At 49.2% G+C, this 57,671-nt stretch carries 57 protein-coding genes, 1 other RNA gene and 1 pseudogene (2 of these 59 cut by a window edge); 26 read left to right on the forward strand and 33 right to left on the reverse strand.

Annotation, left to right across the window (positions count from 1 at the left end; genetic code table 11):
* Positions 1-1,273 carry the 5' portion of an insulinase family protein gene (locus OEZ43_17275; protein MDH5547339.1) on the reverse strand. The gene continues 44 nt to the left of window position 1, outside the view, so the window shows 1,273 of its 1,317 coding nt (coding positions 1-1,273); its start codon is at positions 1,271-1,273; the stop codon falls past the left edge of the window.
* A gap of 187 nt (positions 1,274-1,460) precedes the next feature.
* Between OEZ43_17275 and ftsY the strand changes: the two genes are divergently transcribed.
* The 5 genes from ftsY to OEZ43_17300 all read left to right on the forward strand — a co-directional run bounded on the left by ftsY (position 1,461) and on the right by OEZ43_17300 (position 5,821).
* Positions 1,461-2,471: a signal recognition particle-docking protein FtsY gene (gene ftsY / locus OEZ43_17280; protein MDH5547340.1), complete on the forward strand. Its 1,011-nt coding sequence runs from the start codon at positions 1,461-1,463 to the stop codon at positions 2,469-2,471.
* Positions 2,468-3,142, forward strand: coding sequence for a cell division ATP-binding protein FtsE (gene ftsE, locus OEZ43_17285; protein MDH5547341.1), 675 nt, complete (start codon positions 2,468-2,470; stop codon positions 3,140-3,142). The genes ftsY and ftsE overlap by 4 nt, the downstream gene beginning before the upstream one ends.
* A complete protein-coding gene (gene ftsX / locus OEZ43_17290; protein ID MDH5547342.1) occupies positions 3,132-4,181 on the forward strand; it encodes a permease-like cell division protein FtsX in 1,050 nt (349 codons plus the stop codon). The genes ftsE and ftsX overlap by 11 nt, the downstream gene beginning before the upstream one ends.
* A 194-nt stretch (positions 4,182-4,375) precedes the next feature.
* Positions 4,376-5,206: an RNA polymerase sigma factor RpoH gene (rpoH, locus tag OEZ43_17295; protein ID MDH5547343.1), complete on the forward strand. Its 831-nt coding sequence runs from the start codon at positions 4,376-4,378 to the stop codon at positions 5,204-5,206.
* A 198-nt stretch (positions 5,207-5,404) separates the two neighbouring features.
* Positions 5,405-5,821, forward strand: a complete 417-nt coding sequence (locus OEZ43_17300) for a hypothetical protein (GenBank protein ID MDH5547344.1) — start codon at positions 5,405-5,407, stop codon at positions 5,819-5,821.
* A gap of 49 nt (positions 5,822-5,870) precedes the next feature.
* Here OEZ43_17300 and OEZ43_17305 read toward each other — a convergent pair whose 3' ends face one another.
* The 6 genes from OEZ43_17305 to bioB form a co-directional block, all read right to left on the reverse strand.
* A complete protein-coding gene (locus OEZ43_17305; protein MDH5547345.1) occupies positions 5,871-6,254 on the reverse strand; it encodes a hypothetical protein in 384 nt (127 codons plus the stop codon).
* A 131-nt stretch (positions 6,255-6,385) separates the two neighbouring features.
* Positions 6,386-7,087 carry a dethiobiotin synthase gene (gene bioD / locus OEZ43_17310; protein MDH5547346.1) on the reverse strand — a complete coding sequence of 234 codons (702 nt, stop codon included), beginning with the start codon at positions 7,085-7,087 and terminating at the stop codon, positions 6,386-6,388.
* 6 nt (positions 7,088-7,093) lie between these two features.
* Positions 7,094-7,957 carry a malonyl-ACP O-methyltransferase BioC gene (bioC, locus tag OEZ43_17315; protein MDH5547347.1) on the reverse strand — a complete coding sequence of 288 codons (864 nt, stop codon included), beginning with the start codon at positions 7,955-7,957 and terminating at the stop codon, positions 7,094-7,096.
* 2 nt (positions 7,958-7,959) lie between these two features.
* Positions 7,960-8,730 carry a pimeloyl-ACP methyl ester esterase BioH gene (gene bioH, locus OEZ43_17320; protein MDH5547348.1) on the reverse strand — a complete coding sequence of 257 codons (771 nt, stop codon included), beginning with the start codon at positions 8,728-8,730 and terminating at the stop codon, positions 7,960-7,962.
* Positions 8,727-9,878, reverse strand: coding sequence for an 8-amino-7-oxononanoate synthase (bioF, locus tag OEZ43_17325; protein MDH5547349.1), 1,152 nt, complete (start codon positions 9,876-9,878; stop codon positions 8,727-8,729). Before bioF ends, bioH begins: the two co-directional genes overlap by 4 nt.
* A 5-nt stretch (positions 9,879-9,883) precedes the next feature.
* Positions 9,884-10,954 carry a biotin synthase BioB gene (gene bioB / locus OEZ43_17330; GenBank protein MDH5547350.1) on the reverse strand — a complete coding sequence of 357 codons (1,071 nt, stop codon included), beginning with the start codon at positions 10,952-10,954 and terminating at the stop codon, positions 9,884-9,886.
* Positions 10,955-11,157: 203 nt separating this feature from the next.
* On the opposite strand from bioB, the gene OEZ43_17335 reads away from it, so the two are divergent.
* The 5 genes from OEZ43_17335 to OEZ43_17355 all read left to right on the forward strand — a co-directional run bounded on the left by OEZ43_17335 (position 11,158) and on the right by OEZ43_17355 (position 15,714).
* The gene (locus OEZ43_17335; GenBank protein ID MDH5547351.1) at positions 11,158-12,801 is read left to right on the forward strand and encodes a sulfotransferase; all 1,644 of its coding nucleotides are present in this window, start codon (positions 11,158-11,160) and stop codon (positions 12,799-12,801) included.
* A 76-nt stretch (positions 12,802-12,877) separates the two neighbouring features.
* Positions 12,878-13,588, forward strand: coding sequence for a ComF family protein (locus tag OEZ43_17340; GenBank protein ID MDH5547352.1), 711 nt, complete (start codon positions 12,878-12,880; stop codon positions 13,586-13,588).
* A 54-nt stretch (positions 13,589-13,642) separates the two neighbouring features.
* Positions 13,643-14,596: an ABC transporter ATP-binding protein gene (locus OEZ43_17345; GenBank protein MDH5547353.1), complete on the forward strand. Its 954-nt coding sequence runs from the start codon at positions 13,643-13,645 to the stop codon at positions 14,594-14,596.
* A gap of 10 nt (positions 14,597-14,606) precedes the next feature.
* Positions 14,607-15,380 carry an ABC transporter permease gene (locus OEZ43_17350; protein ID MDH5547354.1) on the forward strand — a complete coding sequence of 258 codons (774 nt, stop codon included), beginning with the start codon at positions 14,607-14,609 and terminating at the stop codon, positions 15,378-15,380.
* 1 nt (position 15,381) lies between these two features.
* The gene (locus OEZ43_17355; GenBank protein MDH5547355.1) at positions 15,382-15,714 is read left to right on the forward strand and encodes a hypothetical protein; all 333 of its coding nucleotides are present in this window, start codon (positions 15,382-15,384) and stop codon (positions 15,712-15,714) included.
* Positions 15,715-15,790: 76 nt separating this feature from the next.
* On the opposite strand, the gene OEZ43_17360 is transcribed toward OEZ43_17355, so the two are convergent.
* The 9 genes and pseudogenes from OEZ43_17360 to OEZ43_17400 all read right to left on the reverse strand — a co-directional run bounded on the left by OEZ43_17360 (position 15,791) and on the right by OEZ43_17400 (position 27,577).
* On the reverse strand, positions 15,791-19,846 hold the full coding sequence (locus tag OEZ43_17360; GenBank protein ID MDH5547356.1) for an Ig-like domain-containing protein: 4,056 nt from the start codon (positions 19,844-19,846) through the stop codon (positions 15,791-15,793).
* Between the two features lie 398 nt (positions 19,847-20,244).
* Positions 20,245-21,006 (reverse strand): TatD family hydrolase, encoded by a 762-nt coding sequence (locus OEZ43_17365; protein ID MDH5547357.1) that lies wholly within the window; start codon positions 21,004-21,006, stop codon positions 20,245-20,247.
* A gap of 21 nt (positions 21,007-21,027) precedes the next feature.
* On the reverse strand, positions 21,028-22,614 hold the full coding sequence (locus OEZ43_17370) for a peptide chain release factor 3 (GenBank protein ID MDH5547358.1): 1,587 nt from the start codon (positions 22,612-22,614) through the stop codon (positions 21,028-21,030).
* Between the two features lie 148 nt (positions 22,615-22,762).
* Positions 22,763-23,167: pseudogene (locus OEZ43_17375) on the reverse strand (mobile mystery protein B).
* A gap of 32 nt (positions 23,168-23,199) precedes the next feature.
* A complete protein-coding gene (gene rimI / locus OEZ43_17380) occupies positions 23,200-23,661 on the reverse strand; it encodes a ribosomal protein S18-alanine N-acetyltransferase (protein MDH5547359.1) in 462 nt (153 codons plus the stop codon).
* On the reverse strand, positions 23,658-24,452 hold the full coding sequence (locus tag OEZ43_17385; GenBank protein MDH5547360.1) for a uracil-DNA glycosylase: 795 nt from the start codon (positions 24,450-24,452) through the stop codon (positions 23,658-23,660). Before OEZ43_17385 ends, rimI begins: the two co-directional genes overlap by 4 nt.
* Before the next feature lie 13 nt (positions 24,453-24,465).
* The gene (locus tag OEZ43_17390; protein MDH5547361.1) at positions 24,466-26,010 is read right to left on the reverse strand and encodes a 2-isopropylmalate synthase; all 1,545 of its coding nucleotides are present in this window, start codon (positions 26,008-26,010) and stop codon (positions 24,466-24,468) included.
* Between the two features lie 125 nt (positions 26,011-26,135).
* Positions 26,136-26,912, reverse strand: a complete 777-nt coding sequence (pssA, locus tag OEZ43_17395; protein ID MDH5547362.1) for a CDP-diacylglycerol--serine O-phosphatidyltransferase — start codon at positions 26,910-26,912, stop codon at positions 26,136-26,138.
* A gap of 20 nt (positions 26,913-26,932) precedes the next feature.
* Positions 26,933-27,577, reverse strand: a complete 645-nt coding sequence (locus OEZ43_17400; protein MDH5547363.1) for a phosphatidylserine decarboxylase — start codon at positions 27,575-27,577, stop codon at positions 26,933-26,935.
* 242 nt (positions 27,578-27,819) lie between these two features.
* Here OEZ43_17400 and alr point away from each other — a divergent pair, with 242 nt between their 5' ends.
* A complete protein-coding gene (gene alr, locus OEZ43_17405) occupies positions 27,820-29,040 on the forward strand; it encodes an alanine racemase (protein ID MDH5547364.1) in 1,221 nt (406 codons plus the stop codon).
* A 186-nt stretch (positions 29,041-29,226) separates the two neighbouring features.
* Positions 29,227-29,580 carry a hypothetical protein gene (locus OEZ43_17410; GenBank protein MDH5547365.1) on the forward strand — a complete coding sequence of 118 codons (354 nt, stop codon included), beginning with the start codon at positions 29,227-29,229 and terminating at the stop codon, positions 29,578-29,580.
* 40 nt (positions 29,581-29,620) lie between these two features.
* On the opposite strand, the gene OEZ43_17415 is transcribed toward OEZ43_17410, so the two are convergent.
* Complete coding sequence (locus OEZ43_17415; GenBank protein MDH5547366.1) at positions 29,621-30,958, reverse strand: MFS transporter; 1,338 nt, start codon at positions 30,956-30,958, stop codon at positions 29,621-29,623.
* Between the two features lie 278 nt (positions 30,959-31,236).
* Here OEZ43_17415 and OEZ43_17420 point away from each other — a divergent pair, with 278 nt between their 5' ends.
* Positions 31,237-31,764, forward strand: coding sequence for a DUF2778 domain-containing protein (locus OEZ43_17420; GenBank protein MDH5547367.1), 528 nt, complete (start codon positions 31,237-31,239; stop codon positions 31,762-31,764).
* Positions 31,765-31,773: 9 nt separating this feature from the next.
* The gene (locus OEZ43_17425) at positions 31,774-32,001 is read left to right on the forward strand and encodes a hypothetical protein (protein MDH5547368.1); all 228 of its coding nucleotides are present in this window, start codon (positions 31,774-31,776) and stop codon (positions 31,999-32,001) included.
* A 172-nt stretch (positions 32,002-32,173) separates the two neighbouring features.
* Here the strand turns inward: OEZ43_17425 and ilvC are convergent, their stop codons facing one another.
* From ilvC to OEZ43_17440, 3 genes are read right to left on the reverse strand one after another with little or no spacing between them, the layout of a single operon-like run.
* Positions 32,174-33,190: a ketol-acid reductoisomerase gene (ilvC, locus tag OEZ43_17430; GenBank protein MDH5547369.1), complete on the reverse strand. Its 1,017-nt coding sequence runs from the start codon at positions 33,188-33,190 to the stop codon at positions 32,174-32,176.
* Positions 33,191-33,250: 60 nt separating this feature from the next.
* Positions 33,251-33,745, reverse strand: coding sequence for an acetolactate synthase small subunit (gene ilvN / locus OEZ43_17435; protein ID MDH5547370.1), 495 nt, complete (start codon positions 33,743-33,745; stop codon positions 33,251-33,253).
* Positions 33,745-35,463, reverse strand: a complete 1,719-nt coding sequence (locus OEZ43_17440) for an acetolactate synthase 3 large subunit (protein ID MDH5547371.1) — start codon at positions 35,461-35,463, stop codon at positions 33,745-33,747. Before OEZ43_17440 ends, ilvN begins: the two co-directional genes overlap by 1 nt.
* A gap of 358 nt (positions 35,464-35,821) precedes the next feature.
* Between OEZ43_17440 and OEZ43_17445 the strand changes: the two genes are divergently transcribed.
* Positions 35,822-36,124, forward strand: coding sequence for a DUF3579 domain-containing protein (locus tag OEZ43_17445; protein MDH5547372.1), 303 nt, complete (start codon positions 35,822-35,824; stop codon positions 36,122-36,124).
* A 5-nt stretch (positions 36,125-36,129) separates the two neighbouring features.
* On the opposite strand, the gene OEZ43_17450 is transcribed toward OEZ43_17445, so the two are convergent.
* Both OEZ43_17450 and OEZ43_17455 read right to left on the reverse strand, forming a co-directional pair.
* Positions 36,130-36,759, reverse strand: coding sequence for a carbonic anhydrase (locus OEZ43_17450; protein ID MDH5547373.1), 630 nt, complete (start codon positions 36,757-36,759; stop codon positions 36,130-36,132).
* Positions 36,760-36,788: 29 nt separating this feature from the next.
* Positions 36,789-37,574, reverse strand: coding sequence for an inositol monophosphatase (locus OEZ43_17455; GenBank protein MDH5547374.1), 786 nt, complete (start codon positions 37,572-37,574; stop codon positions 36,789-36,791).
* 127 nt (positions 37,575-37,701) lie between these two features.
* Between OEZ43_17455 and OEZ43_17460 the strand changes: the two genes are divergently transcribed.
* The 3 genes from OEZ43_17460 to OEZ43_17470 all read left to right on the forward strand — a co-directional run bounded on the left by OEZ43_17460 (position 37,702) and on the right by OEZ43_17470 (position 39,573).
* Complete coding sequence (locus OEZ43_17460) at positions 37,702-38,046, forward strand: phenylpyruvate tautomerase MIF-related protein (GenBank protein MDH5547375.1); 345 nt, start codon at positions 37,702-37,704, stop codon at positions 38,044-38,046.
* Positions 38,047-38,048: 2 nt separating this feature from the next.
* A complete protein-coding gene (locus tag OEZ43_17465) occupies positions 38,049-38,519 on the forward strand; it encodes a hypothetical protein (GenBank protein ID MDH5547376.1) in 471 nt (156 codons plus the stop codon).
* 67 nt (positions 38,520-38,586) lie between these two features.
* The gene (locus OEZ43_17470) at positions 38,587-39,573 is read left to right on the forward strand and encodes an alcohol dehydrogenase catalytic domain-containing protein (GenBank protein MDH5547377.1); all 987 of its coding nucleotides are present in this window, start codon (positions 38,587-38,589) and stop codon (positions 39,571-39,573) included.
* Here the strand turns inward: OEZ43_17470 and OEZ43_17475 are convergent.
* Positions 39,544-42,051 (reverse strand): FtsX-like permease family protein, encoded by a 2,508-nt coding sequence (locus OEZ43_17475; protein ID MDH5547378.1) that lies wholly within the window; start codon positions 42,049-42,051, stop codon positions 39,544-39,546. The two genes, OEZ43_17470 and OEZ43_17475, sit on opposite strands and share 30 nt — an antisense overlap.
* Positions 42,048-42,731 (reverse strand): ABC transporter ATP-binding protein, encoded by a 684-nt coding sequence (locus OEZ43_17480; GenBank protein MDH5547379.1) that lies wholly within the window; start codon positions 42,729-42,731, stop codon positions 42,048-42,050. The genes OEZ43_17475 and OEZ43_17480 overlap by 4 nt, the downstream gene beginning before the upstream one ends.
* On the opposite strand from OEZ43_17480, the gene OEZ43_17485 reads away from it, so the two are divergent.
* The gene (locus OEZ43_17485; protein ID MDH5547380.1) at positions 42,730-43,335 is read left to right on the forward strand and encodes an arylesterase; all 606 of its coding nucleotides are present in this window, start codon (positions 42,730-42,732) and stop codon (positions 43,333-43,335) included. The two genes, OEZ43_17480 and OEZ43_17485, sit on opposite strands and share 2 nt — an antisense overlap.
* A gap of 2 nt (positions 43,336-43,337) precedes the next feature.
* Here the strand turns inward: OEZ43_17485 and nfi are convergent, their stop codons facing one another.
* The gene (gene nfi / locus OEZ43_17490) at positions 43,338-44,021 is read right to left on the reverse strand and encodes a deoxyribonuclease V (GenBank protein ID MDH5547381.1); all 684 of its coding nucleotides are present in this window, start codon (positions 44,019-44,021) and stop codon (positions 43,338-43,340) included.
* 87 nt (positions 44,022-44,108) lie between these two features.
* Here nfi and OEZ43_17495 point away from each other — a divergent pair, with 87 nt between their 5' ends.
* Both OEZ43_17495 and OEZ43_17500 read left to right on the forward strand, forming a co-directional pair.
* A complete protein-coding gene (locus OEZ43_17495; protein ID MDH5547382.1) occupies positions 44,109-44,390 on the forward strand; it encodes a PilZ domain-containing protein in 282 nt (93 codons plus the stop codon).
* Between the two features lie 129 nt (positions 44,391-44,519).
* Positions 44,520-45,236, forward strand: coding sequence for a TIGR04211 family SH3 domain-containing protein (locus tag OEZ43_17500; protein ID MDH5547383.1), 717 nt, complete (start codon positions 44,520-44,522; stop codon positions 45,234-45,236).
* A 3-nt stretch (positions 45,237-45,239) separates the two neighbouring features.
* Here the strand turns inward: OEZ43_17500 and OEZ43_17505 are convergent, their stop codons facing one another.
* From OEZ43_17505 to OEZ43_17530, 6 genes are all read right to left on the reverse strand, one after another.
* Complete coding sequence (locus OEZ43_17505; protein ID MDH5547384.1) at positions 45,240-46,652, reverse strand: ATP-binding protein; 1,413 nt, start codon at positions 46,650-46,652, stop codon at positions 45,240-45,242.
* Between the two features lie 285 nt (positions 46,653-46,937).
* Entirely contained in the window at positions 46,938-47,531 is a 594-nt protein-coding gene (recR, locus tag OEZ43_17510; protein ID MDH5547385.1) for a recombination mediator RecR, read from the reverse strand.
* A gap of 14 nt (positions 47,532-47,545) precedes the next feature.
* Complete coding sequence (locus OEZ43_17515) at positions 47,546-47,869, reverse strand: YbaB/EbfC family nucleoid-associated protein (GenBank protein MDH5547386.1); 324 nt, start codon at positions 47,867-47,869, stop codon at positions 47,546-47,548.
* A 20-nt stretch (positions 47,870-47,889) separates the two neighbouring features.
* Positions 47,890-49,686 (reverse strand): DNA polymerase III subunit gamma/tau, encoded by a 1,797-nt coding sequence (dnaX, locus tag OEZ43_17520; protein ID MDH5547387.1) that lies wholly within the window; start codon positions 49,684-49,686, stop codon positions 47,890-47,892.
* A 100-nt stretch (positions 49,687-49,786) separates the two neighbouring features.
* Positions 49,787-49,883, reverse strand: an RNA gene (ffs, locus tag OEZ43_17525) — signal recognition particle sRNA small type.
* An 81-nt stretch (positions 49,884-49,964) separates the two neighbouring features.
* Complete coding sequence (locus OEZ43_17530) at positions 49,965-50,534, reverse strand: hypothetical protein (protein MDH5547388.1); 570 nt, start codon at positions 50,532-50,534, stop codon at positions 49,965-49,967.
* Between the two features lie 203 nt (positions 50,535-50,737).
* On the opposite strand from OEZ43_17530, the gene OEZ43_17535 reads away from it, so the two are divergent.
* Both OEZ43_17535 and OEZ43_17540 read left to right on the forward strand, forming a co-directional pair.
* Positions 50,738-51,238, forward strand: a complete 501-nt coding sequence (locus OEZ43_17535) for a hypothetical protein (protein MDH5547389.1) — start codon at positions 50,738-50,740, stop codon at positions 51,236-51,238.
* A gap of 168 nt (positions 51,239-51,406) precedes the next feature.
* Positions 51,407-51,985 (forward strand): NYN domain-containing protein, encoded by a 579-nt coding sequence (locus tag OEZ43_17540; GenBank protein ID MDH5547390.1) that lies wholly within the window; start codon positions 51,407-51,409, stop codon positions 51,983-51,985.
* Here the strand turns inward: OEZ43_17540 and OEZ43_17545 are convergent.
* A complete protein-coding gene (locus OEZ43_17545; protein ID MDH5547391.1) occupies positions 51,963-52,220 on the reverse strand; it encodes a GIY-YIG nuclease family protein in 258 nt (85 codons plus the stop codon). The genes OEZ43_17540 and OEZ43_17545 overlap by 23 nt on opposite strands.
* 38 nt (positions 52,221-52,258) lie before the next feature.
* Entirely contained in the window at positions 52,259-53,203 is a 945-nt protein-coding gene (locus OEZ43_17550) for a DUF523 and DUF1722 domain-containing protein (GenBank protein MDH5547392.1), read from the reverse strand.
* 104 nt (positions 53,204-53,307) lie between these two features.
* On the opposite strand from OEZ43_17550, the gene OEZ43_17555 reads away from it, so the two are divergent.
* The 3 genes in view from OEZ43_17555 to OEZ43_17565 are tightly spaced (at most 2 nt apart) and all read left to right on the forward strand, a layout consistent with a single transcriptional unit that may run on beyond the window.
* Positions 53,308-55,467, forward strand: a complete 2,160-nt coding sequence (locus OEZ43_17555; protein MDH5547393.1) for a TonB-dependent receptor — start codon at positions 53,308-53,310, stop codon at positions 55,465-55,467.
* A gap of 2 nt (positions 55,468-55,469) precedes the next feature.
* Complete coding sequence (locus OEZ43_17560) at positions 55,470-56,024, forward strand: YfiR family protein (protein ID MDH5547394.1); 555 nt, start codon at positions 55,470-55,472, stop codon at positions 56,022-56,024.
* A protein-coding gene (locus tag OEZ43_17565; protein MDH5547395.1) for a response regulator crosses the window boundary here: on the forward strand, positions 56,017-57,671 show its 5' portion. 640 nt of this gene lie beyond the right edge of the window; only the first 1,655 of its 2,295 coding nucleotides appear in the window; its start codon is at positions 56,017-56,019; the stop codon falls past the right edge of the window. Before OEZ43_17560 ends, OEZ43_17565 begins: the two co-directional genes overlap by 8 nt.

Raw genomic sequence — 57,671 nt, forward strand, 5'->3', positions numbered from 1 at the left:
TCGCCTGCGGATCTAATTCTGCTACTGTAAGGGTGTCGCTATTGAGATACTTGCTCGCCACCGCACGAATTTGCTCTGGCGTTACTGCCTTGATGTTGTCGGCATAGTTTTCACCCAGCATCCAATTCAAGCCGACCGTCTCTAATTGACCGATACTCATCGCCTGATAAAAGACTGAATCGCGCTCATATACTTTTCCCGCCACTACCTGCGCTTTCACGCGATCAAGTTCGGCCTGATCAACCATTTTTTCCTGAAGTTTCTTGATCTCGTTTTTTATGGCCTTTTCCAGATCATCGAGACTGCGCCCTTGAGAAGGTGTGCCTGAGAAAGTAAACAATTCCGTTCTAGGTGCAAACAGGTTATATCCCGCCCCAACACCTGCCGCAACCTGAGAGCCGCGTACCAGATTTCGCGAAAATCGTGCACTGTTTCCACCATCAAGGATTGCAGCAAGCACATCGAGCGCATAGGGCTCCCACTTTTCTTCGGCAGTCGCGACGGTTGGCGTCTTGTAACCCATCATTATATAGGGCAACTGCGCTGGAGCCTTGATCTTAACTCTACGCTCTCCGCGTTGATCAACCTCAACCCGTGGTTTACGGTCCGCTACTTGCGACGGTTCCAGTTCACCAAAATAGCGTTCTGCCAAATCGAACACTTCTTTGTGATTCACATCGCCAGCTACAACAATCGTTGCATTGTTTGGTGCATACCACATGCGATACCAGTCGGCTAAATCGTCGACATTCATGTTTTCCAGGTCATCCATCCAGCCGATTATCGGCGCGTGGTAGGGACTATTGACATAGGCAGCCGCATTAAAAGCTTCATAGGTTAAGGATTGAGGATCATCCTCCGTGCGCATACGGCGCTCTTCCATCACCACTTTAATTTCTTTTTTAAATTCCTCGGGGTTTAGTAACAGATTGCGCATGCGGTCAGCTTCATGCTGAAAACTGACTCTCAGACGAGATTTTTCCATTTGCTGGAAATAGGCGGTGTAATCACGACCGGTAAACGCATTCTCCCTTCCACCGTTCTCAGCAATGATGCGGGAAAACTCGTTAGGCCCCAGTTTCTCGGTGCCTTTAAACATCATATGCTCCAGGACATGAGAAACGCCGGTTGCGCCGCCACTCTCGTAGCTACTCCCAACCTTGTACCAAACTTGCGAAACCATCACAGGCGCGCGATGGTCCTCTTTCACGATAACCTTAAGACCATTTGTGAGCTGATATTCGTGCACATTGTGTTCAGGGAAGTGCTTCATCACCGCCCTGGGCAAAGTACCCTCGATAGCGGTCTGTGTGGCGCATGCGCCGAGCAATAGACTGGCCGCCACTGCAAATAACTGTTTCTTCATAAGACTCTGGATCCCACGGTAATTTCATGACGGGCCTGGCCCGAAAGTGGTACGATAACGCCCTTTGGCGAGTTCGGGAAAGCTACTAGTAACTATGTTTGGTTTCAAGCGAAATAATTCACAAAAATCAACACCGGAAGATAAGACCAGCAAACCTGGATTTTTCTCCCGTCTCAAAAACGGATTGACCAAAACCCGACAAAATTTCACTTCCGGCCTGGCTGATTTGGTCCTGGGTAGCAAGCAAATCGACGAAGACACGATCGAGGAGTTGGAAACCCTGTTACTGACCGCCGACGTCGGGGTCGAAGCTACGAGAGAACTGATCGGCAAAATCTCGGCCCGTCTTGAGCGCAAACAACTCAAAGACAGCGAAGCCCTGATAAACGCCCTACGTGAAGATATGCTGGAATTGCTAGCGCCCTGCACGGTACCGCTCGAAACCCGTATCGAAAATACCCCCTATGTCATACTCATGGTTGGCGTGAATGGGGTTGGCAAGACCACCACGATTGGCAAGCTGGCGCGTAAATTCAAAGATGACGGTCAAAAAGTTATGCTTGCCGCGGGCGACACCTTTCGCGCGGCAGCGGTTGAGCAGCTTCAGACTTGGGGGCAACGTAATAACGTACCGGTGATCGCGCAACAAAGTGGCGCGGATTCAGCAGCCGTTATTTTCGATGCCGTAGAGGCCGCCAAAGCCCGCGGCGTGGATATCCTGATTGCGGATACCGCTGGTCGCCTGCACACCCAGTCCAACCTTATGGAAGAACTTAAAAAGATCAAACGCGTGATGAGCAAGCTCGATGACAACATCCCCCACGAGGTGATGCTGGTACTTGACGCAGGCACCGGACAGAATGCCTTATCCCAGGCGACAATTTTCAATGATGCGGTAAAGCTGACCGGTATCACGTTGACTAAACTTGATGGAACGGCCAAAGGCGGCATCGTCTTCGCCCTGGCCAAGAAACTCGGTATCCCTATCCGCTTTATTGGTATAGGAGAAGGCGTGGAAGACCTGCGCCCGTTCAACGCCGAGGATTTCATCGAGGCCCTGTTCGAGAAAGAGCAGAACAAAGAGGAGACTAACGCCTCCACATGATCCGCTTCGACAATGTCCGCAAACGCTACGCAGGAGGGCATGAAGCCCTGAAGGGCATTAGTTTCCATCTGAACCCAGGCGAATTGGCGTTTCTAACCGGACACTCCGGCGCAGGCAAGAGCACTTTATTGAAACTCATCGCCCTGCTCGAACGGCCATCTTCTGGTAGCATCCTCATCGAAAACCGCAATCTTGGGCGGATACCTAACCGTCAGATTCCTCACCATCGGCGCAAGATTGGCTTTATATTTCAGACCCCCACTCTGCTTCAGGACAGAGACGTTTTCCACAATGTGGCACTGCCATTACTGGTTGCGGGATATCACCCGCGCGACACCGCACGACGCGTGCGTGCCGCCCTCGACCAGGTTGGGCTGTTAAACAAGGAAACCGTACGCCCGATAACGCTCTCTGGTGGAGAACAACAACGCTTGGGTATCGCTCGCGCCATCGTTTCCAAGCCACCGGTAATATTGGCAGACGAACCCACTGGCAACCTCGACCCGGAACTGTCCAGAGAGATTATGGACTTGTTTCGCCGACTCAATGATGTGGGCGTTACCATGATGATTGCCACCCATGACCTCGAACTGATTCGCAGCCTACCCTATCGTCAGATTCAAATATCGCAGGGCCGTATCATCAATGGAGAAACAGCCCTTGAGTCATAAACGCGTCCGTGAACGCCGCAAGGCCAGCAACCCGAATTACAACGGACCTTTCCGACGGGCTGACGACCGACAGCACCGCGCCTCCAAACGTGGCGCGCGCGTGCTCGATGGAGAACAACGCGTACACCTGAGCAGTTATATCCAACAACATCAGCTCGCGCTACAAAGTGCCTGGCAACGTATGTTAGGCAGCCCAACGGCGACCATAATGACCGTATTTGTCATCGGTATCGCCCTGGCGTTACCCGCGGCATTAAAGGTGTTTTTGAGCAATGCGCAGCAGTTCGGCAGTGGGCTCGATCAACAGGTACAAATCACGATTTTTCTCAAGCCCCAAATCGGTGCTAACCGCGCTACCGCGCTAGCCGAACAATTGCGGTCACGCCAGGACTTAAGCAAGGTGACGTTTATATCCGCGGATGAGGCATTTCAGGAATTCCAAGCCATGTCAGGATTTGGGGATGCCTTGCGCGACCTGAAGCAAAACCCTTTACCCGATCTGCTGGTTGTCACACCGGCAATCACAACTAAGGAAAAAAACGACTTTCTGCCACTCGTGGAAGAACTCCGAGGACTACCGGAAAGCGACAAGGTACAACTCGACCTGGAATGGCTTCAGCGCCTTTACGCCCTACTCGACCTTGTTAGACAGGGCACGCTGCTTATTACCGTTTTTCTGATCATCGCGGTAATTATGGTGGTTGGAAATACGATACGGCTGATGAGCCAGAGTTATCGGGACGAAATACAGGTTAACAAGCTGGTCGGCGCCACCGATGCCTTTGTACGTCGCCCCTTTCTGTACACCGGCATGTTTTATGGCCTGATAGGCGGCACCATCGCCTGGACGATTATTACCTTTTCCCTCACCTGGCTGAATCCCGCCTTGGACACTATTTCCGGCCTCTACCATGATGCCTTCGATATCAGGGGACTTGGTATTGTCGACACCCTGACCCTGATCTGTACTGGCGTTGTGCTTGGACTAGGCGGTTCCTGGATAGCCGTCGGTCGCTTTCTACGCGAAACGCAACCATAGTAATGTTTCGCAAATTCATATAGATACAAACATTAAAGTTGCGGAACTCATCGGCCGATTAGCACTCTAAAGACGGGACTGCTAAAAACTGGCACTCCCTGGTCTCGGGTGCTAATATTAGCGCAGTTCTGAATTCAACTATCGTGAATCAATGACTTACAAGGGAGACGACCTTGACTACAAATAGCCTCGCTATGAGTATCGCGGCCCCGCAAGGGAATCTGGAAGCTTATATTGCCCAGGTCAATCAATTCCCCGTCCTGGAAGCACAGGAAGAAGCCGATCTGGCGCGCCGCCTACGCGATGAAAACGATCTCGATGCTGCGCGTCAGCTAATCCTTTCTCAACTCCGTTTTGTCGTACACATTGCCCGTGGTTATTCCGGATATGGACTCCCCCAGGGAGACCTGATTCAGGAAGGTAATATCGGCCTGATGAAAGCCATCAAACGTTTCGACCCCGAGCAGGGCGTGCGCCTGATTTCCTTTGCTGTGCACTGGATCAAGGCCGAGATGCACGAATTCATTCTGCGTAACTGGAAGATCGTCAAAGTGGCGACGACCAAGGCGCAACGCAAATTGTTTTTTAATCTGCGTAAATCCAAAAAGCGCTTGGGATGGTTTTCTAACGATGAAGTTCACGCCGTCGCTAATGATCTGGGTGTAAGCCCAGCGCAGGTCAGAGAAATGGAAATGCGCCTGAGCAGTTCTGATCCCTCATTCGACGGCCCGATGGACGACGATGAAGACAAAGCCTTTGCGCCAGCAGCATACTTGGAAGATCGCAGCATGGATCCTGCACGACTCCATGAGGCGGACGACTGGCAAAGTCAAAATCTGGATAAGCTGGCAGAGGCCTTGGAAAAACTTGACGACCGTAGTCGAGACATTCTCAACAAACGCTGGCTTACAGATGATAAAGCGACTCTGCATGAGCTGGCGGCCGAATATAAGGTGTCCGCTGAACGCATCCGTCAATTGGAGAAAAATGCCATCGGCAAACTGAAAACAGCTATGGCGGTCTAAGTACAATCAAGTAGAAAAGCCCGGCCGCAAGCCGGGCTTTTTTTTCGGCCAATACACCGAAAACGAACGAACTCTGATCAAAATAGCCGGTTCAATTCAAACACACACAGTTTTTGATTCCGTGAGCCTGCCAGCTTGTACTGCCCCAAAGAATTCGGTAGAGTCTCGAAACCGAATCAAAGGCAGGGACTGGTTAGCATGGATTTACTCGAGCACCCTCGCTACAAGGACAGACCAGTACTACTCTTTTTTGAAAAGTATGTGCTTGACGTCCTGGGCGAGCTGGAACGCAAACAGAAAAAAATTCTGGATGAGCTCGATCTCCAGTCCGTATTCAAAACCAAATCAAGCAAGTGGCGTGACGTCATTGCCGAAGTCCTGAAACTCTCGGACACCATTACCATCGCCATACTCGACGAATGGTATAAATATATAGATCGACAGGAAATGCGCGGCAAAAATGCCGATGTCGAATTATTTACCCGAAAGTTCGCTGACGCCTATTTCGAAGACAGTAGCAATATCGATGTCTGGCCAGACCAGGAATCTCTGGCGGCGGCGCAGAAACGCATCGAGGAAAAACAGCGAGAACTGGAAAAAGAAGATATGTATTAAAAAAAACCGGCCTTTGATGCCGGTTTTTTGTTTCAGCAAGGAAGGCAAATCAATCGTCGATGACGACGACATCACCCACACAGCGGATGGGCTCATAGAGTGATGATGTTTTCACGGTGCAATCCGTATCCGAATAGGTAACAACTGCCATGCGCGTAGACTCTACATCAAAGTTGAGTCCATCACCGTTATCATTATTACTGACCTTAGATGCATCCACATATTCCTTCAATTCCTGACCATTGGGAAACGTCAGCAGATCGGCGATAGCCGCTGCATAACTGCTCTTCACCATATCTGTGGATTCTTTGGCCAGCACCGAATCGCGCTGCATGGAAGTGAGGCGGGGCAGCGCAACCGCAGCTACCAAGGCCATCACCATAATTATCATTAACACTTCCACTATGCTGATCGAACCACCGTCCCGTTTCATACGCAACCCCCCGTATTATTACGACATACCCTTATTAATCGTATAATTACGGTGAAATGATTAGCGTTCAGTGTGTGATGCGGCTCACACAACGCCTAAAAACCAGGTGACAAACCAGAGTTATTCCGGATTTAAACCGCTAAAAGGCTCGAATCTTCCAGTATGCGTTGGATACTGAGGTGATCCGCAGCACGTTCGGGATTAATCATGCGATAGGGGGGGATAATGCCAACGAGGGGGGCACTGATGCGTAGGCGTAAACTATCAATAACATCAGGTAAATAGTCGATATTCCGATCCATGATATTGGCCACCCAGCCGGCCACTTCGAGACCAGTCTTCTGAATGCGATCGATGGTCAACATCGCGTGATTGATACAGCCCAAACGGGTACCAATGACCACGATCAAGGGCAGTTGCATGGCCACTGCCAAGTCTTCTACCGTCTCTGTATCATTCAAAGGCACTAACCACCCGCCGACACCTTCGACGATAACGCAATCAGAAACCTGACTAATACCGCTGAATATACGTGTAATTTTGTCCAGTTCTATGCGCTGCCCGACCTTTTTCGCCGCCAGATGGGGTGAGACCGGTGGCAAATAGGCATAGGGATTCACGGTCTCATAGCTCAGTTCCACGTTGGAATACTTCATCATCAGCTCGGCGTCTTCGTTTCTGAGGCCGTTTTCGGTCTCAAAACAGCCAGTCGATACTGGTTTCATACCCGCCACCTTCAGGCCACGTTGCGCCATCGCATGTATGAGTGATGCCGCTACAATCGACTTGCCGATATTGGTATCTGTTCCTGTAATGAAATATCCGTGTGACATAAGCTCTTATTTCGTGGTTAGTTTTACTGGAATAGGAAAATCATTTTTTGTGTTATCGAACACCCGCTCCGGTGCCCAGGCATGCCCGTAAACCACCTCATACGTCGCGGGTATAACATTGTTTCGACGGTATTGCTCATATGCTTGAATCATTCCAGACAGCTTCCGCTTGCCGGTCAGTCCTTTTTGGCGACCCGACATGGCATTGCGTGAACCGAGTCTTTTGAGATCTTGCATGAGTTCTCGCACATCGCCATAGGTGAGCGTGAGGTACTCCATATCCATCACCGGATTGACCATTTGCGCCCTGAGCAAGTCATCACCGACGTCATGCATATCGACGAATTCCACCACATGCCGCGTTTTATCTACCGCCGCCCAGGACAGACGTAATTCTTTGAGCGTGTCAGGCCCGAGATAGGCGAACATCAGCAAACCCGTAGGAGTCAGCACACGGCGAATTTCCTCGAACAGACCGCCAAAGCTACGGCACCACTGGAAGGCCAGACTGGAGAAAACCATATCGACGCTTTGATCGGCCAGGGGCAAGGCCTCCGCATCGGCACACAAGTACTGATAGTTCCCGCGCCAGCGTTTTAGCCAGCTTTTTTTATGACGCGAAATTTTTAACATTGAGTGGGCAATGTCCAATTCGATTACGCGCGCCTTCGGATAGCGTTTGCGCAGCAAATCGGCGCTGTATCCGGTGCCTGAGCCAATATCGAGTATGACCTTGGGTTCATAGAGTATGACGTCGAGTCTTTCGTCTAGACGATCGGCGACTTCGCGCTGCAACACCGCGGCGGCATCGTAGTGGTTGGCCGCGTGATCAAAACTATTGCGTATCCATTTCTTATCGATATCTGTCATGTCTAACTACTTTGCAAAAACGTTCGCACCCTTTGGCAAAATTCATCCGGGTGAGAGATAAAAGGCGCATGCGCGCCGTGTTCAAAAATATAGGCGCTGGCGTGCGGCATACGCTCAGCCATTTCGAGCGCAGCGCTCGGCGGTGCGAGTGTATCGAGCCGACCCGCGAGTATCAGGCAAGCCTGGGTAATCATGGGCAGCTGGTCGACGAGCCGGGTGTTATTGAGCAAGGCCAGTCCGCCTTCCAGTGCGTGTAGATCGGGGTAACCATGGGCTTCCATATGTCTACCCAGTTCTCTCGAAATCTGACGTGCGTCATCCGAGCCCAGGGCCTGTATCGCCAGAAAACGTTTGAGTGTCGCCTTGTAGTCTTTGGCCAGTCCTTGGGCGAACTGCCCTAGCACCTCTGCCTGCATGGCGGTTGGCCAGTGATCGTCTCGTACATACTGGGCATTGGTGGCGACCAACACCAGTTTGTCTAAGCGTTGCGCGTGTTCGACGGCGACGTATTGTGCGAGTAGTCCGCCCATAGACCAGCCCAACCAGTGCGCGCGTTGAGGTAGGTGCGGCAGGACTGCCTCGGCAAGCGAAGCCAGGCTGAAATCATTGCCTTCCAAGGGACTGCGTCCATGACCGGGCAGGTCTAGCATGTGTAGTTCGAAGTGATCGGCGAGACGCTGAACAAGTGGCTGCCATACACTCGCGTTTAGCCCCCAGCCGTGTACCAGGACTAACGGATCACCCGTGCCGGTCATTTCGACAAACACACTCATACCCGCGCCGCCTCAAGCGCCGACAAGAGCTGATCAATATGGTTTTCACTGTGTGCTGCCGTGAGGGTGATGCGCAGACGGGCCGTGCCTTGTGGCACAGTCGGTGGACGTACTACGCCGACCAATAAACCGCGCTGTTTTAATTTTTCACCCATGGCCAGGCAATCAGATGCCTCACCAAGCACAACGGGTTGAATAGGTGTTTGCGATGGCATGAGTTGTAAACCCAATTGCTGTGCACCTTGTCGGAAGCGAGAGATCAACGCCTGCAATTGTTCTCGTCTGCTATTGTCCTGTTGCGCAATACGCAATGCCGCTCGTGTCGCCTCCGCGACCGCTGGCGGTAGTGCCGTGGTGTAGACATAGGTGCGCGCCTCGTTAATGAGGTATTCAATCAGGTCGGTGCTGCCTGCGATAAAGGCACCAAAACTGCCGATGGCCTTACCCAAGGTTGCCATGTAAACCGACACCTGTTGCTGATCAAGACCGAAGTGATTCGCGGTACCAGAACCATTTTCACCTAGCACGCCAAAACCGTGGGCATCGTCGATCATCACATCGGCGTTATGTTGATGCGCGAGTTCGACGATATCCGGCAAGGGTGCGATATCACCGTCCATACTGAACACTGCATCGGTGACAATCAGCTTGTCACTTTCCTCGGCATTGGCCAATTCTGTTGAGAGGCTGGACATGGCGGCATGCTGGTAACGCCGAAAGCGCGCTTCGCTATATAAACCGCCGTCGATCAAAGAGGCGTGGTTGAGCTTGTCCTCTAACACCAGGGATTTTCGTCCGAGCAAGGCGGTGATCGCGCCGATATTCGCCATATAGCCGGTGCTAAACAGCAAGGCGCGCTCGCGTCCGGTGGCTGCGGCAAGTTCTTCTTCGAGGGCGTGATGGGCATGGCTGTGACCACAGATCAGGTGCGCCGCGCCACTGCCGACGCCGTATTGTTCCGCACCTTTGTGGAAGGCCGCGACAACCTCGGGGTGATTGGCTAAACCTAAATAATCGTTACTGGCGAAATTGATCAGACGCTGACCATCGACGACGATCTCGGCTCCTTGTGGAGACGTGACAACGCGACGCTGTCGATACAGCGATTGTTCCCGACGCGCCTGCAAAGCGGCGCGAATATCGCGCATGGTAACTAGTTAACGAAATTGATGGGCTGTGCCGGTACAGATGTCGATGCCAGCGCGGCCGTGCGATCACGTCGCTGCTGTGTATCACCGCGCACATCCAGTTTGAGATCGTCGATCATCTTGAGATCGTCGTGCACCGAACGTCCCTGGGTGGTGAGGTAGTCGCCTATCATCACGCCCGAGGCGCCAGCCATAAATATCATCGACTGCATATCGCCAAGAAAACCGCGACCACCGGCGATACGAATTTCGGCCTTGGGCAATAAATAACGATAAGTGGCAATCGCACGCAGGATTTCATACGGCTTCAGCGGCTGACGATCGGCGAAAGGCGTTCCTTTGGCGGGATTAAGAAAATTCATCGGCACCGACTCTACGCCGAGTTTGCGCAAGGTGTCGGCCAACTCCACTCGTTGCTCAATGGTTTCACCCATACCCAGAATGCCGCCAGCACACACGCGCAAACCGGCATCAACGGCGTGCTTAATCGTGTCGATGTTTTCCTGATAGGTATGCGTCGTACACACCTCGTCAAAGAAACTCTCGGCACATTCAAGATTGTGGTGATAGTTTTCCAGACCTGATTCCTTGAGCATCTCCGCGGTATCACGATCGAGCACACCCAGACTGGCGCAGCGGCCTATATCGCTCTTGTCTTTCAAAGTGCCGAGATAGGATTTGAGTTGTTCACGTTCTTTTTTCGAGCGTACGCCCCAACCCTTGGAGACGATACCGATATCACTCGCACCCCAGCTGCGCGCGCGCTCAGCCTGCTCTAGCAAGGTCTGCTCGGGGATATAGTTATACACCGGCGCCTCGGTCTTGTGGTGACCGCTTTGCGAACAGAAGGAACAGTTTTCGGAGCAATTACCCGAACGTACGTTGGAGATCGCGCATACCTCGATTTCATTGCCGCGGTAGGTCTTGCGTATGCGATCGGCACCGGCCATTAACCATGGGACATAGCTGTCATCCAGTTTCATCATCCACACACCCTCTTCGGCGCTCATCTCGCCGCCCTTCAGGACGCGCTGGGTGATTTCATCGATACGGGTATAGACGGTGTCCTCTAACATATTCATCTTCCTATGCATTTCAGGGGAGTTCTGGCGCAGAGTTTAGATCATTAGCGGCAGCTGTCAACCTGGACTTGAGGCACCGCTTTACCAATGGTTAATAATTAACCTATCCACCCGTTCCACCTCTTCGTTCTCCTTGTTCGATTCAGGGTTGTTTTCACCAACCCAAGCCAGGAAGCGGCACAAATTCTGTAACACATATGCAAAGCCATCACCCCGACCCGGAACCCCCATTGACGCCTAGTGAACTTTGGCAACGTGCATTGAAACACCACCAGCAGGGAGAGCTCGAACTCGCTGAAGGATATTATCGACAATTGCTTGAGCGTCATCCCAAGCATGTCGACACCTTGCACTACTATGGATTGTTACTCCATCAACAAGGCAAAACGGAACAAGCCCTGGATTATCTACGCCTCGCTCTACAGCAACAAGCAGATGCCGAGGCCATACAGAATAATTTTCTGGCCGTACTTTTGTCCCTGGAGGACATCGAACACTATCAAGATAGAAAAACAATACTGGCAGTGGCCGAGCGTTTATTGGCGCGCAAGCCCAACAAAATCGATGTACTGAAAAATATCGGCAAAGTCTATTTTCGTCTCGGACTGTTTGAGAAAAGCGCGAGCGTATTGCGACAAGTCGTCGAACTCGATTCAAATGAATTGGAAAGTCTGAAAATGCTCATCGATTGCTCTGCGAAGCGCGGTGACGATGAACTAGCCCTGCAATACGCCAAACAAGTCCTGACAATCGACCGCGATCAATACCGCGTCTTCAATATGCTCACGTCTTTACAGCGTTTCAAACAGGCGTGGCAAGAAACCGACTACTACGTAGAAAAAATACAATCCCCTGACACGAACGACACGACGCGCGTTTATCTCGGATTTGCCTTGGGAAAAATGTTTGACGACCTGGGTGAATACGAGCGCGCCTTTGGGTGTTATCGCATCGCCAACGACAGTAGCGAGTGGACCGATGAGTGCAGCATCATCGAACAGCGCTATCAAAACATCGCACACAAATTCGATAACAAACTTGTCGCCTCGCTTGCACCCGGTTCGTCTGACAGTGAAATACCGTTGTTTGTGCTCGGCATGCCGCGCTCCGGTTCTACGCTGGTGGAACAAATTTTATCCAGTCATAGCCAGGTTTACCCTGGAGGGGAACGCAAGGAGATACGCGAGGCCTTTTATGCGCAGGCCGGTAGTGACATCAATAAATGGATAAACATGGAAGACGAGTTAATACGCCTCGGTCCCCAGGGTGTATCCCGTATGGCGGCGTTCTATCTGGAGATGGTTCGAAAAACGTCTAACAATTGCCTACGCTTTGTTGACAAAATGCCGCCAAATTTTCTAAACATCGGTTTGATCAAAATTCTGTTTCCCAAGGCGCGCATCATCTATACACGCCGACACCCGCTCGACGTGATTCTCTCTTGTTACTTTCAGCCGTTTACCGATGGCAATCGATATGCATTCCGGCTGGATAGCCTGGTGGCGTATTACAATCTGCACAATCGATTCATGCGTTTCTGGAAGGAATATTTCCCCAACATACTCGAAGTGCGCTACGAAGACATGATTACCCAGGCCGAGGAAAAAACACGCGAGATCATTGGTTTCGCCGGACTAAGCTGGGAAGAAAACTGTCTGCAACATCACAAGGCCAATAGCCGCGTTCCCCACACCGCCAGTCACTGGCAAGCCAGACAACCTATATACCAATCATCATTGAATCGCTGGCAACATTATCAACAATATCTAAGTCCATACATGGATCAACTGGAAGACGACGTCTATTTTCCCAAAACTCACCACCAGGCCACATCTGGCTAAGATTTCCGCACCTTCTTCACAGTCGATTGCCCACTCGGGTATAGTGCACGCAAAGCCGAATAAAAATGAGAACAACGTGATCCGACTTACCGCACACAAGCTACGGTCTTTACATAAACATTTGCCTTCCAGTTGCATCTTGTGCACAGACACCACGCCGTTTCGTCAGTTATTGTGCCAAGCTTGCGAGGACGATTTACCGCGCCTGTTACACGGCTGCCAACGTTGTGGCGAGCCCATAGCAGTGCAAGACGAGGTCTGTGGCCAATGTTTGCATTCCCCGCCTGCCCTGGACCAGGTAGTTGTCTTGTTTCACTACCGTGATCCGCTGCAACATCTGATACAAAAACTGAAGTTCCGCCAGAGTCTCGCCATCGCCACTTGGGCAGGTAATCAAATCGTGCAGCAAATCGGTATCGACAGCGACGAGTTACCGGGCTTGATTATCCCGGTGCCACTACACCCCAAGCGCACGCGCTTTCGTGGATTTAACCAGTCATTGGAGATCGCCAAAACCGTGGCCAGACAGTTGCGACTGCCTATTGATACCCACAGGTGCCGCCGCCAACACCACACACAGCCGCAATCGGAACTGGCGCGCGAGCAACGCCTGAGCAATCTAAAAGATGCATTCATTATTGATAAACCCATCAGACAGGCCCATGCGGTGTTAATCGACGATGTGATGACTACCGGCAGTACGCTGAATGAGTTGGCTCGCTGCCTCAAGCAACAAGGCGTCAAACGAGTGGATGCCTGGGTGGTCGCGCGTGCAACGCGGACATAGGCAATTGTCACCCGAACCGGTAAACTACGCACCCTGCTTCCATTCTGTAACGCTATGACAGCTGCAATTGCCATCAACAATCTGAGCAAGACATATAAAAACGGCTTTGAAGCCCTAAGAGGTATTAACCTTGAGGTTCAGCCAGGGGATTTCTTTGCCTTGCTCGGCCCAAACGGTGCGGGTAAATCCACCACCATCGGTATTATTTCTTCGCTGGTCAATAAGAGCGGCGGCTCGGTGTCAATATTCGGCTATGACCTGGACACACAAAAAAACGAGGCTAAAAGCTGCATCGGTCTGGTGCCACAGGAGTTCAACTTCAATGTGTGGGAACCGGCCGAGGAAATTCTGGTTAACCAGGCGGGTTATTATGGTATCCCACGCCAAGAGGCCTACAAGCGCGCCGAGTCTTTACTAAAAGAACTCGACCTGTGGGGCAAGCGCCGGGAAATTGGCCGCAATCTTTCCGGTGGTATGAAACGACGTTTGATGATTGCGCGCGCACTGGTACATCAACCTCGCTTACTCATACTCGATGAACCCACCGCCGGGGTCGACGTGGAGATCCGCAAGTCCATGTGGAATTATCTGACGCGTATTAATCGCGAAGGTACGACTATCGTACTCACCACCCACTATCTGGAAGAAGCGGAATGCCTGTGTCGTAACATCGGAATTATTGATCAGGGTGAGATCCTGCATAACACCTCCATGAAGGCCTTGCTAAAACAGCTGAACACAGAAACGTTCGTGTTGGATACGGAAGGCGATTTTTCGAAAGACTTGGCGCTACAAGATTATCCATTGCGCGTTATCGACGCACACACCTTAGAAATTGATGTCCGCAAGGAGCAGGATTTAAACCAGGCCTTCGCCCAACTGAGCGCGAAAAATATCAAGGTGATTAGCTTGCGCAATAAGGTTAATCGTCTGGAGGAATTGTTTATTGGCCTGTTAAACGCGAAAGAAAAACAAACTACGTCGGCTACTGTGACCACAAAGAGATAACGGCGTAGACATGAAACTTAGCGAACAATACCAAGCCTTCAAGACTATCCTGATTAAGGAGTATTTGCGTTTTGTACGCATCTGGGTGCAAACCATACTTCCGCCGGCGATCACCACAACGCTGTACTTTATTATCTTTGGCAGTTTGATCGGTTCACAGATCGGCGATATGGGTGGCGTGCGCTACATGGAATACATCGTACCTGGATTGATCCTGATGGCGGTGATTACCAATTCCTATTCCAACGTAGTGTCGTCTTTTTTTGGTGCCAGGTTTCAACGCTATGTGGAAGAGATGCTGGTTTCGCCAACACCTAGCTATGTCATTTTGACCGGTTATGTAGCAGGTGGCATGGCTCGCGGTGCCGTCGTTGGCCTGGTTGTCACTCTGGTCTCGCTGATTTTTTCCGACATTACGATACAAAATTACGGCTTAACGACACTGGTAATTATTTTGACATCGAGCATGTTTGCCATAGCCGGATTTATTAATGCCATCTATGCGAACAATTTCGATGATATCTCGATTGTACCGACGTTTATACTGACGCCACTCACCTATCTCGGCGGTGTTTTTTATAGCATCAATCTTTTACCCGAATTCTGGCAAACCGTTTCTATGGCGAATCCGATACTGTATATGGTCAATGCCTTTCGCTATGGTATTATCGGCGTCTCCGATGTAGACGTCGTGACCGCACTCGTTATCATCATTGCATTCAACATCGCCCTGTTCATCTGGGCACTGTCTTTACTCAACCGCGGCGTGGGGATTAGAAACTGATATGAGCAACGAAGCAGTCATCGAAAAAATCGAAACCATTCAGAAAAAGCAATTGCGTTACAAGCTGATCTTCGGTTCAGTATTAGGCGTCATCTGTCTGATTTATTTTTTTACCTTCGCCATGTTCGTCGACAAGTTTCCACCGATATTCTTTGTCATCGAAATGATTACGGCACCCATCATCTTTGTGATGTTTTTTCTGTTGAATCGTATTTCGTTTGGCTTGATCAAAGGCGGCTTTGCCAAGCAATCAGAATTTAGTGCGATTATTGCGGTGATGAAACACGACGACGTCGATACCAAACCAGGAAAAATTCAGGACAGACTGAAATAAAAAAGGGAGAGCCGAAGCTCTCCCTTGAATCAGTATTGTCAGACTAAGCTGACTTTACTTTTTGTTGTACTGCTTACTACGGCGTACCACCAGTGGTGAACACGTTCAGGTTGAACCAGTTCTTACCATCTTCGAAGGAGATGTAGTTCCAGCCGTTGTAGAGAGGAATAGACAGACTGAAGTTACCACTCGCATCAGCAGTCGTTGTCAGTTCCTGACCAGTATAGTCACCGCCTACCCAGACTCTCACAGTTGAGCTCTTTACTGCAGTACCTGCAACTGTAATCGAGCTGGCAGAACCCGCCTGTACTTCGCCGTACTGATTATCAAGAACAGTAGTTCCGTTCTTGATGGAGGTCACTACGAGAACTTCTGGCGCATCCGCACAGGTTGAGTTCACCATACCACCTTGCCACATCCAGTTACCGTCGTTGGCACCAATATCATTAGAGCCGTTGTAGACGTTAACGGTAGCAGAGTATGCATAGTAGCCTTGACCATCCATAGTAGGATCGATGGTAATAACACTGGGTACATCGTTGCTGCTATGCCACTCGTTGTAGTTCAGGTTCCAGTTATTGGACCAAACTTCAACCTGGGAGTTGTTCTTCGTCTTACCGTGGATAACGATGCTACACGCACCGGCCACGTTGACGTCAAACCACTGTCCAGGTGGATTTGGAGTAAATGTAGACGCACCGTAATCGATACTTGTGATTACGTGATCTGGAGTATAGACGCTTGCAGGATTACTAGTTGAGATACGAACGCTATACCAAGCACCGGCGCATTCACCAACACACATGCCGTTTTGCCCGATGTTTAGGTTAATGCTGTTCATACCATCGTACAACGGATTAACACTAATACTGAAAGTTCCATCGGCGTTCAAGGTGATTGGGCCACCAGAAGTACTAACCCATTGCTCACCAAACTCTCCAACATTGTGTCCCCAATCCGCTTGAAAATCGGCAACAGTACGACCATTTTGCAGTAGACCTGCAATAGAGCCGTTCACAGTTACCGACGTAGCAGTACCTGCATCATAGACCGCTTCCCATGTATCCATACGCAACTGTGTTGCTGCTGTTGCACCGTTCATCACGGAAGTGATTGCGATAGGTGGAACGTAGGTGCTTCCTGCTTCAGTGTGTACACCGATGCGGTTGAAGTTCATCCAGTTGAAATCGTGGAATTCAACACCGTTCCAACCTTTGAATACAAGCACTTCGGCAGTGAAATTACCTGTAGTTTCATTGAGCGTAACAACACCGTGATCGCGACCGCCTTCAGCCCAGTTTTCGTAGGCGACACCAAATGGCATTGCAGGATCTGCCGCACCGATTGCCGCAGGATCAACATTACCGCTTACTTTAAGCTTAACTGCCGTCAGCGCTTCAACATCACCCCAGCTGTTTGGTGTTACCACCGTTTCTGCACCAGTTGCATCGACTGCGTAAATGCTAGTGAAGGAGATCAGCGGTGGGAGACCGCCCGAGGTCATAACCGCAAACTCTTTCTGTAATCTACAGTTTGGTTGACCTGCGCCAGGCGCTGGCATGGTGTCAGTAGCACAAACACGGATCCAGTTATGCCCCTTGGACAGGTCGATAGACACACCAGCAACTTTTGTTGCAGTTCCATCTGGATTATCGGTGAACACCGCCTGCTGATGTTGTGGACGGAAACCATAGGTCTCAACCATCAGATCAGTCACTGATATATCAGGAGATTTAACCTTGATCTTGACCTGGCCTGCGCTACCAACATCAAAGCCTTCAAAGGCTGGACTGAACTGGAATTCAACATTGTTCGTGTCTGTTACTTTGACGCCTAGCTCCTGGAAAACACCGCCTACACCCAGTTTAAACGGATCACTGGATGCGATAACATCAGCCGCTAAGCCTTCGCCACCAACAACGAAGTCATCCGCTGTCTTGCTGCCATAGGCAACCACTGCCCAGCGATACTTACCGCCTGTGACCAAGCCTTCCATTCTGTTCCAGATACCGAAGGCTTCGGCATTTTCCAGAACCAGTACGTCACCAAATTTACCTGCGTTTGCAGAAAACTTGAGTGAGATTTCATCTCCGGCAACATGACCTGCACCATTAACCAGACCAACCCAACCATGACCACGCATACGTCCGTCTACGACCACAACGGCGTAAGACGATACGTCAGCGGCATTCTTGGGCGCTGTCCAGGTAAATACTGGCGCGAGTGTTTCACCCGCAGCTGGTTCAGGTAACTTGGTTTCGTTAGCAGGTTTTAGCAGATCGATCTTCTTCAACGCTGCGATAGAGTCAGGCAAAGTTTCACCATCAGCACCGCGCGTCATCAACCAACCACCGTTGATCTTCTTCAACTCAGTTGTGAGTATGCCAGGTCCTTCGGAAGCCATCTGACCACATTCTGCGATCAAGGTATTGGTCGATTCGAACTTAAGTTCGAAAGACATTACCGCTTTATCAGGCTTGCCATTGGCGTCTGTGTCAGCCAAAGCAATATCACTCACCACATCACCAGTGATGCTCATGTCGCAACGCTCGATCATGGTGAAGAATTGATTCAACATGCCCTGGAACTCCACCAGACTCAAACGACCATCACGGTTGATATCGTTTTCATCATCACCTTCGCCGTTAACCCAGTAGAAGTCACCGGTCATGTATGAGCTCAACAAGGTAACATTGCGGTCATCCATGGCGTAAATCCACTTACCAAGAACGTCTTTAACGCCAGACTTGGCAGTGATTTCATCCGCTGTATCGTCGGCATTAAAACCAGCAGATGTGGATTCCATCGTGAAAGAAAATTCCACTTTACCCATTTCTAAACCAGCAAGGTCTTTACCGCCAGTAATTTCCAGCTTGTAGCTGGAACCCAGTTGCAAGGCCTCAGTAGGTACGATCTGGTAGATATATGGATAAGACGGGCTCTTTTCCGCGTTTTTGCCAACATACTGGATACCAGGACGGTCACCCAAACTGCTGCCTTGTAACACTTTCACTAATGCAGTATTGGTATCGATAGGTTCATCAACACCAAAGCGAATGGAAAGCGTAATAGGCGCCGCGTTTTTATCGAAGTCGATAATTGGCGATGCATTTGGCGCGGTTGTATCAACTGCCGAAGCGGTAAAAGTTGCCGTGACAGTTTCTTCCAAAGATTTGCCATAAACGTTGTTTAACGTTGAGGCAGCCGAACCACCGGGGAACTCAACAGTATACTCGCTACCCTGAGTCAGATTCGCTGTCGGATTGAAATACGCAGACAACAAGTCAGGCGAAACACGCCAGCTACCATCTACTTCTGTTCCCGCACTATCCGTCACTTTGATGTTTTGCACAGTACCGCGTGCGATAGACATATTAAAGGTTACGGGGATATCGACGTTCTGTGGCAATGAGACATCAGCGCCACCAAAAGTACCGTCATTGTTAACACTGAGACCTATAACGGTTTCGACTTCTGGTAATGCATCGCTATCCTGTGCGACAAGGTCATTCCCTGTCACATCACCTGCCATCTTTTTGATTATTGTTTGTACTGCAACATAAAGCTCACCGGTATTCGCATCAAACTTACTTGCGAACAAGGTGTAGTGACCGGTAGGAATTTCCTGTCCGTCAATCGTCTTGTCCAAGGTGTAAGCACCGGTCGCGTCTGTCAAGGCCTGCGCGATTGGATCCAGATTTTCTGGATGATCCGCATCGTATAGTTGCACAGTGGCAAACGACAACTCACCGGAACGCATTGCGAGACCGATGTCTTGTAATACCTTTAGTGTTGGTGTCAACACAGGACCGCTGTGATTTGTCGGCGCACTACTCTCGTTGGCTAGTTGCCCCTTTGAACGAGCCTGATTCATTTTTGCTTTAGCCGCTGCCATTGCTTTGGCCTTAGCTACTTCAATCTGACGGGCTGAAGCATTGTTCGCCAAATGTGCCGCAACTCCAGGCTTCGCAGCAACACTATCGACGATGCTCGACAATGTTACCTTACCTGAAATCTTGGTCACGGCGGGCTCACCAACTCCCCCATCACCAAATAGATCTGAACAGCCACTCGCGCTAAGCAATAATGCTAGCGCACTAACTGTTATCAGACCTGATCGTCTAATTGCCATCGGTAATTTCTCCTAATAGATACTGCTTTAATTCGAATTAATACGGCTTGAATAGATACTCTCGATACAAACCTCCACCTCGAGCACCAGGAAGTACAAAAACCAGCTTTCAGGCTGGTGGTACTGCGTGATATCGACGCTTTGATGAGTTTTCTTGATAAGCCTTATGGATGGTGAAACAGGAAATTTTCGTAAATATTCACGTATTTTTATTCATGTTTTACACAAAAAAATAGCTGCCTAACTTTTTTAAGCCGCAAATGTGCGCTCACTAACCAGATACACTACTGACAACCGCTTCTGTTATAAACGGAATTACAGATTAGTTCGTACGAACTATATGAAATTGAGTGTGCCGGAAGAAACACTACAAAGCACATCCTTTTTACTTCGCGACTCTACACTCGGAGTAAATTTTTTACATTTTGATTGGTGGTTTCCAACAGCTCATCGATGGAAACACCTCGCAGATTAGCAACAAGCTGTACTGTATCAGTCAGGTACTCCGGACTGTTGCGCTCGCCTCGGTGATTTGCAGGGGCAATATCGGGTGCGTCCGTTTCAAACGCGATATGCTCAAGTGGCAATGTTGTAACAAGTCGGCGCAGCTTTTGCGCCCGATCGTAACTCAGGGTTCCACCAAAGCCGAGCAGAAACCCCAGGTCGATATATTGTTGCGCCTGTTGTTCACTACCGCTAAAGGCATGCACAAAACCGCCGCGCAATTTCTTGCGTCGCAACAATTTCAACACGTCGTCATGGGCCTTGCGCACGTGTAAAACCACGGGCAAATCCTTGCGCTTTGCTAAATCGAGTTGCGCTTCGAACATCGCGAGTTGTCGTGCACGGTCTAAACCGTTGACAAAAAAATCCAAACCGATTTCCCCGATAGCGACTGGTTTGAAACGCTCAACATAGTCTTCCAGTTGTTCGAGATGTTGCGGAATATGGTCTTCGATATAAACGGGATGCATACCCAAGGCAGGATAGTAACTCTCTTTGAGGGCTGCTGTTTTTAATACATCATCCCAATTCGATGCCGCAATTGCCGGTATCAACAGATGGGTGACACCGAGCCGATCACAATTGGCGATGACTTGCTCGCGATCGTGATCGAACTCGGGACAATCAAGGTGACAATGGGTATCGAAATATTCCATAGCCTAGTTGATAGGGTGTGTTTAGTGTTCGCGTGTCGCTGCAAAGCGTATATCCGGCCAACGCTCTTCGGTGAGATTGAGATTAACACGCGTCGGGGCGATATAGGTCAGATCACCGCCGCCATCAATCGCCAGATTGTCGGCCGCCTTGCGTTTGAACTCTTCGAGTTTCTTGTCATCGTCACAGTAAACCCAACGTGCTGTAGCGACATTGACCGGCTCAAACAGACAATCCACTTTGTATTCGGTTTTGAGACGTTCCGCGACCACATCGAATTGCAGTATACCTACCGCGCCGAGGATCAAATCGTTATTGTTGACGGGTTTGAACAATTGCGTTGCCCCTTCTTCACTCAACTGCTCCAGACCTTTTATCAATTGTTTGCTTTTTAGTGGATCACGCAAGCGTGCGCGACGAAACAGCTCTGGCGCGAAGTTTGGAATGCCCGTAAATTTAATCTTCTCGCCTTCGGTAAAGGTGTCGCCGATTTTTATCGTGCCGTGATTATGCAGACCAATAATATCGCCTGGGAAGGCCTCTTCCACATGCTCGCGTTCCTGTGCCATAAAGGTAATCGCATTAGCAATCAACACATCTTTACCGATGCGCACGTGATGAACCTTTTTGCCTTTTTCATACCTACCGGAACACACACGTAAAAAGGCCACGCGGTCGCGGTGATTGGGGTCCATATTCGCTTGAATTTTAAACACGAATCCACTGAATTTCTCGTCACTTGGTTCGACTGTACGTGCATCGGTTTCACGCGCCTGAGGCGGCGGTGCATATTGGCATATCGCGTCAAGCAATTCTTTCACACCAAAATTATTGATCGCCGATCCAAAATACACTGGCGACAACTCGCCACGCAGAAAAGCCTCATGATCATATTCGTGTGAGGCGCCGCGCACTAACTCGATTTCTTCGCGGAATTCGGCAATCTGCATACCGAACAATTCGTCCAGACGCGGATTGTTCAGACCTTCGATGACTTCGCCTTCCTGTATCTTGCCGCCATGCGTCGCGCTAAAAATATGGATCGCGTCATTATATAAATGAAAAACGCCACGAAAGGATTTGCCCATGCCAATCGGCCAGGTCATAGGCGCACAACGAATCTTTAATACATTTTCGATTTCATCCAGCAACTCGATTGGGTCACGGCCTTCACGGTCAAGCTTGTTGATGAAACTGATAATCGGCGTGGTGCGCAATCGACACACCTCCATCAGTTTAATGGTCCGGTCCTCGACGCCCTTGGCCGAGTCGATCACCATCAAGGCCGAATCCACCGCCGTGAGGGTTCGGTAGGTATCTTCCGAGAAATCTTCGTGACCCGGTGTATCGAGCAGATTCACAATGGCGTCTTTATAGGGGAACTGCATCACCGAAGAGGTTACCGAGATACCACGCTCCTGCTCCATGGCCATCCAGTCCGAAGTCGCATGCCGCGCGGCCTTACGCCCTTTTACAGTACCGGCGAGCTGAATCGCACCTCCGTACAAGAGCAGTTTTTCAGTAATCGTGGTTTTACCGGCATCGGGGTGGGAGATAATCGCAAAGGTTCTCCGACGCCTGATTTGATCAGCCAATGGGCCGTTTTTCATATTCTCAATTCCTTCAGTGTGTACATAAATATGCACACAAACCAGTTCTACCTGATTTACTGTTTTCCCAGCAGAATTACCACCTTAAAACAAGCAAACAGGCGTATAAAAAGTGCATTATAACTTATGGAGCAAGCTCCATAAAAAGTTAAGCTCCTACAAACTCGAGTAGTGCCGCAAAATTATGCCCATCGGCCGCTCTAAGAGCAGCGATATACTGAGTTCTCCGCTCATTCATATCTTCCAGCCTGTATCCACCAGCCCATTCTATTGCTGGCTCACCCAGAAGTTTGTTCAAAACTGCATCGGCCATGACACGTGCATGACGTCCATTTCCATTCGGGAAGGGTTGGATATAAACAAGCCTGTGATGAAACCTAGCCGCTAGCTCTTTCGGCGGATAGGTATCGTTTTCAATCCAGAAACGAGTATCTTCCAAAAGCTGTCGAAGCTGGATAGCAATCTGAACAGGATCTACACCTATATTCTTTTCCGTCCGACGAAAATTCCCAGCCCATTTCCAGACATCACCAAATAGTCGAGTATGTAACTCACAAAAGTATGAGCAGCGCTTAGAGACGACGACTACAAATCCCTGGCGAAAATCAACGCGTCCTCGCGCCCGCCAACGTCGGGATAATAGTCTTTGCGATTGCCGATTTGATTGAAGCCGAGTCGATCGTAGAGAGCGACGGCTGCTTCATTAGATGGTCGAACTTCGAGGAAAATACTGTTCGCATTGCGCCGGCGGGCCTTTTCTATCAGGTATTCCATGACCTCGCCACCGAGCCCTTTATTGCGGCGTCCAGGATCGACGCAAACGTTAAACACATGAGCCTCACCCGCGGCGATAGACATGACACCGTAGGCGATTATTGCGCCTTGTTCTTCCAGAACTGTGCATACATAGCCTACGCGGATGCAGTCGCGGAATATCCCTTCCGTCCACGGAAAGGCATGCCCCTTACGCTCCAAGGCCATAACGCTTGGCACGTCTTCTTCCGCCATGTCGCGGAAATGTCGTTGACTTTCCAGTACCGCGCTCATTGCTGCCCCTTAAAAACCTGCATCGCCAACTTGAGATCGTCCCAGGCGCGACGTTTTTCAAGAGGAGAACGCAACAAATAGGCCGGATGATAAGTCACTACCAGAGGAATATTTTCGTATTTGTGAACCTGTCCGCGCAGCCTACCGACTTTTTCATCTGTTTTGAGCAGGTTTTGCGCCGAAATTCCGCCTACGGACAGAATGATTTTCGGCTTGACCCATTCTATCTGGCGCTTGAGAAAGGACTCACATTTCACCACTTCTTCCGGGCGCGGGTCGCGATTATTGGGCGGACGGCACTTGAGGATATTGGCGATAAATACCTGCTCACGTTGCAGACCGATGGCGAAAAGCATTTCGTTGAGCAATTGTCCGGCGCGTCCGACAAAGGGTTCACCCTGTTGATCTTCATCCTTGCCTGGTGCTTCGCCGATGACCATCAGTTTGGCCTGCACATCGCCGACGCCAAAAACCGTATGGGTACGACTCTGCGACAATTCACACGCGGAACATTGCGCAACCTCCTGTTGCAAAGAATTCCAATCCCAGGCAGGTGTGATTTGTATTTCCGGTTCGGGAATGCTTTTTTCTGGCGCAGGAATATCGACGATTTCAATTTCCTCCGACACTAACGCTGCGACAGGCGACAGTGTTTGCTCGACAATTTGCTCGGCAGGACTTTCTGGCAACGCTTGCGTCGGCCACGCGTCTGCCGAAAAAAAACCGGGACGTGCCTCCCAAGTAGGAATGCCCATGGCCTGCAGATATTGTTGTCGCCGTGTTTCACTCATTTTCGTTGTGGTACTACACATCACCCAGTTGCGGATGCGCCTTGTCTTCCGGGTTAATCAGTTTATTCAAGGCATGGATATAAGCCTTGGCCGAAGCAATAACAATATCCGTGTCCGCACCCTGACCATTCACGATACGCCCGGCCTTCTCCAGTCTGACAGTGACCTCGCCTTGCGCGTCTGTTCCGCTGGTAATGGCGTTGACGTTATACAGTTGCAACTCGGTTTCACTGTGGACAATAGTTTCAATTGCGCGAAACGCAGCGTCTACCGGTCCACCGCCTGTCGACTCGCCGATATGCTCCTGGTCATTGACGCGCAAGGTGATTACTGCATTCGGTGTTTCACCAGTCTCAGAACAGACTTTGAGGGATACGAGTTTGACAGTTTCGTTGACCGATTCGATATCCGCTTCGGTAACCAGCGCCTGTAAATCCTCGTCATAGATATCGTGTTTTTTATCAGCCAGATCTTTAAAGCGCGCGAACACCTGGTTGAGCTCTTCTTCCGAAACAAAGCTCATGCCCAATTCCTGCATACGCGTCTTGAAGGCATTGCGTCCAGAATGCTTACCCAACACCATGCGATTGGCCGACCAACCTACGTCTTCGGCACGCATGATTTCATAGGTCTCGCGACTCTTGAGCACGCCGTCCTGATGGATGCCAGACTCGTGAGCAAAGGCGTTGGCCCCAACAATAGCCTTATTCGGTTGCACCGCAAAACCGGTGATACTGGAAACCAGTCGTGAGGTAGGCACGATGTGGGTGGTATCAATTTGAGTTTCGCAATCGAAGAAATCGCTGCGGGTACGCACGGCCATCACCACTTCTTCGAGAGAGGCGTTACCGGCACGCTCACCCAGACCGTTAATCGTGCACTCGACCTGGCGCGCGCCATTGGCAACCGCAGCCAAAGAATTGGCGACCGCCAGACCTAAATCATTGTGGCAATGTACGGAGAACACCGCCTTGTCCGCATTGGGTATACGCTCGCGCAGTGCGCGTATGGTATTGCCGAATTGTTCGGGCATGGCATATCCGACGGTATCGGGAATATTAAGGGTAGTCGCGCCTGCGTCGATCACGGCTTCGAGTATGCGGCATAGAAAATCGATCTCGGATCGACCTGCATCTTCAGGAGAAAACTCTACATTGTCCGTGTATTTTCGCGCACGTTTGACGGCCTTGACCGCCTGTTCCACCACCTGATCCGGCGACATACGCAGCTTCATCTGCATATGGATAGGTGAGGTGGCGATAAAGGTATGAATGCGCGCGCTATTCGCGCCTTTCAACGCCTCACCGGCACGGTCGATGTCTTTATCCAGCGCCCGCGCCAATCCACACACGGTGCTGTCTTTCACCACATCGGCAACGGCCTTGACCGACTCGAAGTCCCCGGGGCTGGCAATCGGAAAACCGGCCTCAATCACATCAACACGCATACGTTCCAGGGCCTTGGCTATCCTGACCTTCTCATCTCTGGTCATGGAGGCGCCCGGACTTTGCTCACCATCGCGCAAAGTGGTGTCAAATATGATTAATTTGTTGCTCATAAATCACCCAATACTCTGTATATCATGAATACCGATGGATACGGCCGCGCAATACATACGCAAACCGAAACCCTTTAGGGCAGGACAATTAGAAGAAAGGACGAATCAGAGCGTCGCGTACACGCTCAGGAATGATCGTGGTGTTCTTCTTCATTGTTACCTTGGCGGCGCTCAAGCCGTTTCTTGCGTAACAATATCATAGTCATCACCGGACCCGAAAAGACAAACGCCAGGAATATTAAGAACAGAACTTGTGGAGGGCCAAGCGAGACAAACACGAACACCAGCACTACCAGCAGCATGGTCACAAAGGGTACGCGTCCTCTGACGTCGAACTCTTTGAAGCTGTAATAACGGAAATTGCTTACCATTAACACACCACCCAGCACCGTAATCACCCAGGACAGAAAGGGGACTTCGCTGCCGGAGATGCCATAGTCAGCGCCCACCCAAACAGCACCAGCAACCAATGCCGCCGCCGACGGACTGGGAAGACCCTGGAAAAAGCGTTTGTCACTACTCGCCGCCTGGGTATTGAAACGCGCCAGACGCAAGGCCGCGCCGGCGGTAAAGATAAAAGCGCCCAGCCAGCCCAGCTTACCCAGGTCCTGTAAGGCCCATAAATACATCACCAGACCCGGCGCCAAGCCAAAGGACACCATGTCCGCAAGACTGTCGTATTGAACGCCAAACTCACTTTGCGTATTGGTCATGCGTGCCACGCGCCCATCGAGACCGTCGAGCACCATAGCGACAAAGATTGCACTCGCGGCTATCGCGAACTCACCTTTAATAGCGTAGATAATGGCGAAGAAACCACCAAATAGACAGCCGGTGGTAAACAGATTAGGTAACAGATAAATCCCGCGACGACGCGGTTTCTGCGAGAGGTTTTTTTCCATGCGCGTATTCTACACCTGAATTACGTGTTTGGCTGCCCTTCTATGATCGAAGCAGCGGAATTGTGTATCAACGTGGCGATCACCGTAACACCGGATGCAACACGACGCCCGGCCTCAATTTCGATACGCGTGTTAAGCGGCAAATAGACATCGACCGAGGTTCCGGGAAAGAAAAAACCGCAACGATGGCCCTGACCAATGCGCTCTCCGGGTTGCACATAACATTCCGGTCCACGTGGACCGCGTGTTTCAATTCCAAATACGACGTCGTCTTTTTCGTCCGTCTGTATCCAGGAGGCGTGAAAACCACCTGACAAATCTGGGTTCCATTGTTCCATTACCTTGCCTTCAATCGGACTACGGATGGAATACACTCCAGAGCGCGACATGCTGATGCTAATGCGTTTTGCATCGCGTTTAAGCCAGGGGTCTTGCGCATTATCAACACTAGTGACGTATCCATCGACAGGACAGATGACGGCCAGAGGTAAGGGGGGCGATTTGCGAGGAGGATCGCGATAGAGGTAAAACAGTGCGACTAATAAGACAATAAGCGGCAATGCGTACAGATAATGGACGAAATACACCACCGCAGCAGCCACCGCCGCGACTATGAATATAAACCGCCAGCCTTCGCGGGCAACCATAGGATGTCGAGCCGCCACCACTGCCTCCAATCAAGCAACAAATGCGCGCGACACTATACCCCGAGTCGACTCTATAGAAAATAGCCCAAGCTGGATAATCCCTGATAAGCACCGAACCTCAATACCATCATTAGGATAGCAAAAAATCAATTTAACACTGTTTTTCCGATTTGAGATTCGATAATGTAAGTCACAAACTGATACTTCGGTATCGGCACAGGGAAGACAAAATAATCGCCAATACAGGGACGGGGAACACCATGAATATTCAATTCAAGAAATCCGCTATTACCATCGCCATATTGCTTGGTCTCGGCCTGCCGATCAGCCAGGCGCAAACCGCTACAGTCGACAACACACTGGTACAACAGCATGATGCCAATACCTGGCTGGAAATCGATGCCGCGGGGTTTGAGAATAATTTACAAATTCTGCGAAAAGACGTGCTCAATCACGACACCGCGATATGCGCAGTAATGAAGTCCGATGCCTATGGGCATGGGGTCTCCTTGCTGATACATTCCGTCATGAAACTGGGCATCGATAGAATCTGCGTCGCCAATAATTCTGAGGCGCGAAGCGCAAGACTACAGGGGTATCAGGGAAAGATAATTCGCATACGCATTGCTTCAATGAAAGAAATCGAAGAAGGGCTCGCGCTAGACATCGAAGAAATGTCTGGCAGCCTGACCCAGATAAAAGCCTTGTCACAACTCGGCAATAAACATCAGCGTGATATACGCATCCATTTTAATCTGAATTCTGCCGGCATGAGTCGCAATGGTCTGGAGATCGATACCGATATCGGTAAAAAAGATGCATTGGAAATTCTGAAACTACCGCATATCAACATCACCGGCATCATGACCCACTTTCCCGACGAAGAGACGGATGCCATCAAAAAAGGTCTGGCGCAATTCAAACTAGATGCGGACTGGATAATGCGCCAGGGCAAACTGGATCGAAAAAACATCACCCTGCATTGCGCCAACACCTTTGCCACCACGCGTGTACCGGAAACTCATCTCGACATGGTGCGCGTGGGTTCGATGTTATATGGCATGAACGCCTCGCATCTGAAAAAAGTAAAACCCGTAATGTCGATGAAGACGACGGTAGGCAGCGTACACAATTACAAAAAAGGCGACACCGTCGTCTACGACCGCACCTTCACCCTGCAACGGGATTCACAGCTGGCCAATCTGCCTTTGGGATATAGCGACGGCTATAACCGCTCATTTTCCAATCGCGCGCAGGTGTTGATTAACGGGAAACGTTTTCCGATAGTTGGCAAGATCACCATGAATACCGTGATGGTCGATGTCACCGGCAGCAATATCAAACCAGGGGATGAGGTCGTGCTCTTGGGAGAACAAGGCCAAGAGTCGATATCGATGAATGAATTGATGGCCTCTTCATATACTTTTTATGGTGAGTTCTTTATGAATGTGGGTTATGCCAATCCACGGTTTTTGAAATAAGTCGTACTTCCCCGTGGACAGATGTAAATATATTAAATGGTCGCTTGGACAGACCGCATTTCTCATCCACGGTGACAGTATTTCGAATCCCGGCACCGCATCGGAAGGATGTATCATTATGAGTTATTCGACACGAATGAAGATATCGAACAATGCAGATAAATCTCTCAAGGTGGTGAAATAATAATGCGAACGATATTGACGATCTTTTTGATACTTTTCACACCGCCAATTTTTGCACAAAATATAGCAATGCCCGATTGCACGGGAATAGAGAACTACCCTGCCAGTATGGCATTTGTTCATCTTAAAAATGCCGGTATTACATCTAATGACAAAATAGATTTTTCTCGCACGACGGTTAGTCGACTCGCTTCAGAGAAAAAAGAACACAATGTATTCCAACAAGTCCACTTGGTGGCTTATCAGGAGAAGTCTGGCAAGAAATTTTCACTGATAACGTTTAACGATGTATCAAGCGAAGAATGCTCAATGAGCCAGGCTGAGGTTTACCTTATAGACAGGCGCTTGGACAAGTAACGAAAGGGATATCGATCGATATTTCTAAGCGCTTTTTTTGTCACGATGAATCTGAAATCAGTTTTTGATCTGATTCTTTTTCCAATTTTGTTCGACGACGGCTACCGACGATATCGAAGAAAAACCCGGTTAATGGATTAAAGCGATTGATACGAAAAATCAGGCGTATCGGACTGACCCGTCGCTTCCTACGCATTTCGCGTATCCTGGGTAAAAACATAACCACCGTCAGCAGGCGCAATAGAAACGACAAAATGAAAATATTGTATAAGGCCGTCAGCCAATCAAACTCGATACCGAACAAAGTAAAATGTTGCGGCAACACGCTGCCAAGTACACCACCGAGCATTGCGCCAAAGAACACGCCAAAACCGGCGGCGACATTATGCAAGGCCAGAAAAGTTACTCGACGATTGGCTGGAATCAGTTCGTACAAATAGTTACTCGCACTCAGATTGAAGCCAGCCCAGGCAAAGCCGCTCAGCGCCTGGGTAAACAACAGGTAGTAAAAATTACCCGAGAAAATCCACATCAAGGGAATTAGCGGAATCAAGGAACCGCATACTATCATGGTCACCCGATTGCCGAACACATCGGAGATTCTTCCCCAGCGGTTCAAGGTCAAAAACTGGATTAACACCGCGGCAGCGGTACACACCATGAACTCCATATAACTAAAGTGCAGATCGCGCAGCAAATACACGGAAAAAAACGGCGAGGCCACGGCAACCGAAAACTGTATCAAGGCAAAGAAAAGTGAAAAGTGTAAAAACGTCGAACTACGTAGCCATTGACTCCAGTGGCAATCGTCAACAGGTGCTTCTGTTGCGTTTGAATGCGCAGGTGGGTCGTACATCATCGCCAGATGGTAAATCGAAACCACCCGTGCCACGCAGGCCACAGTAAAGATAATGAAGTAGCCATTGAGCGTCGCTTCCCGCTCGTCAAACCAGTGCAGGATATAGCCGGCAGCGATCAGGGCCACAAACGAGGTCAAACTGGCAATCTTGGTCCGCAGCGCAAAATAGCGCCCGCGTTTGCGCTCATCGACCAGATCGCCCATCATGCTCGTCCACTGGGGGATGGTCAGATTGCCCGAGGCATAGTAAAGCACCACGCTGGCAATCATCAGCGGTACGGCATAGTCGGGAAACCAGAGCGGTAATATGGCCAGAGGCACCCAGGAAAAGCCTTGGCCGATGGCGCCGGCCAGGATAATCCGTTTACGGTGTCCGGTTTTATGGCCTAACCACGCCGAGAGTAATTGAATAAACGAGGCCAGCAATGGCGGCACCGAGGCCAGAAACCCGATCTGACTGGTGGATGCCTTGAGGAACACCGCATAGGCGCTGAAATAGCTCTCCCCCGCCCCCGCCATCACGGAATACGAGGCCCCATCCCGGATGGAATGCCGTAAGGATTTATTTGTTATAGGATCCTTGGAAAATCTATTAACCACGTTTTTGACCAAAGATAAAAATTGGAGTGTCTCAGATATCTGTTGGCGGATAGAGTTCCGGGATTCTTGAGGGGATTTACGAAGTGATTAGTAGAAAGCGCCAGGCTAATTGTGTGATAAAAAGCTGCGTTGACACGGTAAAGATGATGATCAATAGTAATATAATTCTAAGGGATTAAAGCAGGGAGGTAATCGCAATGTCCGGGAATGCCCAAGCTGCAGTCAATGAAAAATATGCCGGCGAACGATACAAACCGAAAGTGCCAGCTTGCGCCGAATCCAAAATTGAATTGAACTTTAATGGCAGTCGCTTGTTGATGACAGTAAAGGGTGACAAAAATCGCTATTTTACTTATCAAGCGGTATCCGGTCGCCCAAATCAAAGCGGTAAATTCGTTTATTCTGATGAACGACAGAAAAAGGCCTTTGAAGGACCAATACAGCAGGCGGATTACTGGATTAACCCCGACGAGATTTGGGAAAACTCCTGGTATAAATTCTGGGTCTCAGACGAGGCATGGGGTGAGTTTCGTATCACCATACACCCCTATCCGTCTACCAAGACCCATGGTCGCGGAGGTTTCTTCATCCACGGCGGAACCGTTAGAGGCAGTGCCGACTGTATCGATTTAACTACCCATATTTCTCAATTTATAAAAGACTTGAAACGTGAGCTTAACGGTCGCCTGAACAGTTACGTTCCACTTCGGGTCAGGTATCACTAGGCCTTGACCATGCTCAATAAAGGGATAGTGATTGCATTGCTTCTGCTAAGTGGTTTCATCATATACATCAATGCTGCAAGCCTGTTTGAGGCATATGGCAGCGGACCACCGTATTTTTCCAGAACCACAAATATGGACAAATGGGTAAATCCCCTGCCGACACTTGCTGTGCTAGACATCATTTTCGTGATTATTGCCTGGCTAGGCGCAAGGAAATTTATTAAAAGCAAGCGATAGCGGCTTATGTGTTTTGCGTCCTCAGAGACCTCAACATTGCAGACACACCTACACAATATTCAAAAAAAAAGCACAGCATTTTAAAATGCTGTGCCTTTCAAACTACTAGACTCACCCCTAAAACTTTTCTTCCACTACATGTCGACAATACACACAGTGAAGAAATAAAGTCTTAGTTCTTATCCTTATCGACCAACTTGTTGCGTCCAATCCACGGCATCATGTCGCGTAGCTTGGCGCCAACGATTTCGATTGGATGCTCGGCATTCAGGCGACGCATGGCAGTCATTTCAGGATAGCCTGACTGGCCTTCCAGGATAAATTGCTTGGCGTATTTACCTTCCTGAATATTCTTCAGCGCTTGACGCATCGCTGCGCGACTTTCGTCGTTGATAACGCGAGGACCAGTCACATACTCACCATACTCTGCATTGTTTGAGATGGAGTAGTTCATGTTGGCGATACCGCCTTCATACATCAGGTCAACGATCAGCTTTAATTCGTGCAAGCACTCGAAGTAGGCCATCTCTGCTGGATAACCGGCTTCAGTTAGCGTTTCGAAACCAGCCTTAACCAGTTCAACCGCGCCGCCACACAATACCGCTTGCTCACCGAAAAGGTCGGTTTCACACTCGTCGCGGAAAGTAGTTTCGATGATACCGGTACGACCACCGCCGATAGCAGAGGCATATGACAATGCGATTTCTTTCGCCTTGCCAGAAGCATTCTGTTGAACAGCAATCAGGTCAGGGATACCGCCGCCGTTTTTGAATTCATTGCGTACGGTGTGGCCAGGTGCCTTTGGTGCGATCATGATTACGTCGAGATCACTACGTGGGATGATCTGGTTGTAGATGATGGCGAAGCCGTGTGCGAAAGCCAGGGTCGCGCCTTTCTTCAAATGCGGCTCGATTTCCGCTTTATACAACTGTGACTGGAATTCATCCGGCGTCAAAATCATAACCAGATCCGCACTGGCAACCGCTTCAGGAACGTTTGCCACTTTCAAACCGGCAGATTGCGCCTTGGCCGCAGAAGCAGATGTTGGACGCAGACCAACGGTAACATCAACGCCAGAATCTTTCAGATTGTTAGCGTGGGCGTGACCTTGTGAACCGTAACCGATGATGGAAACCTTCATCCCTTTGATGATGTTCAGGTCCGCGTCTTTATCGTAATAAACTTGCATGTTCTCTCACCTCAAAATAATAAAATCAAAATCGTTTCAAACCACAACGTGGTTTTTTATCTAAAGCTGTAAGGTACGCTCGCCACGGGCAATACCAGAAACACCCGAACGCACAACCTCCAGTATCAAATCACCAGCTACCGCTTTGAGAAAGGCATCAAGTTTGTCACCCGGTCCTGTCAGCTCTACGGTATAAGTGGTATCCGTTACATCAATAATATTGCCGCGAAAAATATCTGCCAGACGCATAATCTCTTCACGCTGACCAGCCGATTCAGTCGTACACTTGACCATCATCAACTCGCGTTCGATATGCGGACCTTCTGTCAGATCGATCAACTTGACCACGTCTATCAGCTTGTTTAACTGTTTGGTGATCTGCTCAATTATTTCTTCCGAGCCAGTAGTCACAATCGTCATACGCGAAAGCGAAGCATCTTCTGTCGGCGCTACTGTCAGTGATTCTATATTGTAACCGCGTGCCGAAAACAATCCCGCCACACGTGACAATGCACCGGCCTCATTTTCCATCAACAGAGAAATGATATGTCTCATCATGCCAACTCCCTATCCGAAGACATACGCATTTCGTGATGCGCCTTGCCTGCTTCAACCATGGGGTAAACATTCTCAGACTGGTCTGTAATGAAATCCATAAACACTAAACGATCTTTCATCTTAAAGGCTTCTTTCAAAGCGTCTTCAACATCGCCTGGCTTTTCGATACGCATACCGACATGGCCATAGGCCTCGGCCAGTTTCATAAACTCAGGCAAGGCATCCATATAAGACATGGAGTAACGACCTTCATAGGTAAACTCCTGCCACTGACGCACCATACCCAGGTAGCGATTATTCAGATTGATAATCTTCAGCGGCAACATGTATTGCTTACACGTGGACAGCTCCTGGATACACATCTGAATACTGCCTTCGCCGGTAACCACCGCCACAGGCTTATTCGGATGCGCCAATTGTACGCCCATTGCCGCCGGCAGACCAAAGCCCATAGTGCCCAGACCACCGGAGTTTATCCAACGACGAGGCTTATCAAACTTATAAAACTGCGCCGCCCACATCTGGTGCTGTCCAACGTCGGAGGTCACAAAGGCATCGCCCTTGGTGACTTCCCACATTTTTTCGATAACAAACTGTGGCTTGATCAGTTCACTGCTGCGGTTGTAATACAAACACTCTTTGGCGCGCCACTCTTCGATCTGCGCCCACCACTTGTCCAGCGATTCCTTGTCCGCTTTTTTGCGTGACGTTTTAAGCGCCTTATTGATATCCGTAAGTACGCGTTTAACATCACCAACAATCGGAATATCGACTTTTACGGTTTTTGAAATCGACGCGGGATCGATATCCACATGGACTATCTTCGCGGTGGGACAGAACTCGGCGAGTTTGCCGGTAACACGATCGTCGAAACGCGCACCGATCGCGATCAACACGTCACACTCATGCATAGCCATATTGGCTTCATAGGTTCCGTGCATACCCAACATACCCACGAACTGCTTATCCGTAGCGGGATAGGCACCCAGGCCCATCAAGGTATTGGTAATCGGATAATTCAAATACTGGGTAAACTCGACCAGCTCTTTCGAGGCATTGCTCAGCACCACGCCGCCACCGGTATAAACCATCGGGCGACGCGCAGATAAAATCAGCTCAACCGCACGCTTGATCTGTCCCGGATGCCCCTTGACTACCGGATTGTACGAGCGCATACGCACACTCTTGGGATGCTCGTATGGAATCTTGATGCGCGGATCGGTCACATCCTTAGGAATGTCCACCACAACCGGGCCCGGACGGCCAGTCGTCGCAATATAAAATGCCTTTTTCAGCGTCATCGCCAGGTCTTCGACGTTTTTGACCAGGAAATTGTGTTTAACACAAGGGCGTGTAATACCAACGGAATCCACTTCCTGGAAGGCATCACTACCGATAACCGGTGTGGGAACCTGACCGGTGATAATGACCATCGGAATCGAGTCCATGTAAGCGGTCGCGATACCGGTGATAGCGTTTGTCGCTCCTGGCCCAGAAGTTACCAGACACACACCGGGTTTGCCGGTAGAACGCGCATAACCATCGGCCGCATGCGTGGCTGCCTGTTCGTGGCGTACCAGTACGTGTTCGACATCGCTTTGATTGTAGATCGCGTCATATATATGTAGTACCGCGCCACCGGGATATCCAAAGACGTATTTAACGCCCTCGTCTTTTAAAAATCTGATGAGTATTTCAGCACCGCTGAGTTCCACGCCGTTCTCCTGCGCCTATTGTTGGTTAAGTTTTAACCGGATCAATACCGGAACGGCGCATATTACTGCAAAAAAAAACCGATGGCACTTTATTTTGTACTCTCTGAGAGAAAAGTGGGGTAAAGATAGATATTATTAGTCTATTCTATGTCAATTGTGGGAAATCGATATCCGTCCATCTATTACCAAGGGGGTAATACCGCTTTGTTGTTGATTTGTTGTAGAATATGCGCCTGTTTTTAGGACACCTCTGAGTGAAATTCATCCTGACGCCTGCATACCGACAACTCATCCAATCCTGGTTGATATCTGCCAGACAGGCGAAGAAACTAATTCCGGTTATATCAACTTGCGATTAATGACAGAACCCCTAACCCAACAAGGCGTCATCATCATACAGGGCGTCACCCGCGACGGTCGAAAATTTCGTCCGTCTGACTGGGCCGAGCGCATGAGTGGCATGTTGTCGACTTTTGGCAAGGACCACCGCATACATTATTCGCCCTTGCTCAAACCGATATCCTTCGGCGGCGCCAAAAGCGTGGCTTTGCATTGCTCGCTTTTAGAGACGCACCCAGGTATCTACAATCAATTAATTGATTTCGCACGTCGCAACGAGCTGGTAGTCGTTGACGAATCAGGAAAAGAAATCGAGATGTAAACCGCCTATGCCTCGACGAAAGTCGAGTCGACTTCCTCTTCACCGCTCAGGCAAACACCCAGGTCGCGCAAGATTCCGTCATTGATGTTGTATATCCAGCCATGCAATGTGAGTTCCTGGCCTCGCGCCCAGGCATTACTCACGACATCGGTTCGCGCAGTATTTAATAACTGGCGCAACACATTCAGTTCGCACAAGGTATCGATCTGGTCCAGACGCGTACTGAGTTTATCTATGGTGTCGCGATGCTGCTGCAATACTTCGCGCACGCTGCGCAGCCATTTGTGTATTCTTCCGGATGTGTTGCCATCCAGAGCTGCCGCCACCCCACCGCACCCATAGTGACCACACACTATAATATGTTTCACCTTGAGCACATCGACGGCGTATTCAATCACCGACAGACAATTTGGATCATCAAGATAGACAAGATTGGCCACGTTGCGGTGAACAAATAACTCACCTGGCAACATACCAACAATTTCGTTTGCGGGCACACGACTATCTGCGCAACCTATCCATAGGTATTGCGGTGCCTGCTGCCCGGACAATTTGGCAAAAAACTCGGGATCAATTCCCTTTATTTTTTGGGCCCAACGCTTGTTGTTTTCAAACAGCTCCGGGAGATTTAACATGCAGCCTCGTATTCCTCAGTAGTTAGTACTTATTTATTTTCCATCAACCACTCGCGCCATTCATCAAACAAACGTTTGTCTGAGGAAGCGACTGCAGAGCGCGGCTCCATCGTGCCGACAAATACTGGCTCGCCGGAGAGTGTGCAGGCATGCCCACCGCTTTCGAGCATGATGAGATAGCCGGCCGCATAATCCCATAACTTTTGCCGCCCATGCAAATACAAATGCCCCCGCCCGCACGCCATCCAGCACCAGTCGAGGGCAACAGAACCAAAACTCCGTTGAGAGCTAAACGGTGGCGCTTTGATCATGCGCTCTAATAAAACTTCGGGCAGACGCTTGTAATCAACGATAGCAACAGATTTACGCAACGGGACTTCTATAGGATCGTTTTTGATGGGCTGACCATTGAGAAACGCGCCTTTACCCCGCTCGGCCATAAAACATTCTTCGCGCATGGGATCGTAGACCACTCCCATTTGCAACTGTCCGTCCTTGATAAACGTCAGCGATACCGAAAAATAGGGAATGCCTGCGGCAAAATTACTGGTACCGTCCAGAGGATCCAAAACCCACAAACCCTGGTCAGAGGCCTTAAACAAGTCCTCGTGCTGTTGTTTGCTCATTTCTTCACCGAGAAACGCGTATTGTGGCCACACTTTTTTCAGCTCCTCGGAAATGCGTTTTTGCATTACCAAATCGGCATCTGTGATGTAGCTACCATCACTCTTCAGCCGATGCGAGACATTCTGATAACGGGGACAGATTTCCTCAATGGCGACACGTTTAACGATGTTAGCAACAGAATCCAGCATATTATTGATTGACAAAGGATAGAATTAGTCTTGTACTTTACAGTGAAACAGCAGTTAGGTCGAGCGAATTGCTCGGCGAAAAGCTTAAAAAGTATCGAACGGTTGACGATAAAGGAGGGACGGAAAGATGCCGCTGATGAAAATGGAATGCAATATCAAAATAGAAGCGATACAAAAGAATAGCCTTTTGCAGAAGATGTCGGACTTGACCTCTCGAATACTCGGCAAACCAGAGAGTTATGTGATGTGTATTCTGGAGGACGGCAAAAACATGAGCTTTGCTGGAAATAGCGAACCGGCATGTTATGTGGAGTTTAAAAGCCTGGGCTTGCCAGAAGATAAAACCCAGGATTTATCCAAGGCCATTTGCGAACAGATTTCCGAAAACATCGGGATTACATCCGGACGCATATATATTGAATTTTCCAATGCCCAGCGCCATCTTTGGGGTTGGAATAACGGGACATTTTAGACATGTTTAAAACGTTGCTCTATTTAGGTTTATATGGGTCAATCGCCAGCATTGGCTGGTTTATTTATGATTCAATGGAAAATAACGAAAAACCCATGCAGGAAATCCAGGCGCGTATCAATACGCTGACCAACAAACTATCTGAGGGCGACAATAAAGTCATATATCGTTGGAAAGGCGACAAAGGACAATGGGTTTATGGCAATAAAGTACCCAAAGATCGCGCGCATCTTGCGGAAGAATATGATTACAGAAAAGAGCTGGAATTATTGAGATCCCTGCCTAAAGAGGCCTTACCAGTTCAATCGAATATACAGGGCGAGGAAAAAGAAGTTCCAACCGGTGAAGGCTTTGTTATTCCCGGCATTCCAAGCCTGGATCAGGTCGCCAAATTACTGGAAGGCTCAACCAACATAGAACAAAAGCAACAAGAGCGGCTCAATAGAATCGACAGAGCGCTGCAGGAACAGTAGCGCCACACTTTTTTCGCAACTCCAATCAACGTTATACTGGAGCGCAATTGAAAAGGACTTTGCCACCATGCGCGCGCTCTGGATCGAAAATCGACATATTTCTTTCAAAGAAAATCTACCACTCCCTGAACCAGCAATTGGCGAAGCGCTAATACGACCTCGTTTAGCAGGTATCTGTGGAACCGACATACAATTATCGAAAGACTATTACGAGTTTTGCGGTATACCGGGGCACGAATTCGTTGGTGAAGTCATCGACGCGCCAGAAAACGAAGAATGGACAGGCCGTAGAGTTGTCGGTGAAATCAATATCTCGTGCGAAAAATGCGCGATGTGTTTGCAGGGTTTGAATCGACACTGTGAGCAAAGACGCGTGCTTGGGATACGCAACCAGGCAGGTGTGTTCGCCGAACGCTTTGTGTTACCCATTCGAAACCTACATGTCGTACCAGATACTATTGATGACGCCGACGCAGTTTATGTGGAACCCCTGGCCGCTATTCTGCGCATACGTGAGCAAGTAAACATAGAAAAACAAACTTCGGTATTAATTATCGGCGCGGGAAAACTGGGACTGTTGGCAGCTTTAGCCTTAAAGCAATATAGCAACAACATTTGTGTAATCGCGTTTTACGAATACCAACGTCAGTTGTTGTCACGCATAGGAGTTGAATATCTGGAACACCTGCGTGAGAACCGTCAACTATGGGATGTGGTCATCGATGTCACGGGCTCACCAAGTGGTTTTAATGATGCATTATCAGCAGTACGCCCCCAGGGCAGCGTCGTCGTCAAAAGCACTTACGCCGACACCATCAAAACTCACCTGTCACGTATAGTCGTCGACGAAATCAGCATCATTGGTTCACGCTGCGGGCCTTTTGCACCTGCGCTTGAATTATTGTCACAAGGGCTCAAACCTTTGCTACTTACCCATAGCGTCTTCGAATTTGAAAATGCGATTGAGGCCTTTCGTTGTGCGCAGAAAAAAGGTGTGACCAAGGTAATAATCGATTTCGCCCGTTTAGAGTGGAATTTTACGCAGCGTTTGTAACGGCGGCTTGGATACAACACCACGACTACCGATCATGCCTGCCAGCCCAACACCGACACCGCCGCCAATCAAACCGATCAGCCAGACCTCGACATTAAAATACATGGGCATATTCAACACGAACCTGGCAATGACCAGGGCCAATACACTGGCAACTATCGCTGCCAATATACCCGCGAGCACGCCGAGCATAATAAATTCGGAAGACATCGCCTGTAAGATTTGTTTACGCTGCCCTCCCAAGGTTCTCAATAATGCATTCTCTAACAGACGCTCATCATGGGTTGCCTGTATACCGGCGTATAACACCATCAGTCCTGCCAACAAGGTAAATACAAACACATATTCCACCGCCATCGACACGCGCGCGATAATCGCACGCACATGGGTCATGATTGATGCCACATCAAACACGGTAATCGACGGAAACACTTGCGCCATTTCGTTGAGTACGCGGTACTGATCGGGTGGCAAATAAAAGTTTGTCATATAGGTTTGCGGAAAACTGTCCACTACACCCGGATTGACGACAACAAAAAAATTGGCTTTGAATGAATCCCAGTTAACTTTTCGAATATTGACGACCTCTGCCGTAAATGTGTCTCCTGCAACGCTAAACGTCAGTATATCGCCCATGCCCACACCCAGTGTTTTTGCAATCCCCTCCTCCATGGAAACCCAGGGCTTGCCCTTATCAGACTCCGTCCACCAGCTACCTTCTAGCAAAATATTGTCGGGCGACATTGCTGTCGAATAGGACAAATTGAATTCTCGCTCCACCAGTCGTTGTGCGCGCTCATTCGTATAGTCTTTTTCCGAAATCTCCTTTTCGTTCAATCTTATTAAACGCCCACGTATCATCGGATAAAACTCTGGTACGGATAATTTTTGCTCACGAAAAAATCGCTGCATGGGCTCAACATTATCGGGCGGGATATTGATAATAAATCGATTCGGCGCGTCCTGCGGCAAAGTGTCCTGCCATTCATTGAGCAAATCACCGCGAATTATTGTGAGCAGGAGTAAAACCATAATGCCAAGACCAAAGGCAACAATCTGTACCACACTGGCCGCTGGACGACGCGCAACATTGGCCATACCGAACAACCATGCGCCACCGCCTCGCTCGCGAGTGGTGCGGATAAAACGCACCAGCAACCAGGCAACAAATGTCAGAAAAAGCAGTGCGGCGAACGTACCGGCGACCATATAGATACCCAATTGAACATCACCTGCCTGCAATACCATTAACACCGCTAATACGATTGCACCAAGCGCATACGTCATAAAGCCTGGAGCACCCAGCGCCCCCAGGTCACGGCGCAGCACACGTAAGGCAGGCACGCTGCTCAATTGCAGCAAAGGCGGCAGCGCGAATCCGAGCAAGGTCACCATGCCGGTGGCAATACCGAGTATTGCCGGCATAAAACCAGGCATGGGGAGATTGACTCCGACCAATGATCCCAGGACGCTAACCAATAATTGATGTGTAACAAAACCAATCACGCAACCCGTGATGCTACCTAATACACCCAGAATAAGCATTTGTAGAAAAAAAATACGTGATACCGTCCCATGCGTGGCACCGACGCAACGCATAATGGCGCAATGATCAAGGTGTCGCTGGGCGAAACGACGTGCTGCAAGCGCAATTGCAACCCCAGCCAGAATAACGCTTGTCAACGCCGCCAGGCCGAGAAATTGTTGCGCACGTTCAAGTGCCGTACGAATTTCTGGTCGCGCGTCCTGGATTCCCTGTACGCGCACACCTCGCTGCAGGTTGTCATCGACAAATTGGCGAAACGTCTGGACGCGTGAGCTTTCACCACTGATGAGCAGGTTGTAACTAACGCGTGACCCTTCCTGCACCAGTTGCGTTGCGAGCAGGTCTTGCTGATTAATCAGAATACGAGGCGCGATTGCCATGATATCGCCACCGCGTCCGGGTTCAGAACTGAGTATGGCGTCGACGCGAAACTCTTTTGCCCCAAGCGAAACACTATCACCAACTTTTATATTGAGGCTGGAAAACATGCGCGGTTCCAACCAAACGCTGCCCGGCGCCGGAACACTATCGATTACTTCGTCGGGCGCGAATAACTCGCGTGCAATTCGTAAATTTCCACGCAATGGATAACTTTCATCAACGGCCTTGAGCGAGCCAAGTTGATTACCCTCGTCACTTACCGCCATACTGGGAAAGCTGACGTTTTCTGAAGTGCGCAATTTCATACGTAAGGCTTCGTCGCGAAACCGGGTATCAATCGGGTGGTCGCTGCTAATGACGACATCAGCGCCGAGTAACTCATTGGCCTGTTGCTGTAAGGCAAGATGGATACGGTCAGTAAAAAAACCCACAGAGGTAATGGCAGCAACCGCGACAAGTATCGCTGCAAGCAGTACACGCAATTCTCCGGATCGCCAATCACGGCGCAAAAAGCGCAAAGCCATTCTGAATGTCGGCGCACGTACGCTCATGTTGTCTGCACCAGTTCACCGGCCTCAAGCACCAAGCGACGCTGACAACGACTGGCGAGTGCCTGGTCATGCGTCACCAACACCAAAGTCGTTCCAGACTCGCGGTTGAGTTCAAACAACAAATCCACGATTGTTTGCCCTGTACGCGCGTCGAGGTTTCCAGTGGGTTCATCGGCTAACAACAATTTCGGATCTGGCGCGAAGGCACGCGCAATTGCTACCCGTTGTTGTTCACCACCCGACAGTTGACGAGGATAATGATGCACGCGTTTCTCAAGTCCAACGCGGGTGAGCTCTGCCATCGCCTTGTCACGCGCATTCGGCGCATTTAACAATTCCAGCGGCAACATCACATTTTCCAACGCTGTCAAACTGGGTAATAACTGGAATGATTGAAACACGAAACCGATGAGTTGTCCGCGCAACAAGGCACGTCCATCTTCGTCAAGCCGGAAAAAATCTTCGCCGTTTAGCACAACCTTTCCTGAGCTTGGCACATCCAATCCCGCAAGTATTCCGAGCAAAGTCGATTTACCCGCACCAGACGTACCGATAATTGCGACAGACTCGCCGGTTTGAATCGTGAATTGAATATCCTTTAAGATGTCCAAACTGCCGTCAGGACTGGCAACGCTTTTGCCCAGTCTTTCGACATTGATAAGAGGTGTTTGTGTATTCATGATTTTTCGTGTCGTTTTACTACTCTTCTGTTTAGCGTTTATACCACAAGTCCATGCCAAACCCGTGATCATGGTGTTTGGTGACAGCCTCAGCGCCGGTTATGGACTACCAACTGGCAAAGGCTGGGTCAATCTGTTGCAACAACGTATCGATCAACGCCAATTAGGTTATGAGGTCATCAACGCCAGTATTAGTGGTGATACTACTAGTGGGGGCCTAAACCGCCTCAATCAAGCCCTGCAAAAACATCGGCCAGTGCTGGTAATTATTGAACTGGGCGCGAATGATGGTTTGCGTGGTCTCTCATTAAAAGAAATGCGTCAAAATCTTGAACAGATGGTGGATAAAGTCAAGGCTACGACGGCTCATGTGCTCCTGGTCGGTATGGAAATGCCACCTAACTACGGAATTGCCTTTACCCGACGCTTTAAGCAAACCTATGACAACATCAGCGAAGAAAAGTCTGTTCCGCTTGTGCCCTTTCTAATGGAAGGCTTTGCTTCCGATATGAAATATTTTCAGCGAGATCGTGTTCATCCGAATGTTGATGCGCAAATACTTATTCTCGACAATGTGTGGCCGAGTCTGGAAAAAATGCTTTAAGACTATGCTGGACCGGATGCCAGGCGATGCGCAGCCCGAGTAGTTTCCGGTAATTTGTAGCGGGTCACACACGCCATGACATAGTGTATGGCGCTATTCAAACTTATTTTATGACCAGCAGAAACATAAATCGGCGCCACACCCTGGCGGGTTCGCAACACAGCTCCAATGACTTCACCCTTGTCCTCAAGCGACACCCACGAACCTTTTTCATTTGGCACTTCTGCATGAGTACCACACAGGCGTGTCTTGCCAACGCCTATCGTCGGAATATCGGTGATCAAACCCAGATGACAGGCGATTCCCAATCGACGCGGATGCGCATAGCCCTGTCCATCGCAAAGTATCATGTCAGGCAAACGCTCAAGATTTGCCAGCGCATGCAAAACAGCCGGAACTTCTCGAAAAGATAACAGTCCAGGGATATACGGAAACAACACCGGCTTGTGTATCACGGAAGATGACAGCCATTCCAGGGAGGGGAATTTCAACGTCGCGACCGCTGCGCGTATTGTGTTTCCATCTCCCGGAAATCCTGCATCAACTCCCGCGACGACTTCAGGTGGCTCGAAACTATCTTCAAGCAATAATTGCTCGCGCAACGATTGCTGAATAGCGACGGCTTCTTTTGCAGTCACATCCCAGGCATGCGTTTGTAACCACTTACTATAAATTTTATTACGCACGTTTCTTGATAAAGCCGATAAATAGGTCTATTAAATTAAGAATACGGGTGATCGGCTTCAACATCCATCTCTTGGAGGAACATACTTATGGATAATCGTTGGACCAGCCGTATTAAATTATGCATGAATGTTGTTATACATTATTCTCCTTTAGGCCTTATTCGAGGTAAAACTCGCGATATCAGCCTACAGGGAATGTTTGTGGAATTACCCAATATTTATCTCGGTAGCGACGAAGACATCGAAATCACGTTTTCGCCACCATTTGGCAAAACACCGCGCCCAGCCTGCGTAAAGGCACGAGTCGTCCACAGCACCGATAACGGTATTGGCCTAAAGCTTCAGAATTACCAGTTAAGTTACTTCTAAACTCTCTCCTTTGTCTAACCCAGGCGCCGGTTGTTTCTAATAACCGGCGCCTTCTGGGTGTTGTGTCTTTGCAACAGTTTTCATTTCCTTCAGATTGTCGTCTAATAGCACAATAGACCGGCAACAATTATGCATTGTCGTATTCCCATAACCAACGAAGGTGATGACAAGGTGAAGAACGCTTTTTCCAGATTGATAGTCATTTTTGGCTTTATACTCTGCTCACCGCTGATGGCGGCTACGTCGTATGTATCAGACGATTTCGAGATTACCTTACGCTCTGAAAAAGGTAGCGGTAAAAAAATCCTGAAAATGTTAGCGACCGGCACGCCGTTGGAAGTACTGGAAAGAGACGACGAGGAAGGATATGCGCTGGTACGCACCAGTTCGGGAACAGAAGGCTGGGTGCTGACACGATACCTGAGCGCGCAACCTGTCGCGAAAACTCGCCTTGAAGCAGCCACTGATCGCATGCAGAAAATGCGCACAGAGATTAAGGAGCTGAAAGACCAGGTTGACGAGCTCAAGTCATCTAACGCAAACCTTGAAAAATCCAGCACCAAACTTTCCAAGAACGAAGAAAAACTGCAAAAAGAAATTGAGACGATTAAAAAGGTTTCTTCCGACCAACTCGCCTTGTATGAGGAAAATCAGCAGTTGAAAAGTGAACTGCTTACGCTGCGACGCGATATTCAAAATGTGCAACAGGAAAAAATTCGACTGGAAGACGATTCGGCAAAAGACTGGTTCTTAATAGGCGCCGGTGTTTGCATCGCTGGCATTATTGGCGGACTGGTAATGCCAAATGTCACCTCGCGCCGTCGTTCGAGCTGGAGCTCACTATAGGCTTTAGGCGGCACGGCTTGCCTGGTCCCGGGTTTCAGTCTTCATGGTGAATGTAAACGTTGAACCATATCCTGGTTTGCTTTTCAGGCTAACATTCCCGCCCATGAGAGCGACCAGTTGCATCACGATGGCCAGACCCAATCCGGTTCCGTCATACTCACGCGTTGATGTATTGTCTGCCTGCGAGAAGGATTCAAATATCTGTTGTTGCTTATCCGCGGCAATACCTATTCCTGTGTCGGTAATCGCAAATTTGAGAATTTTCTGTCCGCCGACCTGAGTTGTCATCGATACATCCAATTCAACTTTTCCCCTCGGCGTGTAAATGACAGCATTACTTACCAGGTTCATGAGAATCTGCTTGAGACGCTCAATATCTCCATATACATCCGAGGGAATAGCCGATTCTATTGAATAGTTGAGCTGTATACCTTTTTCCTGTGCCTTACTCTCGAATACGAAAAATACTTCGGCAATAAGATCTCTTAGATTAAAAAGCTCATTGTCCAGTGTCACCTTCCCCGCATCCAGATCCGCATACGCTAAAATCTGATCCATGGTTGAGACCAGTCTGTCAGTACTGTCAGCAATAGTGCTTAAATTTTCTTTATCATTCTCCGTCATGTGTGGGTTTAGTTGCATCACATATGCAATCCCGGAGATACCATTTAACGGTGTACGTAATTCATGGCTGATGTTTGACAGAAACTGGCTTTTTGCAATCGTAGCTGCTTCCGCCCTTTCCTTTGCCATACGCAAACTTTCCTCAACTTTTACGCGCTCACGGATCTCTCCTTCCAACATCCTGGCATATTTATCAGATATGCTTTTTGTGGTGAATATTGGCAAAAATATGGACAGCAAAATCATAAAAGAAAACGCAGCGGAGAAACCTAGCACTGCCATGTCGGGAAGTGGTCGGAGAAAGGGGAAATCAAGAAAATGTATGCCGTTCACTAGCAACAAGGCCGAATAGACCTTGGTCATATATTTTTCCTTTACCGAAATGAAACACTTTAGTGCTGCATATAACATCGGAAAGGCAACGGCGATCGCAGTAGGTGCACTGACCAGGGTAAAGCTAGCACCTGTGGCATCCAGAGCAATGGATGCGGATACACCTATTGCGAACAACATCAGGAAGCGAGTATAAGGAAGTCGTATCTCTGCTGTCTTTTCCATTATCAGTGCTAACAACATGGAACAGACAAAATAGGTAGAAAATGCCAGGGTAATTTCCAGGGCGCTTTTGTCCAGCATCCCCTGCAGACCGAAATTGACAAAGGTTCCTACCCACAATCCCATCGACAGAAGATAAAGCCTGTTCTTATAAAAAAACCACAGATTCGTCATCAGTATAAAATTGACGACTATAATTCCCGCATAAAAAAGTAAAAGTGGTTTTAGTATTTCCATTCTGCCGTCCATTACATGTAAAAGCTCCTTTCATTTTTCGGCGATAATCGACAATTCTTGATTCTGTTTTTATCTAACAATTTATCGAGCAATTCCGGCCTCGACAGCTCGGGGTCAGAAAGAATATATTTTGAATGAAAATTCCTACAATTCGATGAGGATTTTGAGCGAAATGAAAATACACCTGCTGCAGGTAGTGAATACTATGATGATTGTAAAAAATTATTTAACTATAGGCTAAGCACAGATATGACGAACAAATTGAAATACAGTGCTGAGCGGCCTTTATACTAGCTGTCGCCCAGCGAAGGCGTGAGACAAAGTGCCACTATCAAGATGTTCAAGCTCACCACCAACAGGCACACCGTAAGCAATACGACTCACCCGTATATTAAAGTTGTGCGCCATTTGTGAGATGTAATGTGCGGTCGTCTCGCCTTCCACAGTAGAAGATAGTGCGAGTATGATTTCGTCCACGCCACCTTCTCGCAGACGATTCTCCAACTGCCCGAGTTCGAGTTCGTCGGGACCAATGCCGTCTAAAGGTGACAAGCGCCCCATCAACACGAAATACATACCGCGAAATCCGGTCGACTGTTCAATTGCCACCAGGTCTGCCGGACTTTCCACCAGACACAGACTATTCGGATCACGTCGCTCGCTACTGCAGATATCGCAAATCTCAGTTTCGCTAAAATTTCGACACCGTTGACAGTGACGAATTTTTTCCAGCGCATCGTTAATCGCTATATACAAGGTTCGCGCGCCTTGACGATTGCGCTCCAGTAAATGCATCGCCATGCGTTGGGCAGTTTTTTGCCCAACGCCTGGCAAGCAGCGCAATGAATCAATCAGATGTTTTAGCGAAGGCGTAGACATGGATTCTATAAGCGTTAGAAAGGAAGCTTGAAACCTTCTGGCAGATTCATACCGCCAGTTAATCCGGCCATCTTGTCGCGCGTGGTTTGTTCCAGTACGCGATTGGCGTCATTCATTGCCGCTGCAATCAGGTCTTCCAGCATTTCCTTGTCTTCTTCCATCAAAGAAGGATCGATAGTCACGCGACGAACATCGTGACGCCCGGTGACAACAACTTCCACCATGCCGCCACCGGCCTTGCCAGTGACTTCCAAGTTGGCTATTTCTTCCTGCGCCTTCTGCAGATTGGCCTGCATTTGTTGCGCTTGCTTCATCAGATTGCCTAAACCACCTTTCATTGCTTTCTCCTCATGTATTACTAGTCTGTCAGTTGTACTGAATCAGGGTCCAGTACCGCATCGAATGTTTTAACCATAGATTGAACCGCCGGATCGTCACCAAAACGTTTTACCGCGTCTTGTTTACGCTCGGAAACTTCACGTTCATGTTGTTGCGCAGGGGTTTCCTGTTCCGCTTTACCTTCCTCAACGCGGACTTGAAACCGCCGACCATAAAATTCGCTCAAGGCCTCTTCCAGTCGTTGAAGCGCAGCGACACTCGCCAATTGCACATAGGCCGGCGCTATCGTTAGATATAAAGTACTGCCTTCCCGTTTCAAGACCACGCTATTGGCCGCCACCTGGCGCGCCATGCCATTCAGCGGTAAACGCGCCACGACTTCAGCCCAGGATTGCGGCTTTTCTGTTGTGTCAGCAGCCACGACAGGAGATTCCCGAGTAGTCGCCGTATCGTTTGCATATACCGAATCACCAATTGGTGGCGCATCATCAACGATATTTGTCGGCGCAGCGTCTTCCTGTTGCACGGTGTCCTGACCGCCGAGCGCTGCTTTCAAATGCTGACGCGCACTGTGTGTCTTCTCATTTTCGATTGATGGACGCTTGGGAGGAATATTTTCCAGCGCAGCGTTTTCAACAGGCGTCTGTTTCAAGGCGGCTTTTAAACTGGCGCGCGTGTTGGCAGAGTTGGCAACTGGCGTGACACTTTTCGCCACCACCGCAGGTTTTTCTTCCACAACACCTGTCGGTCTAAACGCCAACATGCGCAGCATAATCATCTCGAATCCGGCGCGACTGTCATCGATTTGCGGCAAGTCTTTCATCCCCTGCACGGCAATCTGGTAATACAACTGGGTATCTTCAGGTGAAATAGCGCTGGCCAGCGCCGCAATCACCTCGCCATGTTCTTCGTGTTGTACGCCGGCGATCTGGGTCAAAGCGATTTGATGCATCAAGGACATCAGCTCGGACAATATCACGGAAAAATCCACGCCAAACTGGGCCAGGCGGTGTACTTCTTCCAATAAACCCGCGCCATCTTGCGCGGCCAATGCCTGCATCAGACCAAAAACTTCTTCGCGATTGAGCGTGCCCAACATCGCGCGCACTTCTTCATCACGCACTTCACCTCGACCGTGAGCGATCGCCTGATCAAGAAGACTCAGGGCATCACGCATACTTCCAGCGGCAGACCGTGCGATCTGCAACAAGGCGCTGGATTCACAAGGGGTGTTTTCCTGTTCCAGTACATATTGGAGATGGGACTGGATGCGATCGACCGGTATAAATTTGAGATTAAATTTCAAACAACGGGACAATATCGTCACCGGCAATTTTTGCGGATCCGTCGTCGCCAGTAAAAATTTCACATGCGGTGGCGGCTCTTCCAGGGTTTTCAGCAGCGCATTAAAGCTGTGATTGGAGAGCATGTGTACCTCGTCGATGAGGTAGACCTTATAACGTCCACGGGTCGGCGCGTACTGCACATTCTCCAGTAGCTCGCGGGTATCCTCGACCTTGGTGCGCGAGGCCGCATCCACTTCGAGCAAATCGACAAAACGGCCCTCGTCTATCTCGAGGCAGGCACTGCACTGACCACAAGGTGTGGAACTGACCCCGTGTTCACAATTCAGGGACTTCGCAAGGATACGCCCAAGCGTGGTCTTACCCACGCCGCGCGTGCCGGTAAACAGATAGGCATGATGTAACCTGTTGTTATCCAGAGCATTTATCAAAGCACGCAGGACATGCTCCTGACCAACAACTTCGCCAAAATGCCGGGGACGCCACTTGCGCGCGAGAACCTGATACGCCATTACGATCTGTCTTCTGATGACTATTCGGGACCGGCGATTTTAGCAGAATTCTGTGGAGAATACCGACTTGAACTGCTGAGAAAAAGAAATTGGAGGCAACCCATACCAGCCACACCTCGGCGCCCGAGTCCATCGTTACGGCTGCTCCCTTCCGGGCCTGACCGGGTTCACGATCTATCGTCGCGAGGGGACCGATATGGGTCACCACGGAAACTAACACAAATTTGAAGGTCGCGCATTATCCGTTATGTAATACGGTGATGCAAGGAAGTCCGAGGTTAGTGAGCCATCGCATGCAACTCCACGCAAGCCTCGGGTCGGATGACTGTCCAGGTCTCGCTCAGGTGATCGACCCGTTGCTGGAGAATTTCACTATCGGAGGCGGTAATCAGACAAAGACGCGCCGTATGCGTTTGCCCCATACGAAACACAAAGGGCTGGTCCCGGCGTTCCAAACGTCTTTTCGGGCCAGGAGGGATTTTGGCGCCGTGAAATAATACATCGGGTTTCTTTCCGTCTAACATTCCCGCAAGCGAGACATTGACAGGACGGATACTGGAAAGATCAAACACGATGTCCTTATCGGGATCAATCTCATCATTGGTCGAAAGATTGGCAGCGCCGGCTTCATTGTAATGAGCCGCAAGCGTCAAAGGCGATACCTGCATGTGCTGTTCGATTTCCTGTTGCACATCTGACGGCGAACGAACCTGCAGGAAAAACGGGATAGTAATCAAGATAAATATGGCAATCGCTACAAATGACACCAAGGTGCTGCGTCTGTTTATGCGTTGCTCACGCTGGAAAGCGCGCGCTTTTTCCTGATCATCTTTATACGGACCCGGCACAGATCTCCCCCCTCATTCGACAGGCGCCTAGTATAAATGCATTTCCTTACTCAAGCTCTGAAATTTAAACCGCGAATAATGTAAAAGATTGCAACGTTTCTTAACAGTTCACCAGGCTATTGATTTCTTGCCAAAAAATCATCTGCCCAAAATTTGAAGCTTTAGCGCAGCGGTCGATAAAGAGACCAAGCTCAAGTAATCGTGTGCAACTGACGAAAAAGCTTGCCAAGACGATGCTTATTTCTCGCAATAACAAACATTGTCTGGCCGAAAGTGGAAACGTTACTGGTTCAATGTCCTCCGGATACTCCGGGATGCGCATTCCTGAGGCCCAAGATTCAAGGTTAGCGAATATGATGTATGCAGGAAACACCGCCTTAAGTGGCGACTATGACAACTATATGGAACGCAGAAAATCCATGCGCCGTCCATCGGAAGGAACAAACGTATTGCTCGACATTTATGAGTTGGGCTATCTGCGTGGAGAGATTTCTGACGTCTCATACGAAGGCATGTTCATCAATACACTGCCGACGATTTTATATCCCAATACCAGCGTGGAATTACTGTTCAATATCGACGGTGATGTACGACGCGCAGAAGCCTATGTCATCAGGCGCAACTCAAAAGGCGTTGGCTTGTGGATAGACCGCCAGCAAAAATGCAATGAGTGGCTGATCGACAACATCCTCCCCAACTCCTGATACCTGGTTTGAAATAACAGCCCGTACCCCAAAAGGATACGGGCTGTTTATATTTGTACTGTTAAAACTCCAGCCCGCATTTGCTATACTTCCGCAGCCCAGAGCCGGGCTTTAATCATCAAACCCGTCTTACCCGGTAACAAAATCATTCACAGCAAAAAGGCTATCATGCAAACACCTAATACTCCTACGGTCAGCATCAGTCAATCAGTCGCCATCCTGGTCGACGGCAATAACATTGAGCGGTCTATCCATGACGCCAGTGATGATCCCTACACCATGCTTAATTTCGATACGCTGATACCCAAATTACTCGACAACCGGGGCCTGAATCGTCTCGTCTATTTTCGCGAAGGCCGTTATATCTCAGAGAAGCTACAGGAACGACTGCATCAGCACTATCACGGTTCGGTCCAGCCCTGTCACAAAAGCGCGGATATTCCGCTCAGCATCAAGGCCATGCAACTGGCCAGCAAAGTCGATACGATTATCATCATGTCGGGCGACTCGGATTACATTGAGTTGGTAAGACACCTAAAAGTAGAAGGCGTACGTGTGGAAATCGCTGCAGTTCCCCATGCAACGTCTAATCTTTTGCGCGAGGAAGCAGACTATTTTCATGAAATAGGCAAAGACGATTGGTTTAGCCTGCCGAAAAAATCTCGACCATACCCAAAGAAAACTCAGACGACCACTGGCAGTAGTAGCAGCAGTAATTCCAATCCTACGACGTTTCAGGTGGAGTAAACAGACTCAGTTTCGCCTTTCTGTTTAATTGTTTAATCTCATGTTCGCGTTTCGCTGCGGCGGAACGCGAATGTACTTCTTCTGAATAAACCAAGGTTACCGGCCTGCGCGCCCGCGTGTATTTTGCCGCCTGTGGCGAAGAATTATGTTCTTCCACCCGGCGCTCAACATCGGTTGCTATACCCGTGTATAAAGTCTCATCGGCGCAACGAAGTATGTAAACAAACCAACTCATCGTCAGTCAGGATTCCAGGTTCAACAACGGGCACCATACTACAGAATTTCTGCTAGCTTCAACTGAGTGGGATAAGGTTCGAGATACCATTGCCCGGCAATATATTCATCTGGATATTGTTGTAAACACTGTTTTATCGATTCGATTGGCACATTCAACGGGAGCTTCCCCGCGTGATATTTTTCAATTGCCTGGAGTACGCGGCGCTTTTCGACGTCATTCACGCGTGTTTTGAAAAAGCCATAGATATGCGTCAGAACGTTTACGTGGCTGTCACGGGTAACATGCTGTCTTAATACCTGCATCATCGTCTTAAAGTAATCCTGCGCAACAATGTTGATATCCTGGTCCGACATTTCGGCCACCATTCTTCCCAGTGTTCGATATCCACCTTCATGATGCGCCTGATACAAGAATTTGTGGTGTTGATGAAACATCAATAATGCGCCAGGCGTTATGCCTTGTTGCTGTATGTCTTGCCAACGCTTCATAACAAATATTCGGGTAAGAAAGTTGTCACGCCTATATGGATCATCAAGCCCCGCTTCATCTTCCACTGGCAAATCAGGGTTTTGCTGCATAATCTGCTGCGCAAACATGCCTACGCCATCCTCTTCAAATTCATTTGTTGAGCGAAAGCGTTTCACACCCTGAATTCCACAACTTGGAGAGCCTTTTTTGAAGACAAATCCACTATACGCCGCTGTTTGTAAGGCGACGGTTACACCGTATTCCCGCAATGCCTGGGTGAAATCGGTGTGCGGCGCATCCACTCCCCTGACGCGGACCGTATCAGCCGCCATCACCAGCTGTATCGGTGGCCGAGGCACGCCCAAACCGATAGCGACTTCAGGGCAAATCCCAAGCAATTCGACATGGACCGCCAGGGTTTCGGAGAGCCAGGAGTAAACCTTGTGCTCCCCGTCATAACGGACCGGCTGACCGAGTAGACAGGCACTGACGCCGATTCGAATTTGCCCCATATATCTCATCCCAAGCTACTGAATTTCAGTCAAGTTTAGCCCGTTTTTGCCGATCTCTATTGAGTTAATACACTGATTTGAAACACTGTAAGGGCCTACTAATCATGAACACTCGATTTCATGGGAGTACGAGACGCATACGCCTACTGCTTCTCGTCATTTTTCTTGGACTGGCGCAAGGTGTCGCCGCGGAAAACCTACCCATGCTGGACGAAGACCCGTTGCTCGACGACTTACTCAAGGAGTTGAAACAGGTCACCGCCATCGCCACACGCACCAAACTCAATATCGACTATGTCCCCGGGATGGTCAGCGTACTACATGGGCATGACCTACTGGAAAGCGGACTGTATACCGTACACGACGCATTGCAAACCGTCCCCGGCATCGAAATCACCGTATCGAACGAAGGTCAGTCGCATTATCTCATGCGAGGTATCGGTAAGAGCTTTTCGTCTGGCAAGGTGAAAATGCTGGTTAACGGTCGACCGCAAAACGCCACATTGAGCGCGGCGAGTACGGCGTCAGCCATTCCCGTGCAGATGATTGATCGCATCGAAATCATTCGCGGCCCTGGCTCAGCGATTTATGGTGAATACGCGTTTGCTGGCGTTATCAATATCGTTACTCGTCAAGATCAACAGGCCTATTTTTTCGGCAGTCACTTAAACCGCAAAGGCGCAGGCTTTGCCTGGGCCAATACAAACAGCAACCATCCATTCAAATACGCGTTCAATTTTTCTGTTTCGCAACAGGCTGGCGAAAACGTGCAAGCGGGAAATGACTTTTTGAAAGACATTAGTACTGGCAATACTGCTGTAGACGATCTGTTCCACAACATTTCGAATTCGCCCGGCACCAGCAACGAATTTGAACAGGCATTTACATCTACGCTCAACATGTCGTACAAAAATGTGAAGTGGGATAATATTTTTCTTTCACAGTCGATGGGTGACTACTTCGGTATCGCCAACACATTACCATCAAATGTCACACCAATAAGACAGATTAATACGTTTGCTTCTGACTTAGAAACCACTAAGAACCTGAGCGAACACAGCTCGTTGAAGGGAGGTATCGGTGCACGCGCCTATTTCCTGCGCAGCAAAGAACATCAATTTTTCCCCGCAGGATTTCCAGACACATCAACTTCTAATGGCTCTGGCTACGATAACTATTTTGATAGCGGTGTTCTAGGCGGTCCGAATTACACTGACTATGAAGTCAGAGGCAATATAGAACTCAACTATTCACGGCAGGAAAGTCACGAGATACTACTCGGTGTATACGCCTCGTTTGCTCAACAGGGCAATACCTGGGCAACACGTAACCATGCGCTCTTGCCTGACGGAAACATACAAGAAATTCCACTGACGGAATTTCGCGGTTCCGAAAACTGGCTAACTGAAGGCAACACGCGCACGCTAGTCAGCTTATACGCGCAGGATCAGTGGCGCGTATGGAAGCCATTCACATTTACGTTCGGCGGACGCATTGATTACTATGCAGAGATTGGTAGCAGCATAAACCCTCGCATTGCCGGCGTGTACAATATTCAGGATCGTCACGTGTTCAAGGGGCAGTTTTCCCGGGCTTTTCGACCACCGACGTTCATCGAAATGTTTGCGCAGAACAATCTGGTTACCTCGGGCAATCCCAATATTGAGGCAGAAACGATTGAGTCGACAGAGGTTGGCTATATTTTCAATGGCGCGCTAACGCGAATAAGGGCGACGACGTTTTATAGCGTACTCGATGACCTGATCATCTTAGATAGCAATGGTCAGTATCAGAATCTTGAAAGCACAAAAACAGAAGGCGCTGAGTTTGAGTTTCAACAACGTTTTCCTGGCAATATTACCTTCAATGCCAATGCAACCTACTTGCGGGTTCGAGACACGCTCAGCGATCAACCCATCCCGAATATCGCTACCGTCTTCGGCTATGCCGATTTACATTACAAACCCGTTGCCGATACGGCCTTATCGCTCAATACGCAATATATCGGGCCGCGCAAACGCGAAGCCGGCGATACCCGTGAAGCGTTGTCATCCTATTACCTGCTCAATGCCAGCCTATCCTTGAGCAATCTGTTATCACGGGGACTGGTCTTACGCATAGGCGTGAAAAACATACTCGATCAAGCGGTTTATCATCCGGCGTCACTCGTCTCATTTTTTCAACAAACTCTGCCCGCCTTTGCAAGCGACTACCCTCGACCGGGGCGGGAAATCTGGGCCAACCTGAGTTACGAGTTTGACTAAACATGATGCGTAGAACGACTTATCTTCTGGCCACTTTACTGCTCTGCATAGCAGGTGTCGTGCATGCAGACTCTGACCAGGAGCGTCGTCTCGCGATTTCTATTTCCATATTCCCACGCATTGTTGCAGTCGATGTGGATTTAGAAAAGAAACTGGTACAGGACAACATACGCCTCCTGCTTATCTATCGTGATCACGCAGAAAATGCGCAATCCGCGGCATCACTGCTTATGAGCAAAGTTTCCAATATCGCCGGACGAAAAGTCATCGTCGAGCCTATATCGCTCGAAACCCTCGAATCTGGCGAAGCCCAAGCGTTCAGCGGCGCGCTATTGGTGGAACCACTATCACGCAATGAATTAGAAAAAGTCATCCAGCTAACATCTGACAAGGGATTACTGCTTTTTTCTCCCTATGAAGGCGACGTGGAATCGGGCGTAATCGCCAGTATTTTTGTCGGCGCCAAGATCCAACCCTATTTCAATATTACTACCATTAAGAAATCGGGGATCAGGCTAAAACCTGCGATCATGGGAGTTTCCAAGCTGTATGAATAAACTCACCACCAAGATCAACAGCCTCTATTTCGGCACACTGTTTTTCCTGCTGATCTCGCTCATTATTGGCTGGGTGGCGATATTCATTCCCTTTGTACACGAAAGCGAACAAACCAAGGCCGATCTGTTAATGACGCCTTATGTTCCGATCTTCGAACAGTTTCTCGATGAAAAACGCTATGACGAACTGAACATATTGTTTCAGAAATTGATGCTGCTCAAAGACGAACGCTATGGAACGCCTTTCATACTCAAATTGGCCATGAAACTTGACGACGGTAAAACCTTCACTCAAGTCAACAACGACAGACGCAGCATTTTTAAAAACAGTACGCCCATATTTTCTCCAAGCACTTTTGAGCTAACCGGCACGTTGGAAATGACGTATAACGATTTCTTGTACAAAAAAATCATACGCAATTCCGAACTAACGATTTTTAGCGCCATTTCGATATGCGTTTTACTAATGGTAATTGGACAACGTGCGCTACGACAATTTTTACGACCGCTCAGCGTACTTTCCAATTTTCTTGCCGGCACCGAATCCATGGATATCAAAAATATGCCCGGCATCGGAATTAACGCCAGCACGGAGATCATTAATGTCTGGCACGCCACGGAAATCATGCTGGCACGCATACGCCAGCGAGAGAAAGAGCTAAACGCGGAGCACGAAGTTGCGCAAAATGCACTACGCCTCAAACTGGAAGCGGAAGATGCGAACAAGGCCAAGAGCCAGTTTCTCGCCAATATGAGTCACGAGCTTCGTACGCCTCTTAACGCCATCATAGGCTATAGCGAATTAATGGAAGATGACCTGGTTGAATCCGGTAATCAGGAATTACTCCCGGACTTGCGCAAGATAAGAGATTCGGGTTTGCACCTGCTTTCCCTTATCAACGACATTCTCGATCTGTCCAAGATTGAAGCTGGCCGCATGGATATCTATATAGAAGAGATATCGATTACAGACATGTGTCAGACCATACTGGCCACCATCGAGCCACTGGCGCAAAAGAACAATAATCACCTCATCACACTGCTTCCGCCTGAGGGAACTAAGATCAATACCGACGTTACCAAACTCAAGCAAAGTATTTTGAACCTGCTCAGCAATGCGGCAAAATTCACGCAAGATGGTGAAATCGGTTTCGAAGTCAGAATTTTTGAGGACGAGGAACCAAAGCAGTTACAGGTCACGATTTCTGACTCCGGTATCGGCATGACCAGTGAGCAACTGGAAAAACTGTTTCTACCGTTTACTCAGGCAGATATTTCCACAACGCGTAAATACGGTGGCACCGGACTCGGATTAGCTATTACTCAGAAATTTTGCCAGATGCTCGGTGGTGATATTCGGGTTAACAGCACTGTCAACCAAGGCTCAACGTTCGAAATGCGTCTGCCTTTATACGACGACAAACGGCAATTTTCCGTAGCGCAATCCGATACACATTTGAGAATAAACTCCATAGACCCTGAACGATTGCGGTTCGCGCTGGAACAACCGGCTGTGGATAAAGATGAGCGTCGCAGTAAGGTCAGCACGGTACTGGTTATTGACGACGATGTTTCGACGCTGGATTTGCTCACCACTATTTTGTCCAAGGACGGATTCAAAGTTCTGACGGCAACCTCAGGTGAAGA

The sequence above is a fragment of the Gammaproteobacteria bacterium genome, from assembly GCA_029881255.1.
Taxonomy (GTDB): Bacteria; Pseudomonadota; Gammaproteobacteria; order S012-40; family S012-40; genus JAOUMY01.

Bases quoted from the DNA above. Each gene is read 5' to 3' on its own strand.
- ftsY (MDH5547340.1), top strand. From the start codon at position 1,461: ATGTTTGGTTTCAAGCGAAATAATTCACAAAAATCAACACCGGAAGAT.
- ftsE (MDH5547341.1), top strand. From the start codon at position 2,468: ATGATCCGCTTCGACAATGTCCGCAAACGCTACGCAGGAGGGCATGAA.
- rpoH (MDH5547343.1), top strand. From the start codon at position 4,376: ATGAGTATCGCGGCCCCGCAAGGGAATCTGGAAGCTTATATTGCCCAG.
- OEZ43_17300 (MDH5547344.1), top strand. From the start codon at position 5,405: ATGGATTTACTCGAGCACCCTCGCTACAAGGACAGACCAGTACTACTC.
- OEZ43_17305 (MDH5547345.1), bottom strand. From the start codon at position 6,254: ATGAAACGGGACGGTGGTTCGATCAGCATAGTGGAAGTGTTAATGATA.
- bioD (MDH5547346.1), bottom strand. From the start codon at position 7,087: ATGTCACACGGATATTTCATTACAGGAACAGATACCAATATCGGCAAG.
- bioC (MDH5547347.1), bottom strand. From the start codon at position 7,957: ATGACAGATATCGATAAGAAATGGATACGCAATAGTTTTGATCACGCG.
- bioH (MDH5547348.1), bottom strand. From the start codon at position 8,730: ATGAGTGTGTTTGTCGAAATGACCGGCACGGGTGATCCGTTAGTCCTG.
- bioF (MDH5547349.1), bottom strand. From the start codon at position 9,878: ATGCGCGATATTCGCGCCGCTTTGCAGGCGCGTCGGGAACAATCGCTG.
- bioB (MDH5547350.1), bottom strand. From the start codon at position 10,954: ATGTTAGAGGACACCGTCTATACCCGTATCGATGAAATCACCCAGCGC.
- OEZ43_17335 (MDH5547351.1), top strand. From the start codon at position 11,158: ATGCAAAGCCATCACCCCGACCCGGAACCCCCATTGACGCCTAGTGAA.
- OEZ43_17345 (MDH5547353.1), top strand. From the start codon at position 13,643: ATGACAGCTGCAATTGCCATCAACAATCTGAGCAAGACATATAAAAAC.
- OEZ43_17350 (MDH5547354.1), top strand. From the start codon at position 14,607: ATGAAACTTAGCGAACAATACCAAGCCTTCAAGACTATCCTGATTAAG.
- OEZ43_17355 (MDH5547355.1), top strand. From the start codon at position 15,382: ATGAGCAACGAAGCAGTCATCGAAAAAATCGAAACCATTCAGAAAAAG.
- OEZ43_17360 (MDH5547356.1), bottom strand. From the start codon at position 19,846: ATGGCAATTAGACGATCAGGTCTGATAACAGTTAGTGCGCTAGCATTA.
- OEZ43_17365 (MDH5547357.1), bottom strand. From the start codon at position 21,006: ATGGAATATTTCGATACCCATTGTCACCTTGATTGTCCCGAGTTCGAT.
- OEZ43_17370 (MDH5547358.1), bottom strand. From the start codon at position 22,614: ATGAAAAACGGCCCATTGGCTGATCAAATCAGGCGTCGGAGAACCTTT.
- rimI (MDH5547359.1), bottom strand. From the start codon at position 23,661: ATGAGCGCGGTACTGGAAAGTCAACGACATTTCCGCGACATGGCGGAA.
- OEZ43_17385 (MDH5547360.1), bottom strand. From the start codon at position 24,452: ATGAGTGAAACACGGCGACAACAATATCTGCAGGCCATGGGCATTCCT.
- OEZ43_17390 (MDH5547361.1), bottom strand. From the start codon at position 26,010: ATGAGCAACAAATTAATCATATTTGACACCACTTTGCGCGATGGTGAG.
- pssA (MDH5547362.1), bottom strand. From the start codon at position 26,912: ATGGAAAAAAACCTCTCGCAGAAACCGCGTCGTCGCGGGATTTATCTG.
- alr (MDH5547364.1), top strand. From the start codon at position 27,820: ATGAATATTCAATTCAAGAAATCCGCTATTACCATCGCCATATTGCTT.
- OEZ43_17410 (MDH5547365.1), top strand. From the start codon at position 29,227: ATGCGAACGATATTGACGATCTTTTTGATACTTTTCACACCGCCAATT.
- OEZ43_17415 (MDH5547366.1), bottom strand. From the start codon at position 30,958: ATGGCGGGGGCGGGGGAGAGCTATTTCAGCGCCTATGCGGTGTTCCTC.
- OEZ43_17420 (MDH5547367.1), top strand. From the start codon at position 31,237: ATGTCCGGGAATGCCCAAGCTGCAGTCAATGAAAAATATGCCGGCGAA.
- OEZ43_17425 (MDH5547368.1), top strand. From the start codon at position 31,774: ATGCTCAATAAAGGGATAGTGATTGCATTGCTTCTGCTAAGTGGTTTC.
- ilvC (MDH5547369.1), bottom strand. From the start codon at position 33,190: ATGCAAGTTTATTACGATAAAGACGCGGACCTGAACATCATCAAAGGG.
- ilvN (MDH5547370.1), bottom strand. From the start codon at position 33,745: ATGAGACATATCATTTCTCTGTTGATGGAAAATGAGGCCGGTGCATTG.
- OEZ43_17445 (MDH5547372.1), top strand. From the start codon at position 35,822: ATGACAGAACCCCTAACCCAACAAGGCGTCATCATCATACAGGGCGTC.
- OEZ43_17450 (MDH5547373.1), bottom strand. From the start codon at position 36,759: ATGTTAAATCTCCCGGAGCTGTTTGAAAACAACAAGCGTTGGGCCCAA.
- OEZ43_17455 (MDH5547374.1), bottom strand. From the start codon at position 37,574: ATGCTGGATTCTGTTGCTAACATCGTTAAACGTGTCGCCATTGAGGAA.
- OEZ43_17460 (MDH5547375.1), top strand. From the start codon at position 37,702: ATGCCGCTGATGAAAATGGAATGCAATATCAAAATAGAAGCGATACAA.
- OEZ43_17465 (MDH5547376.1), top strand. From the start codon at position 38,049: ATGTTTAAAACGTTGCTCTATTTAGGTTTATATGGGTCAATCGCCAGC.
- OEZ43_17470 (MDH5547377.1), top strand. From the start codon at position 38,587: ATGCGCGCGCTCTGGATCGAAAATCGACATATTTCTTTCAAAGAAAAT.
- OEZ43_17475 (MDH5547378.1), bottom strand. From the start codon at position 42,051: ATGAGCGTACGTGCGCCGACATTCAGAATGGCTTTGCGCTTTTTGCGC.
- OEZ43_17485 (MDH5547380.1), top strand. From the start codon at position 42,730: ATGATTTTTCGTGTCGTTTTACTACTCTTCTGTTTAGCGTTTATACCA.
- OEZ43_17480 (MDH5547379.1), bottom strand. From the start codon at position 42,731: ATGAATACACAAACACCTCTTATCAATGTCGAAAGACTGGGCAAAAGC.
- OEZ43_17495 (MDH5547382.1), top strand. From the start codon at position 44,109: ATGGATAATCGTTGGACCAGCCGTATTAAATTATGCATGAATGTTGTT.
- OEZ43_17500 (MDH5547383.1), top strand. From the start codon at position 44,520: ATGCATTGTCGTATTCCCATAACCAACGAAGGTGATGACAAGGTGAAG.
- OEZ43_17505 (MDH5547384.1), bottom strand. From the start codon at position 46,652: ATGGAAATACTAAAACCACTTTTACTTTTTTATGCGGGAATTATAGTC.
- recR (MDH5547385.1), bottom strand. From the start codon at position 47,531: ATGTCTACGCCTTCGCTAAAACATCTGATTGATTCATTGCGCTGCTTG.
- OEZ43_17515 (MDH5547386.1), bottom strand. From the start codon at position 47,869: ATGAAAGGTGGTTTAGGCAATCTGATGAAGCAAGCGCAACAAATGCAG.
- dnaX (MDH5547387.1), bottom strand. From the start codon at position 49,686: ATGGCGTATCAGGTTCTCGCGCGCAAGTGGCGTCCCCGGCATTTTGGC.
- OEZ43_17540 (MDH5547390.1), top strand. From the start codon at position 51,407: ATGCAAACACCTAATACTCCTACGGTCAGCATCAGTCAATCAGTCGCC.
- OEZ43_17545 (MDH5547391.1), bottom strand. From the start codon at position 52,220: ATGAGTTGGTTTGTTTACATACTTCGTTGCGCCGATGAGACTTTATAC.
- OEZ43_17550 (MDH5547392.1), bottom strand. From the start codon at position 53,203: ATGGGGCAAATTCGAATCGGCGTCAGTGCCTGTCTACTCGGTCAGCCG.
- OEZ43_17555 (MDH5547393.1), top strand. From the start codon at position 53,308: ATGAACACTCGATTTCATGGGAGTACGAGACGCATACGCCTACTGCTT.
- OEZ43_17560 (MDH5547394.1), top strand. From the start codon at position 55,470: ATGATGCGTAGAACGACTTATCTTCTGGCCACTTTACTGCTCTGCATA.